Source organism: Campylobacter lanienae NCTC 13004 (assembly GCF_002139935.1).
In the GTDB taxonomy this organism is placed as follows: domain Bacteria; phylum Campylobacterota; class Campylobacteria; order Campylobacterales; family Campylobacteraceae; genus Campylobacter; species Campylobacter lanienae.
Genome location: NZ_CP015578.1, coordinates 1 through 57,671, shown reverse-complemented (window position 1 = coordinate 57,671; position 57,671 = coordinate 1). Strand labels below are relative to the sequence as shown.

54 protein-coding genes, 1 tRNA gene, 1 other RNA gene and 1 pseudogene (1 of these 57 running past the window's edge) are annotated in these 57,671 nt (G+C 35.3%); 29 read left to right on the top strand and 28 right to left on the bottom strand.

Going from position 1 to position 57,671, the window contains the following annotated elements:
• The 15 genes from CLAN_RS00285 to infC all read left to right on the top strand — a co-directional run.
• On the top strand, positions 1-1,113 hold the 3' portion of the coding sequence (locus CLAN_RS00285; protein ID WP_100590286.1) for an NADH-quinone oxidoreductase subunit G. 267 nt of this gene lie to the left of the window's left edge; the window shows 1,113 of its 1,380 coding nt (coding positions 268-1,380); the start codon falls outside the window, past its left edge; the stop codon is at positions 1,111-1,113.
• The gene (locus CLAN_RS00280) at positions 1,110-2,384 is read left to right on the top strand and encodes a complex I subunit 1/NuoH family protein (protein WP_100590285.1); all 1,275 of its coding nucleotides are present in this window, start codon (positions 1,110-1,112) and stop codon (positions 2,382-2,384) included. Before CLAN_RS00285 ends, CLAN_RS00280 begins: the two co-directional genes overlap by 4 nt.
• Entirely contained in the window at positions 2,374-2,871 is a 498-nt protein-coding gene (locus CLAN_RS00275) for a NuoI/complex I 23 kDa subunit family protein (RefSeq protein ID WP_086226884.1), read from the top strand. The genes CLAN_RS00280 and CLAN_RS00275 overlap by 11 nt, the downstream gene beginning before the upstream one ends.
• The gene (locus CLAN_RS00270) at positions 2,871-3,365 is read left to right on the top strand and encodes an NADH-quinone oxidoreductase subunit J family protein (RefSeq protein WP_100591029.1); all 495 of its coding nucleotides are present in this window, start codon (positions 2,871-2,873) and stop codon (positions 3,363-3,365) included. Before CLAN_RS00275 ends, CLAN_RS00270 begins: the two co-directional genes overlap by 1 nt.
• Positions 3,358-3,666, top strand: coding sequence for an NADH-quinone oxidoreductase subunit NuoK (nuoK, locus tag CLAN_RS00265; RefSeq protein ID WP_086225602.1), 309 nt, complete (start codon positions 3,358-3,360; stop codon positions 3,664-3,666). The genes CLAN_RS00270 and nuoK overlap by 8 nt, the downstream gene beginning before the upstream one ends.
• Positions 3,656-5,461, top strand: coding sequence for an NADH-quinone oxidoreductase subunit L (nuoL, locus tag CLAN_RS00260; protein ID WP_100590284.1), 1,806 nt, complete (start codon positions 3,656-3,658; stop codon positions 5,459-5,461). The genes nuoK and nuoL overlap by 11 nt, the downstream gene beginning before the upstream one ends.
• Positions 5,458-6,933 carry a complex I subunit 4 family protein gene (locus CLAN_RS00255; RefSeq protein WP_086253771.1) on the top strand — a complete coding sequence of 492 codons (1,476 nt, stop codon included), beginning with the start codon at positions 5,458-5,460 and terminating at the stop codon, positions 6,931-6,933. Before nuoL ends, CLAN_RS00255 begins: the two co-directional genes overlap by 4 nt.
• Positions 6,933-8,339, top strand: a complete 1,407-nt coding sequence (locus CLAN_RS00250) for an NADH-quinone oxidoreductase subunit N (RefSeq protein WP_100590283.1) — start codon at positions 6,933-6,935, stop codon at positions 8,337-8,339. Before CLAN_RS00255 ends, CLAN_RS00250 begins: the two co-directional genes overlap by 1 nt.
• Positions 8,340-8,410: 71 nt before the next feature.
• On the top strand, positions 8,411-10,495 hold the full coding sequence (gene topA, locus CLAN_RS00245; protein WP_100590282.1) for a type I DNA topoisomerase: 2,085 nt from the start codon (positions 8,411-8,413) through the stop codon (positions 10,493-10,495).
• The gene (locus CLAN_RS00240; RefSeq protein ID WP_232045841.1) at positions 10,488-11,330 is read left to right on the top strand and encodes a biotin synthase; all 843 of its coding nucleotides are present in this window, start codon (positions 10,488-10,490) and stop codon (positions 11,328-11,330) included. The genes topA and CLAN_RS00240 overlap by 8 nt, the downstream gene beginning before the upstream one ends.
• The gene (locus tag CLAN_RS00235) at positions 11,311-12,477 is read left to right on the top strand and encodes a cation:proton antiporter (RefSeq protein WP_100590281.1); all 1,167 of its coding nucleotides are present in this window, start codon (positions 11,311-11,313) and stop codon (positions 12,475-12,477) included. Before CLAN_RS00240 ends, CLAN_RS00235 begins: the two co-directional genes overlap by 20 nt.
• 77 nt (positions 12,478-12,554) lie before the next feature.
• Positions 12,555-13,826: a citrate synthase gene (locus tag CLAN_RS00230; protein WP_096020035.1), complete on the top strand. Its 1,272-nt coding sequence runs from the start codon at positions 12,555-12,557 to the stop codon at positions 13,824-13,826.
• A complete protein-coding gene (locus CLAN_RS00225) occupies positions 13,798-14,589 on the top strand; it encodes a 3'(2'),5'-bisphosphate nucleotidase CysQ family protein (RefSeq protein ID WP_100590280.1) in 792 nt (263 codons plus the stop codon). Before CLAN_RS00230 ends, CLAN_RS00225 begins: the two co-directional genes overlap by 29 nt.
• A gap of 119 nt (positions 14,590-14,708) precedes the next feature.
• Positions 14,709-16,523 (top strand): threonine--tRNA ligase, encoded by a 1,815-nt coding sequence (gene thrS, locus CLAN_RS00220; protein WP_100590279.1) that lies wholly within the window; start codon positions 14,709-14,711, stop codon positions 16,521-16,523.
• Positions 16,520-17,035, top strand: coding sequence for a translation initiation factor IF-3 (gene infC / locus CLAN_RS00215; RefSeq protein WP_096013794.1), 516 nt, complete (start codon positions 16,520-16,522; stop codon positions 17,033-17,035). Before thrS ends, infC begins: the two co-directional genes overlap by 4 nt.
• 221 nt (positions 17,036-17,256) lie before the next feature.
• Here infC and CLAN_RS00210 read toward each other — a convergent pair whose 3' ends face one another.
• From CLAN_RS00210 to CLAN_RS00170, 9 genes are all read right to left on the bottom strand, one after another.
• On the bottom strand, positions 17,257-17,820 hold the full coding sequence (locus CLAN_RS00210; RefSeq protein ID WP_096013793.1) for a bacteriohemerythrin: 564 nt from the start codon (positions 17,818-17,820) through the stop codon (positions 17,257-17,259).
• Between the two features lie 100 nt (positions 17,821-17,920).
• A complete protein-coding gene (locus tag CLAN_RS00205) occupies positions 17,921-18,304 on the bottom strand; it encodes a hypothetical protein (RefSeq protein ID WP_096017406.1) in 384 nt (127 codons plus the stop codon).
• The gene (locus tag CLAN_RS00200) at positions 18,301-19,296 is read right to left on the bottom strand and encodes an iron-sulfur cluster assembly scaffold protein (RefSeq protein WP_100590278.1); all 996 of its coding nucleotides are present in this window, start codon (positions 19,294-19,296) and stop codon (positions 18,301-18,303) included. The genes CLAN_RS00205 and CLAN_RS00200 overlap by 4 nt, the downstream gene beginning before the upstream one ends.
• 9 nt (positions 19,297-19,305) lie before the next feature.
• Complete coding sequence (locus tag CLAN_RS00195) at positions 19,306-20,496, bottom strand: NifS family cysteine desulfurase (protein WP_096017404.1); 1,191 nt, start codon at positions 20,494-20,496, stop codon at positions 19,306-19,308.
• Positions 20,497-21,346: 850 nt separating this feature from the next.
• Positions 21,347-22,945, bottom strand: a complete 1,599-nt coding sequence (locus tag CLAN_RS00190) for a flagellin B (RefSeq protein ID WP_100590277.1) — start codon at positions 22,943-22,945, stop codon at positions 21,347-21,349.
• Between the two features lie 244 nt (positions 22,946-23,189).
• Positions 23,190-24,251 (bottom strand): glycosyltransferase family 4 protein, encoded by a 1,062-nt coding sequence (locus CLAN_RS00185; protein ID WP_100591028.1) that lies wholly within the window; start codon positions 24,249-24,251, stop codon positions 23,190-23,192.
• Positions 24,248-25,780: a glycosyltransferase family 2 protein gene (locus tag CLAN_RS00180; RefSeq protein WP_100590276.1), complete on the bottom strand. Its 1,533-nt coding sequence runs from the start codon at positions 25,778-25,780 to the stop codon at positions 24,248-24,250. The genes CLAN_RS00185 and CLAN_RS00180 overlap by 4 nt, the downstream gene beginning before the upstream one ends.
• A gap of 8 nt (positions 25,781-25,788) precedes the next feature.
• A complete protein-coding gene (gene coaE, locus CLAN_RS00175) occupies positions 25,789-26,403 on the bottom strand; it encodes a dephospho-CoA kinase (protein WP_100590275.1) in 615 nt (204 codons plus the stop codon).
• Positions 26,396-26,758, bottom strand: a complete 363-nt coding sequence (locus CLAN_RS00170) for a RidA family protein (protein ID WP_096025661.1) — start codon at positions 26,756-26,758, stop codon at positions 26,396-26,398. Before CLAN_RS00170 ends, coaE begins: the two co-directional genes overlap by 8 nt.
• 92 nt (positions 26,759-26,850) lie before the next feature.
• Here CLAN_RS00170 and CLAN_RS00165 point away from each other — a divergent pair, with 92 nt between their 5' ends.
• Together CLAN_RS00165 and purM are read left to right on the top strand one after the other, a co-directional pair.
• Positions 26,851-29,661: an FAD-binding and (Fe-S)-binding domain-containing protein gene (locus tag CLAN_RS00165; protein WP_100590274.1), complete on the top strand. Its 2,811-nt coding sequence runs from the start codon at positions 26,851-26,853 to the stop codon at positions 29,659-29,661.
• 42 nt (positions 29,662-29,703) lie between these two features.
• Positions 29,704-30,687 (top strand): phosphoribosylformylglycinamidine cyclo-ligase, encoded by a 984-nt coding sequence (gene purM / locus CLAN_RS00160; protein ID WP_096023432.1) that lies wholly within the window; start codon positions 29,704-29,706, stop codon positions 30,685-30,687.
• Between the two features lie 33 nt (positions 30,688-30,720).
• On the opposite strand, the gene ung is transcribed toward purM, so the two are convergent.
• The 4 genes from ung to CLAN_RS00140 all read right to left on the bottom strand — a co-directional run bounded on the left by ung (position 30,721) and on the right by CLAN_RS00140 (position 33,082).
• Positions 30,721-31,395 carry a uracil-DNA glycosylase gene (ung, locus tag CLAN_RS00155; protein ID WP_100590273.1) on the bottom strand — a complete coding sequence of 225 codons (675 nt, stop codon included), beginning with the start codon at positions 31,393-31,395 and terminating at the stop codon, positions 30,721-30,723.
• A gap of 29 nt (positions 31,396-31,424) precedes the next feature.
• Positions 31,425-31,778 carry a 50S ribosomal protein L20 gene (rplT, locus tag CLAN_RS00150; RefSeq protein ID WP_086225204.1) on the bottom strand — a complete coding sequence of 118 codons (354 nt, stop codon included), beginning with the start codon at positions 31,776-31,778 and terminating at the stop codon, positions 31,425-31,427.
• 81 nt (positions 31,779-31,859) lie between these two features.
• The gene (gene rpmI / locus CLAN_RS00145; RefSeq protein WP_086225205.1) at positions 31,860-32,051 is read right to left on the bottom strand and encodes a 50S ribosomal protein L35; all 192 of its coding nucleotides are present in this window, start codon (positions 32,049-32,051) and stop codon (positions 31,860-31,862) included.
• Between the two features lie 65 nt (positions 32,052-32,116).
• Positions 32,117-33,082: a putative transporter gene (locus CLAN_RS00140; protein WP_100590272.1), complete on the bottom strand. Its 966-nt coding sequence runs from the start codon at positions 33,080-33,082 to the stop codon at positions 32,117-32,119.
• Positions 33,083-33,217: 135 nt separating this feature from the next.
• Between CLAN_RS00140 and CLAN_RS00135 the strand changes: the two genes are divergently transcribed.
• Entirely contained in the window at positions 33,218-34,612 is a 1,395-nt protein-coding gene (locus tag CLAN_RS00135; RefSeq protein ID WP_086244888.1) for an anaerobic C4-dicarboxylate transporter, read from the top strand.
• A 16-nt stretch (positions 34,613-34,628) separates the two neighbouring features.
• Here the strand turns inward: CLAN_RS00135 and CLAN_RS00130 are convergent, their stop codons facing one another.
• From CLAN_RS00130 to ribA, 6 genes are read right to left on the bottom strand one after another with little or no spacing between them, the layout of a single operon-like run.
• On the bottom strand, positions 34,629-35,225 hold the full coding sequence (locus CLAN_RS00130; protein ID WP_100590271.1) for a hypothetical protein: 597 nt from the start codon (positions 35,223-35,225) through the stop codon (positions 34,629-34,631).
• The gene (gene htpX, locus CLAN_RS00125; protein ID WP_096018241.1) at positions 35,225-36,088 is read right to left on the bottom strand and encodes a zinc metalloprotease HtpX; all 864 of its coding nucleotides are present in this window, start codon (positions 36,086-36,088) and stop codon (positions 35,225-35,227) included. The genes CLAN_RS00130 and htpX overlap by 1 nt, the downstream gene beginning before the upstream one ends.
• 1 nt (position 36,089) lies before the next feature.
• A complete protein-coding gene (locus CLAN_RS00120) occupies positions 36,090-36,401 on the bottom strand; it encodes a hypothetical protein (protein ID WP_096017393.1) in 312 nt (103 codons plus the stop codon).
• Complete coding sequence (locus CLAN_RS00115) at positions 36,398-36,592, bottom strand: hypothetical protein (RefSeq protein WP_086289567.1); 195 nt, start codon at positions 36,590-36,592, stop codon at positions 36,398-36,400. The genes CLAN_RS00120 and CLAN_RS00115 overlap by 4 nt, the downstream gene beginning before the upstream one ends.
• Positions 36,589-37,128, bottom strand: coding sequence for a 16S rRNA (guanine(527)-N(7))-methyltransferase RsmG (gene rsmG / locus CLAN_RS00110; protein ID WP_096018950.1), 540 nt, complete (start codon positions 37,126-37,128; stop codon positions 36,589-36,591). The genes CLAN_RS00115 and rsmG overlap by 4 nt, the downstream gene beginning before the upstream one ends.
• Entirely contained in the window at positions 37,125-37,685 is a 561-nt protein-coding gene (gene ribA / locus CLAN_RS00105; RefSeq protein WP_096021534.1) for a GTP cyclohydrolase II, read from the bottom strand. Before ribA ends, rsmG begins: the two co-directional genes overlap by 4 nt.
• A 116-nt stretch (positions 37,686-37,801) precedes the next feature.
• Between ribA and hemB the strand changes: the two genes are divergently transcribed.
• From hemB to CLAN_RS00070, 7 genes are read left to right on the top strand one after another with little or no spacing between them, the layout of a single operon-like run.
• Entirely contained in the window at positions 37,802-38,782 is a 981-nt protein-coding gene (hemB, locus tag CLAN_RS00100) for a porphobilinogen synthase (protein WP_086225214.1), read from the top strand.
• 2 nt (positions 38,783-38,784) lie between these two features.
• Positions 38,785-39,714 carry an ornithine carbamoyltransferase gene (gene argF / locus CLAN_RS00095; protein WP_100590270.1) on the top strand — a complete coding sequence of 310 codons (930 nt, stop codon included), beginning with the start codon at positions 38,785-38,787 and terminating at the stop codon, positions 39,712-39,714.
• A complete protein-coding gene (locus tag CLAN_RS00090; protein ID WP_086225216.1) occupies positions 39,707-40,132 on the top strand; it encodes a DUF2603 domain-containing protein in 426 nt (141 codons plus the stop codon). The genes argF and CLAN_RS00090 overlap by 8 nt, the downstream gene beginning before the upstream one ends.
• A 2-nt stretch (positions 40,133-40,134) precedes the next feature.
• Positions 40,135-41,490 (top strand): oxygen-independent coproporphyrinogen III oxidase, encoded by a 1,356-nt coding sequence (gene hemN / locus CLAN_RS00085; protein ID WP_100590269.1) that lies wholly within the window; start codon positions 40,135-40,137, stop codon positions 41,488-41,490.
• Positions 41,491-41,500: 10 nt separating this feature from the next.
• Entirely contained in the window at positions 41,501-42,319 is an 819-nt protein-coding gene (locus CLAN_RS00080; RefSeq protein WP_086225218.1) for a DUF5718 family protein, read from the top strand.
• Positions 42,316-43,056, top strand: a complete 741-nt coding sequence (locus tag CLAN_RS00075) for a pyrroline-5-carboxylate reductase dimerization domain-containing protein (protein WP_100590268.1) — start codon at positions 42,316-42,318, stop codon at positions 43,054-43,056. The genes CLAN_RS00080 and CLAN_RS00075 overlap by 4 nt, the downstream gene beginning before the upstream one ends.
• Positions 43,057-44,325 (top strand): (Fe-S)-binding protein, encoded by a 1,269-nt coding sequence (locus CLAN_RS00070; RefSeq protein ID WP_100590267.1) that lies wholly within the window; start codon positions 43,057-43,059, stop codon positions 44,323-44,325.
• A gap of 6 nt (positions 44,326-44,331) precedes the next feature.
• Here the strand turns inward: CLAN_RS00070 and CLAN_RS00065 are convergent, their stop codons facing one another.
• From CLAN_RS00065 to CLAN_RS00055, 3 genes are all read right to left on the bottom strand, one after another.
• Complete coding sequence (locus tag CLAN_RS00065; protein WP_100590266.1) at positions 44,332-45,891, bottom strand: class I SAM-dependent methyltransferase; 1,560 nt, start codon at positions 45,889-45,891, stop codon at positions 44,332-44,334.
• Positions 45,888-47,954: a motility associated factor glycosyltransferase family protein gene (locus tag CLAN_RS00060; protein ID WP_100590265.1), complete on the bottom strand. Its 2,067-nt coding sequence runs from the start codon at positions 47,952-47,954 to the stop codon at positions 45,888-45,890. The genes CLAN_RS00065 and CLAN_RS00060 overlap by 4 nt, the downstream gene beginning before the upstream one ends.
• A 161-nt stretch (positions 47,955-48,115) precedes the next feature.
• Positions 48,116-48,190: transfer RNA gene (locus tag CLAN_RS00055), tRNA-Glu, on the bottom strand.
• Positions 48,191-48,301: 111 nt separating this feature from the next.
• On the opposite strand from CLAN_RS00055, the gene CLAN_RS00050 reads away from it, so the two are divergent.
• Genes CLAN_RS00050 through CLAN_RS00040 form a run of 3 tightly spaced genes read left to right on the top strand, consistent with a single transcriptional unit; the run spans position 48,302 to position 50,557 of the window.
• Entirely contained in the window at positions 48,302-48,778 is a 477-nt protein-coding gene (locus CLAN_RS00050) for a hypothetical protein (RefSeq protein WP_100590264.1), read from the top strand.
• Entirely contained in the window at positions 48,775-49,617 is an 843-nt protein-coding gene (gene nfo / locus CLAN_RS00045) for a deoxyribonuclease IV (protein ID WP_100590263.1), read from the top strand. The genes CLAN_RS00050 and nfo overlap by 4 nt, the downstream gene beginning before the upstream one ends.
• Positions 49,618-49,633: 16 nt before the next feature.
• Entirely contained in the window at positions 49,634-50,557 is a 924-nt protein-coding gene (locus CLAN_RS00040) for a methionyl-tRNA formyltransferase (RefSeq protein ID WP_100590262.1), read from the top strand.
• A gap of 24 nt (positions 50,558-50,581) precedes the next feature.
• On the opposite strand, the gene CLAN_RS00035 is transcribed toward CLAN_RS00040, so the two are convergent.
• Positions 50,582-51,010 carry a hypothetical protein gene (locus CLAN_RS00035; protein ID WP_100590261.1) on the bottom strand — a complete coding sequence of 143 codons (429 nt, stop codon included), beginning with the start codon at positions 51,008-51,010 and terminating at the stop codon, positions 50,582-50,584.
• Between the two features lie 46 nt (positions 51,011-51,056).
• Between CLAN_RS00035 and ffs the strand changes: the two genes are divergently transcribed.
• An RNA gene (gene ffs, locus CLAN_RS00030) (signal recognition particle sRNA small type) lies at positions 51,057-51,154 on the top strand.
• An 18-nt stretch (positions 51,155-51,172) separates the two neighbouring features.
• Here ffs and CLAN_RS00025 read toward each other — a convergent pair.
• The 5 genes and pseudogenes from CLAN_RS00025 to dnaA all read right to left on the bottom strand — a co-directional run.
• A pseudogene (locus tag CLAN_RS00025) lies at positions 51,173-52,372 on the bottom strand (HD domain-containing protein); the annotation flags it as partial.
• A complete protein-coding gene (queF, locus tag CLAN_RS00020; protein ID WP_086225241.1) occupies positions 52,372-52,815 on the bottom strand; it encodes a preQ(1) synthase in 444 nt (147 codons plus the stop codon). The gene queF and the pseudogene CLAN_RS00025, both read right to left, overlap by 1 nt.
• Before the next feature lie 8 nt (positions 52,816-52,823).
• Positions 52,824-55,148, bottom strand: coding sequence for a DNA topoisomerase (ATP-hydrolyzing) subunit B (gene gyrB, locus CLAN_RS00015; RefSeq protein WP_086253594.1), 2,325 nt, complete (start codon positions 55,146-55,148; stop codon positions 52,824-52,826).
• Positions 55,149-55,156: 8 nt separating this feature from the next.
• Positions 55,157-56,227 carry a DNA polymerase III subunit beta gene (gene dnaN / locus CLAN_RS00010; protein ID WP_096017380.1) on the bottom strand — a complete coding sequence of 357 codons (1,071 nt, stop codon included), beginning with the start codon at positions 56,225-56,227 and terminating at the stop codon, positions 55,157-55,159.
• 133 nt (positions 56,228-56,360) lie between these two features.
• Positions 56,361-57,671, bottom strand: a complete 1,311-nt coding sequence (dnaA, locus tag CLAN_RS00005; protein WP_100590260.1) for a chromosomal replication initiator protein DnaA — start codon at positions 57,669-57,671, stop codon at positions 56,361-56,363.

Below are 57,671 nucleotides of genomic sequence, written 5' to 3'. Positions count from 1 at the left end.
GAGTTTATTAATCATCCGCTTGATTGTCCTGTGTGCGATCAAGCTGGTGAGTGTGATTTACAAGATTATTATATGAAATTTGATCTACAAGACTCCAAAGTAAGTCTAGCCGATAAGGTAAAAAAAGGCAAAAGAGAGGATCTTGGCTCTTTGGTAGTCCATGATGAAGAGAGATGTGTGCTTTGTAGAAGGTGTGTGAGATTTACTCAAATATGTACCCAAACTAATGAATTAGCCGTGGGTGGCCGTGGTGAGCATAGCCATATAATGCTAATGAATGGCAAGAAAATAGACAATCCATACGCAGGAAATATAGTAGATATCTGTCCAGTAGGAGCTATGACTTCGGCTGATTTTAGATTTAAAAAGCGAGTTTGGCACCTACAAAAGACCCCCGCAATCTGCCAAGGGTGCGAAAGGGGATGTGCTATATGGATCGATAGCAATAAAGCAAAATATCAAGATAGCAAAATTTATAGATTTAGACCTAGAGAGAGTAGCGTAAATGGCTATTTCATCTGTGATTATGGCCGTTATAGCTATAAAGATGAGCAAGTAATTAAGCGTGATGATAGTGCGAAAATCTCCGCTTTGGCTCTAGATATTAGGACAAATGGCGATCAATATGATATCTTAGCTTCAAGCTCATTAAGTATTGAAGAGATGAGTGCTTTAAAGATTTTGGCTAATGAGTTTAATATGGGCTTATATGGATTTAGCGATTTTAGAGATGAGAGCTTTAAAGATGAGATTGGATTAAAGCTTAGAGTACCGAATAAAACTGCTAATCGTGTGGGATTAAATAAGCTTGGCATAGATAAAAATTTAGATAAAAAATCTAAAAATTTAATAGTTTTTCATCTTGGTAGGGATTTTGAGTTTATCAATAAATTTGAATTTGATAATCTCATCAAAATCGGCTCAAATAGCGATGCTGATATAGTCTGCGCTAGTAGCTATCACAGAGATGGCCACACCCTAAATATAGATGAAAAATTGCGATTTAGCAAGGGGGCTTTTGAGCCACTTAGCCCTAAAATTTGCGATATTATCGCTGAATTTATAGGTCGTAGGGTAGAATTTGATATGAGTATATTAAAGGCGTTTGCATGAGTGAAATTTGGCTAATTATATTTAGGATTGTGTTTATTTTGATCTTTATTTTGGCTTTGATACCTGTTTTGGTGCTATTAGAGCGTAAAATTTCAGCTTTTATCCAAGATCGCCCAGGCCCAAATAGAGCTAATATCGCCGGTATAAGGCTCGGCGGATTGATCCAAGCGATGGCTGATGCTTTAAAACTAGCTATAAAAGAGGATTTTACTCCAGCAGCTATTAGATCCAAAGCGTTATTTACTATCGCTCCGATGGTGCTATTTTTGATGAGTACGCTTACTATAGCTGTGATTCCATTTAGTGAGTATTTTAGCATTGATGGGGTCAAATACCTTATGCAAGCAATCCCATTTGATGGCGGTATGCTATGGTATTTGGGATTTGCTAGTCTTAGTATCTATGGTATTATGCTAGCTGGTTGGAGCTCAAACAATAAATACTCTCTCTTAGGCTCTTTGCGTGCAGCTAGTGGGGCTATAAGCTATGAAATTCCACTAGGTCTAGCTGTTGTGAGTATGATTATCACATATAACTCTATTAGTTTAAATGACTTTGTAATAGCTCAACAAGGCTCATTTTTAGGCCTTCCTGCGTGGGGGATATTTCTTCAACCATTAGCGGCGATTATCTTTATCATCTGTGCTTTTGCTGAGACAAATAGAGCGCCATTTGACCTAGCTGAAGGTGAAAGCGAGATAGTAGCTGGATATCACCTTGAGTATAGTGCGATGAGCTTTGCTATGTTTTTTATGGCTGAATATATCGCAATGACTGCTATGAGTGCGCTTATAGTTACGATATTTTTTGGCGGATACTCATTGCCTTATCTATCACAGGCTGATTTGGCTGCTAATTATGAGATTGTGCTACTTAGCATAGCTGGCGTGGCCACTATCTTTGGTCTATTATTTATCTGGTGGGTTAGCAAAAATAATGTTACTAGATATAAAACAGATCAAGATCATAGAAAAAAAGAGAATATCATATATTACGCCTTAACAGCTCTGATAGTGGTTATAATCGATATTATATGCTTATATTTTTATGGAAATTTAGGTGAATTTGGTGCTGAGATTGTAGCTACTGCGGTGAATTTAGTGGTATTTGCACTTAAAACCTTTATAGTGCTACTTGTATTTATCTGGGTTAGATGGACTCTACCTAGATTTAGATATGACCAAATTCAACGCTTAGGCTGGGAAAAGCTCATGCCCTTAGCAATTTTAAATATTATTATTACAGCATTGGTGGTGGTTTATGTCAGTTAAAGTCAAAAAAATCGAACGAAAAAAAATGCCACTTTTAGAGCGAATTTATATATTTTATATCATCGCTGGGATGGCTAGAACTTTTAAGCATTTTATCAGAAATTTACTCAATACCAAAAATATTGAATTCCTAGAATATCCCGAGCAAAAACCCGATGATATAAGCCCTAGATATCGTGGTCTTCATAGATTAACCAAATATGATAATGGCGAATTAAAGTGCGTTGCGTGCGATATGTGTGCTACAGCTTGTCCGGCTAAATGTATATTTATAGAAGCCTATGAAGTCCCTAGTAGCAAAGAAAAAGCCCCAAAAGTCTTTAATATAGATCTTTTGGAGTGTGTATTTTGCGGGCTTTGCGTGGAGGCGTGTCCTAAGGATGCTATAAGAATGGATAGCGGGATATTTACAAAGGTTGAAGGTAGTAGAGATAGCTTTATTAGCGATATAAATGAGCTTAGTAGTAGAAAAAGGGGAGAGTTTTGATGGAGAATTTTTTGTTTATTAACTTCTCATTTTTAGCTATTTTGGGAGCTTTGGGTTTGATTAGCTTTAAAGCACCTATCCATGGGGCTTTATCTATGATTGTCACTTTGGTGGCTATAGCTGGGTTGTATCTTTTATTATACGCTAAGACTCTATTTTTAATCCAAATAGTAGTATATGCTGGGGCGATTATGGTTTTATCGGTTTTTGTGATGATGTTTTTTAATATCAAATCAGATAGCTTATGGGCTAAATTTAGCTTTATACAGATGATTCAAGCCGCTTTGCCTTTAGTCGTTTTTGGCTTTTTGGCTTACTGGCTTGCCTTGATGCCTGGTAACTTCGAGGTAGCACCTGAGGGATTTGGAGAGATCGCACCACTTGGAAAGTATCTCTTTTTTAACTGGGGATTTAGCTTTGAGATGATTTCTCTACTTTTAACCGCTGCTTTGGTAGGGGTTGTGGCGATTTTAAAAGGCAAAAATAATGGTTGAAAATTATATATTTGTAGCGATTTTGCTCTTTGTGATTGGAATTTTTGGTGTTATTTTGCGTAAAAATATCTTTACTATTTTTATGTCTGTTGAACTTATGCTAAATGCGGTTGCTTTGCTTTTTGCGATATTTGCTAGGGTTAATTTAAATTTAGATGGTCAAGTGATTGTAATGCTAGTTATCGCTATAGCTGCAGCTGAGGCGAGCTTTGGTCTTGCGCTCATCACCTTGCTTCACAAATCAAAACAGAGCCTAAATATAGATAGCTTTAAAGAGTTAAAGGATAGCGATGCTAGTTAATATCGTAATTTTAGCACCAATTATTGGTAGTTTGTTGCTTGGGGTTTTATATCTTGCTAGAAAGAGTCTTGGATTATCTCAAGGATTCTTTGCTTTTTTGGGGATGGTTGGGCCTGTAGTTAGCTTTGTAGCTATGGCTGTGCTGTTTATTAATAGCTATGGTAGCAGCTTGAATTTGGATATATTTAGCTGGCTTGATATCGCTGGATTTAGCATAAATGTGGGATTTTATCTTGATGATCTTAGTCTGGTGATGGCGATATTTGTGGCGTTTTTAGGTATGCTTATACATCTGTATTCTATAGGCTATATGGATGGCGATGAAGGCTTTGGTAAGTTTTTTTGTTATATGAATTTATTCTTAGCCTCTATGCTGATTTTAGTTTTAGCAAATAATCCGATTTTGATGTTTGTCGGCTGGGAGGGCGTGGGCGTATGCTCATATCTATTAATCGCCTTTTATTTTAGCGATAAAGATAATGTCAAAGCCGGCAATAAAGCCTTTATATTAAATAGAATTGGCGATTTTGGCTTTTTGATTGGGCTGATTGCGTTGTATCTTGCTAGTAGTGGGGTTAAATTTGATTATATTGGCTTAAATGAAGTGAGCTTTAGCCCTGGTGTAGCGATATTTATAGCATTTTGTTTCATTACTGGAGCTTTGGCTAAATCAGCTCAAATTCCACTATACACTTGGCTACCTGATGCGATGGCTGGGCCAACTCCGATTTCAGCCTTGATCCACGCTGCGACGATGGTTACAGCTGGGGTTTATATGGTTGTTAGATTTGAGTTTTTGTTTGCTGGGCTTAGCTTGCCAATAGAAGTTTTAGCTGGGATTGGTGCGGCTGGGGCGCTCTTTGCTGGGATTATCGCTACAAAGGCTACTGATATTAAAAAGATTTTAGCCTACTCCACTATGAGTCAATTAGGATATATGTTCGCTGCGCTTAGCTACAGCTCTGGGGCTGCTATGTATCATCTATTTACTCATGGATTTTTTAAAGCGCTTCTGTTTTTGAGTGCTGGGGCCATCATTATAGCGCTTCATCATGAGCAAAATATCTTTAAAATGGGGAATTTAAAAGATAATAAATCGCTATATTATCCAATGCTTTTTGGTATGCTCGCAATTAGTGGGATATTCCCTTTTGCTGGATTTTTCTCCAAAGATGCCATTATTCTTGGGGCGCTTCTTTCTGGGCATTATACTATATTTGCTATTTTATTATTTACTGCTGGGCTTACTGCGTATTATTGTTTTAGGCTATTTTTCTTGGTATTTTACTCACAAAATCCCGCACCAAAGCAACATAAGGTGCCATTTAGTATGCTTGGGGTGAATTATATCCTTTGTCTATTTGCCTTAGGCGGTGGATTTATGGCGATATTTTTAGATATTGATCATCCAACTTTAATGGTAGAGATAGTGGCTGGAGTTGTGAGCATGGCGGTATCTGCTATTGGGATTTTCATCGCTTATAAGAAATTTTACAACTACAAAAACTGCGAAGAAAAAATGGGTAAATTTGAGAGCATTGTAGCAAATAAATTCTATATAGATGAGATATATGATCTTGTTTTTGTGGCGAATTTAAAACGAATTAGCCACTTTTTGCGTGAGATTATAGATGATAAAATTTTGTATCCGTTTGTTGAGTTTAGCGCTTTGATATTTAAGGCATTTAGCCAAATTTATGCTAGATATACTCAAAGCGGTTTAGCTAGTTCATACGCATTTTATATGCTATTTTTCATCTGTGTTATTATCATATTTTCAAAGGCTATTTTATGAGTAGTATCTTGAGTTTAATTATATTTATACCATTTTTATTGGGGCTTTTTATAGCTCTATTTTGTAATAATTTTTGGGGCAAGATTATAGCCTTTGGCGGATCTATTTTGGTTGCTATTTTGGCTATTATTATGGCCCTTGGCTTTGATGGGGCTGGTGGAATGCAGTTTGTAGATATCGTCCCATTAGTTAAAAACTATGGCATTACATATATGGTTGGTGTAGATGGGATTAATATCTATCTTATTTTGATTATTACGATATTTTTACCTTTTTTGTTTTTTGTGCTTAGGTATCAAGAAAAGGGCTTTTGGGCAAATTTGCTATTTATAGAGAGTGGGTTTTTGGCTGTTTGTAGCTCGCTTGATTTGATCTTTTTCTATGCTGGATGGGAGATGATGCTTTTGCCAATATTTATAATGACTGGCTTGTATGGTAAGAGCGTTAAAAGAGCTAAAGCTATGCTAGATATGATGTATTATGCGATATTTGGGTCGATGATTATGCTTGGGGCGATTATCTATCTTGGCGTGGCACACTATTTGGAATTTGGATTTTATAGCTTCGCTTTGGCGGATTTGGTGAATTTAAATTTAAGCCTAAGCGTAGAGCGAATACTATTTTTTAGCTTTATGATAGCTTTTGTGATTAAACTTCCTTTGTTTCCATTTCATATGTGGCTTAGCGGGGCATACACGCACTCGCCTAGCGTGGCTACCTTTATGCTTTCAGCCATTGCGTCTAAGGTGGCGGTGTTTGCGATTTTGAGATTCGTGTTGCCGATATTTTCGCTTAGCTTTGTTGAGTTTTCTAGCTATTTTGTGGCACTTGGGATATTTTCTATGATATATTTTGGGATAATTGCCCTTAGGTGCGATGACTTTAAGACTCTTTTGGCCTTTGCTTCAGCGTCGCATTTGGGCCTAATCTTAGCTGGGGTTTTCAGCCTTGATAGCGTAGCAATGAGCGGGGCGTTATATCAGATTATAGCTCACGCATTAACTAGTGGAGCGATGTTTTTGATGGTGGGTATCATCTCTAATCAGCTAGGCACTCGCAAGGTTAGTCAGCTTGGTGGTATAGCTACTAAGGCTCCGATTTTTGCTACGCTATTTGGCATTATGATGCTATCAAGCGTGGGGCTTCCTACTACCATCGGTTTTGTGGCTGAGCTTTTGATTTTAGTGGGATTATTTAAATCAAATTTAATCTATGGGATTATCGCTACAACTTCTATTATCATCGGTGCGGTTTATATGTTTGTGGTTTATCGCAAGGCGATTTTACAAAGTGTAAATGAAGTTACAGATAAATTCAAAGAGCTTAGCAAATCTCAAGTTATAGCCTTTGGTTTGGTGGCGATTGTGATATTTGTAATGGGTCTATATCCTAAGCCGATCTTAGACCTATCGCAAAGCACGATCCAAAGCCACTATGAAAAATACATAAAATCAAATTTAAAGGGGCAATAATGATAGCTTTAACACCTTTTTTACTATCAATCGCCGCTATTGTAGCTAATATATTTTTAAGCGTTACAAAAATCAATAAAATATCGCTTTTAGGTATAAATTTAGCCTTTTGGGCTCTTATTTTAATCTCGTTTTTTGTTTTTAGGGTTGAGCTTCTTAGTGGGGATTTGCCATTTTTTTGTGCTGAATTTATATCTCTTGGGCAATTTGAGTTTATATTTTGTGTGATTATAGCCTTTCTTACGATCATATTTTTGGCTACGGTATATTTTAGCGATGATGAGAGCTATTTTAAATCTGAGCTAATAGCATTAGCAAATTTAGCCGCCTTTGGTATGATGGGGATGGTAATCTCAAGCGAAATTATAACTACTTTGATTTTCATCGAGATTGCCTCCATATCCATATATGCGATGATAGCATTAAATTCAAACTCAAAAAGCATTGAAGCAGCCTTTAAATACTTCTTACTCTCATCATTTATGAGTGCGTTTTACTTGCTTGGGGCAGCTTTGATATTTGGGACTACTCAAAGTACAAAATATGAGATTCTTAGCAAACTCTTATCACCATCTTTGATTACCACAATTGGCGTGTTAATGGTGATTGCGATGATATTTTTTAAGATTGCGATTTTTGGTTTTTATCGCTGGAGTATTGATGTATATTATGGAGCTAGCACTAGTATAACTGGATATTTAGCTGGGGCGTTTAAACTAGCTAGTTTTGGGCTACTGATCAAATTTGCCCTGCTTTATAGCGGTGACTGGGATGAAATTTTAGCGATTATATTTAGCGTAATTGCGATATTTAGTATGTTTATCGGTAACTTTTTGAGCCTTAAAGAGATAGATGTTAAAAAGATCTTGATAGCTGCTGGGATAGTTCATGCTGGATATATCTTTATAAATTTAGCTAGTTTAAATGTAGAAAATCCGCTATCTGCTGGGGTGTATTATATCGCTATTTATGCTATTACAACGGGATTTGCCTTTTTACTCTTAAATGCGTTTTTTAAAGATCAAAGGGTTGAGATCGACTCTCTTGCTGGAATTTATAAGAGCTCACCGCTTGGGGCGTTGGCATTTACTCTTATCTGCCTTTCATTTATCGGATTTCCATATACGGTGGGATTTTTGGGTAAGGTTTATGTATTCTCAAGTGCCTTTGAAAGCGGTAATGCGTATTTGGCGATTTTTGGTATTATAAACACCATTATATCAGTATATTATTATCTAAGAATTATTATTAGTATATATTTTAAATCACCAACTCAAGCTATCATAATCCCAAAATGTAGAGCTGTCTGGATAGGAATTTTAAGCATTTTAGCCACTTTATTTATCGTGCTTGAAGGAGTTGGAGCTGGATCAATTTTAGGATATTTTAATCTTATAATGGGGTAAATTTGAAGTTGTTTTATATCAATTTTATAGTTTTTTGGTAAAATTACGCCTAACTGAATTTGGGGCGAAATATGAGTAAATTAATAATAGTTGAATCTCCAGCTAAAGCTAAAACTATAAAAAATTTCTTAGGTTCTGAGTATAAGGTTATAGCTAGTAAGGGGCATATTAGAGATCTGCCTAAATCTAGCTTTGGGATTAAGATAGATGGGGATAACTTTACTCCTGAGTATAGGATTAGCAGCGATCACTCTGCTATCGTAAAAGAGATTAAAGAGCTTGCTAAAAGTGCCGATACCATCTATCTAGCGACCGATGAGGATAGAGAGGGTGAGGCTATAGCTTATCATATCGCCACAGCAATTGGCAAAAAGCCCGAAACCCTACCTAGAATAGTATTTCACGAAATCACAAAGGGCGCTATCGAGGCGGCTTTGGCAAATCCTAGAAAATTAGATATGAATAGCGTAAATGCCCAACAAGCAAGAAGGCTATTAGATAGGATTGTTGGCTATAAGCTTAGTCCGCTTTTAAATATCAAAATTCAAAGAGGTTTAAGTGCTGGGCGTGTCCAAAGCTCAGCGCTTAAAATTCTAGTCGATCGAGAGCGTGAGATTAGAGAATTTAAGCCTATTGAGTATTTTAGCATTGATGCTAAATTTAAAGATGATTTAGAAGTTGAGTTAATCGAATTTCAAGGCTCAAAGATAGAAAAGCTCACCATCACAAACGCCCAAAGAGCCAAATATATCTTAGATAATATAAAAGATGATAAATTCAAAGTCAAAAGCATAGAATCCAAAGAGCGTAAAACTAACCCCCAACCACCTTTTATGACCTCAACTCTACAACAAAGTGCGTCAAATAGACTTGGCTTTAGCCCTAAAAAAACCATGATGTTAGCCCAAAGTTTATATGAAGGCGTCCAGACAAATAGCGGTTTTATGGGTGCTATAACCTATATGAGAACAGATAGCCTAAATATAGCCAAAGAAGCCCTAAACGCTGCTAGGGAGCTTATAAAGAGCGAATTTGGATCAAAATATCTACCAAAAACTGCCAATATCTACACCACACAATCCAAAGGCGCCCAAGAGGCTCACGAGGCGATCAGACCTACGAATTTGAGCTTTACACCACAAATTGCCTCACAATATTTAGATAAAGATATGCTAAGGCTATACACCTTGATTTATAACAGATTTTTGGCTTCACAGATGAGCCCTAGCGTGTGCGAAATTCAAAATATCATTATAAAGGGCGAAAATTGCGAGTTTAAACTCTTAGGCAAGAAGGTTTCTTTCGATGGATTTTATAGAGTTTATGGCGATATGGATAAAGATAAAATTCTCCCACCTTTAAAAATCGATGATAATATGAGTATCCAAAGTATCAAAAGCACCAAACACGAAACCGAACCACCTAGTCGCTACTCTGAAGCTGGCCTTGTCAAAAAGCTAGAGAGCCTTGGAATTGGCAGACCTAGCACCTATGCGCCTACTATTTCACTTCTAACTAGCCGTGATTATGTCAAAGTAGAAAAAAAGCAATTAATCCCAAATGATATAGCATTTACTATAACTTCAGTATTAGAAGATAATTTTAAAGATATTGTAGATAGCGAATTTACTTCTAAAATGGAAGAAAAACTTGATGATATAGCCGAAAATAAAGCCGATTGGCAAGAGGTTTTATCTAATTTTTATCACCCTTTTATCAAACAGATTGATGAAGGAAAAACAAATATAAAAAGCCAAAAAGTAGCCGAGCCAATAGGTGAGAAATGCCCTGATTGCGGTGGGGAGTTAGTTAAAAGAAAGGGTAGATTTGGCGAGTTTATAGCCTGTTTAAATTTCCCAAAATGTAAATATACCAAAAACCTAGCTAACTCTAATAAATTTGAGAAGAAAGAGCCATCTAAAATCGGCATTCAATGCCCTGATTGCGGTGGAGAATTGGTCGAGAGAATTAGCAAAAAAGGTAAATTCTATGGCTGTGCCAACTATCCAAAATGTAATTTTCTAAGTAAATATAAACCAATTATAGACAAATGCCCAAAATGTAATACACAAATGGTCTTAAAAGAGCTTAAAAAAGGGGATTTCAAAGAATGCCCACAATGTAAATTTAAAGAAGAGGTAAGTAATAATGAATAAAGTAGTAATGCTATGTGCGATATGTAATGTTAGTAGTGGCAACTGCCCTGAAGATTGTGCGTATTGTACTCAAAGTGCTCATGTAAAAGCTGATATAAATAGATATAAACAAAAAAGTATAGAACAAATTTTAAAAGAGGCCAAAATGGCTAAGGCAAATAAAGCTCTTGGCTTTTGCTTAGTTACTAGCGGTAGGGGGCTTGATGATAAAAAGCTTGAGTTTATCTGCCAAACTGCCAAAACATTACAAAAAGAGGTGCCTGAGCTGCTGCTGATAGCATGTAATGGAAGTGCAAGTTATGAGAGCTTAAAAGAGCTTAAAAATGCTGGAATTTTCAGCTATAATCACAATCTTGAAACAAGCCGTGAATACTTTCCTAAAATCTGCTCTACTCATAGCTGGGATGAGAGATTTCAGACGAATTTAAACGCCAAAAGAGCTGGGCTTGAGCTTTGCTGTGGCGGAATTTATGGTCTTGGAGAGAGCAATCAAGATAGAATAAGCTTTAGAAACTCACTAAAAGAGCTAAATCCATTTACTAGTCCAATAAATTTCTTTATCCCAAATCCCGCTTTAAAAATCAAAGAGCCAAAGCTTAGTGCCGATGAAGCCTTAGAGATATTAAGAGATAGCGCTAAGGCTCTGCCTAATACTAGAATAATGGTAGCTGGCGGTAGAGAGGTAATCCTTGGCGATAGGCAATATGAGATATTAGAAAATGGAGCTAGTGCTATTGTCGTGGGGGATTATCTTACTACTAGTGGCGAGGCTGCTAGCAAGGATATAGAAGAGCTTAAAAAACGAGGCTTTGAGTTTGCAACACAGTGCCATTAATGAGCTTTCTATTTTACTTGTTTTGGCGTTTATAATCTTTATATCGCCATATTTTTCTAAAATTTCTAAAATCCCAATCGCCCCTATAGAGATTATGATGGGGATAGTCTTTGGGTTTTTTGGGTTTATACCACATAGTGAGCCATTTAAGATAGTAGCTGAAGTTGGGTTTTTTTATCTAATGTTTTTGGCTGGGACTGAGATAGATCTGAAATCTTTTTTTAAAATAGAAAAAAGCATTATAAAGCTAGTTCTTTCTTATCTAACTATTTTATATATTGTAGCTGGGATCTTTAGTGCGTTTATATCGCCGGCGTTTTTGGTTATTGTGGTGGTGCCACTTATGTCGGTTGGAATTTTATCTACTCTATTTAAAGAGTATGGTAAAAACGAGCCTTGGCTAAATACCGCTATGATCGCTGGTGGCATAGGTGAGGTGCTTAGTATCGCTCTTTTAACCCTTATGTCAGCTTATATTGAATTTGGTAATTCTATTGAGTTATTTAGTAGTATATACTATCTTATACTATTTATTGTGCTTTGTGTGCTTGGATTTAAGGGGCTTGAAGTGCTATTTTGGTGGTATCCAAATCTCAAAATTCTACTAATGCCTCACGATGATAAGAGTGAAAAGGATATCCGCCTATCTATGGCGCTATTTTTTAGCACTGTAGCGGTGATGATATATCTAAATTTGGAGATTGTCCTTGGGGCTTTTATCGCTGGGAGCTTTATCGCTACATTTTTTAATCACAAAAAAGATCTTCCACATAAGCTAGGTAGCTTTGGGTTTGGATTTTTGGTGCCAATATTTTTTGTCTATATTGGTACAACCGTGGAGCTTGAATATCTTTTGGTTCCTGGAGTGCTTGATAATGCTATGAAATTGATGATATTTATGATTATTGTGCGAGTGATATCTTCAATGATATTTGTAAAGCGTTTTGGATTATATGATAGTATTCTTTTTGGCTTATCACTCTCAATGCCACTTACGCTTTTAGTAGCGGTGGCTACGGTAGCTTATAATGCTGGAAATATAGCAAAAGAGCTATATTTTGCTTTTATTATCGCTAGTATTTTTGAGGTGATTTTGTCTATGATATTAATAAAATTTACAAATTATCTTAAATTTCGCCTTAAATAATTAAGTTAGATATTTAAGGGCAATTTAATTTAAATAAAATTTAGATAAGATATAAAAATTTTAATCAAAGGATAAAAATGAGTAACACAGTAACATTAACCGACAATAGAAATGGAAAAAGCTATGAATTTCCTATTCTTGATGGTACTTTAGGGCCTAGCGTTATAGATATATCTAATCTATACAAAGATACTGGTATGTTTACATTTGATAGGGGCTATACTAGCACCGCAATGTGTCGTTCAGCTATCACATATATTGATGGTGAGGCTGGGACTTTGATGCATAGAGGCTATGATATAGCGTGGCTTGCTGAAAATAAAAGATATTTAGATTTGGTATATCTATTATTTAATAGCAAACTCCCAAGCCAAGAGGAGCTAGACGCATTTCGCCAAGAGCTAAAAGAGAGAAGCTATCTAAATGAAAAGATGATAAAACTATTTGATTGTTTCCCTGATAAGGCTCATCCGATGGCGGTTTTACAAGCAAGTGTAGCTACTATGAGTGCTTACTATAAAAGAGATATGAACTTTGATAATATGCAAGATTATATGGAATTAGCTAAAAGAATGGTAGCTAAAATCCCTACTATGATAGCATTTTATTATCGTCATGTTCGTGGCTTTCCAGTGATTTATCCAGATTTAGATCGTGGATTTACAGAGAATTTCTTATATATGTTAAGAGCATTCCCACACAATAGAGTAGATCTAAAACCAATCGAAGTTAAAGCCTTTGATACAATCTTAATGCTTCACGCTGACCACGAGCAAAATGCCTCTACTACGACTGTTAGGACAGTTGGCTCTACTCACGCTCATCCATACTCATGTATAAGCGCTGGTATCGGTGCGCTTTGGGGGCATGCTCATGGTGGTGCTAATGAGGGCGTTATAAGACAGCTTGAGATGATCGGTACTCCAGATAGAGTTGATGAGTTTATCAAAAAAGCAAAAGACAAAAACGATCCATTCCGCCTAATGGGCTTTGGGCATAGAGTCTATAAAAACTTTGACCCAAGAGCCAAAGTCTTAAAAGGATTAAGAGATAAACTAATCGATGAAATCGGTATAGATAGCAATCTAATTAAAGTCGCTACTAGAATCGAAGAGATAGCTCTAAATGATGAATATTTTGTATCTAGAAATCTATATCCAAATGTGGATTTCCATAGTGGCGTAATCTTAAAAGCTTTGGGAATTCCGAATGAGATGTTTGCGGCTATATTTGTAATGGGTAGAGTTCCAGGATGGCTAAGCCAATGGATGGAGCTAAAATCTCAAGACAATATCAAAATTGTTCGCCCAAGACAGCTATATGTCGGACCTGTCTCTCAACCTAAATAACCTACATCAAGTCGCCCTAAAAGCCGCTAAGGCCGCTGGGGTGGCTATCTTAAATTCATATAACAAATTCGAAATCCAATATAAATTTGATAACTCCTTATTAACCACGGCTGATTTAGCAGCTAATGATGCGATATATGAAATTTTATCCAAAACTCAAATTCCAATATGCTCTGAAGAGAGTATTTTGGAATTTGATAAAAGAGATGAGAATTCAATATTTTGGCTAATCGATCCACTTGATGGGACTAGGGAGTTTGTATCTAGGAGTGGGGAATTTTGCGTTTGTATAGCTTTGATTTATCGCTCTAGACCGATTTTAGGAGTGATATACTCGCCTATTAATGATGAGATATTTAGTAGTTTTCAAGGCTCTAGCATATACAAAAATGGTAAAATCATAGATATAAATAACCGCAATTCACTCATCACAGGTAAATCACAAAATATCGATAATTTAGACAAATTCGCTAAAAATTTCAACCTAAATATCGTCAAAATCAGCTCCGCAATCAAATTCACATATCTAGCCCAAGGACTTGCTGGAGTCTTTGTCAGGTTATATGGCTCTAGCTTATGGGATACGGCTGCTGGGGATTTTCTGCTTTATCAAAGTGGTGGGATTATGCTATCGCTAAATGATTTAAAACCGCTTAACTACGCCAAAAAAGATACCCTAAATGATAATTTCATAGCCCTAAGCCGCTCTCAAAAATCAAATTTAAATTCCTATCTAAACTACATAAATCAAATTCAAAAATAACCAAATTGGTAAATAAATTTGATTTATGATATTAGCTTAAATTTTATTAAAATTCAGTTTAAGTTAAAATACAATTGGATAGAATTTAGCATTTTGTTATTTTTATAAAAAGAGAGTAGATGAGCGAAGTAATCGGATATAATGTAAATGGTAAAATAGTAGATACTCAAAGCTACACCGGCGGTGGTAGCGAGATTAAATTTGACAACTCCAAAGAGGCGCTTGAGATCATCCGCCACTCCTGTGCGCACCTTATGGCTGCGGCTATTAAAGAGCTTTATCCTAATGTTAAATTTTTTGTTGGGCCTGCGATTGAAGATGGCTTTTACTATGATATGCGTGTAAGCAAAAGCGATGGAAGCAAGCTTGGCGAAGATGATCTCATCACTATAGAAAAGAAGATGAAAGAGCTAGCCCTTGCTAAAACTCCAATTATCAAAATAGCCTCCACCAAAAGTGAAGTAGCCACCAAATACGCAGATGACGATCTCAAGCAAGAGGTCTTAAAGCGCATTCCAGATGGCGCAGTGAGTCTATACTCTCAAGGCGAATTTGAAGATATTTGCCGTGGGCCACATATCCCAAATACGATTTTTGCTAGGTTTTTTAAACTAACTAGAATTGCTGGGGCTTATCTAGGTGGCGATGAAAATCGTGAGATGCTAACTAGAATTTACGGCACCGCATACGCTGACAAAGATAGCCTAAATGAGCATATAAGAATCATAGAAGAGGCTAAAAAGCGAGATCACAGGAAGCTTGGAAGTGAGATGAAGTTTTTTACCTTTGATGATAGCATTGGTGTTGGGCTCCCTATTTGGCTACCAAATGGTTCTAGGCTTAGAAGTCGCTTAGAGCATAAATTATATCGCACTCACAGACTTCGTGGATATGAGCCAGTTCGTGGCCCAGAAATCCTTAAAAGCGACGCTTGGAAGATCAGTGGCCACTATACAAACTACAAAGAAAATATGTATTTTACCACAATTGATGAGCAAGAATATGGCATAAAACCGATGAATTGCGTAGGCCATATCAAGGTTTATCAAAGCGAAATTCGAAGTTACAGAGATCTACCACTTAAATTTTTTGAATACGGCGTGGTTCATAGACACGAAAAAAGCGGAGTCTTACACGGATTATTTAGAGTTCGTGAATTTACTCAAGATGATGCTCATCTATTTTGTATGCCGAGCCAAATTAAAGAAAATGTATATGAAATCCTTGATTTTGTAGATAAAATTATGAATGCCTTTGGCTTTAGCTATGAGATGGAGATATCGACTAAACCAACCAAAGCTGTGGGCGATGATGAAGTATGGGAGATAGCTACAAAAGCCTTAAAAGACGCCCTTGATGAAAAGGGATTAAAATATGGCATTGATGAAGGCGGCGGGGCATTTTATGGACCTAAAATAGATATCAAAATCACTGACGCTTTAAAGCGAAAGTGGCAATGCGGTACAATTCAAGTAGATTTTAACTTACCAGCTAGATTTGGATTAGAGTACATAGATGAAAATAACGAGAGAAAACAGCCTGTAATGTTACATCGTGCGATTTTAGGTAGTTTTGAGCGTTTTATAGGTATCTTGCTTGAGCATACGGCTGGGGAGTTGCCATTTTGGATTGCGCCTACTCAAGTTGTGATTATACCGATTAATGATACTCATCTTGATTACGCTAAAGAGATTTATGCCAAACTACTTGATATGAATATCGATAGTGAAATTTTTAGCAAAAATGATACATTAAATAAAAAAATCAGAAACGCAGAAAAACAAAGAGTACCTATGATAATAGTGCTTGGCGATAATGAAGTAGCAAACAAAGGTGTAGCTTTACGAGATCGTAGGGCTAGAGAACAAAAGGATATGAGCTTGGATGAATTCTATAGCTTAGTCCAAACCAAAATAAACGAGGTGAATATTTGAGCAAGGATAAAGAGGTTTATCTAAATGACGAAATCCGCGCAAGCGAGGTTAGATGTGTAGGAGATGATGGCACAGCTTATGGGGTCATCAGCAGAGATGAAGCGCTAAATATAGCAAACAAAATGGGCTTAGATCTAGTATTAATAGCAGCTGATGCTAAGCCGCCTGTGTGTAAAATAATGGATTATGGCAAATTCCGTTATCAACAAGAAAAAAAGCAAAAAGAAGCCAAGAAAAAGCAAAAAGTAATCGAGATAAAAGAGATTAAGCTTTCAGCCAAAATAGCGCAAAATGATATAAATTATAAGATCAAACACGCTCAAGAATTTTTATCTGAAGGAAAATATGTCAAATTTAGAGTCTTTTTAAAGGGTCGTGAGATGACTACTCCTGAAATTGGCGTGAGTTTGCTTGAAAAAATTTGGGATATGGTACAAGAATATGCCGATAGAGATAAGGCGCCTATCTTAGAAGGTCGTTATGTAAATATGCTAGTAACGCCTAAAAAATAGATAAAATTATGCTTTAGCCTTTCCAAAGCCTAAAAAGCGTTCAATAATCTATAAACAAATCCCCGTATTTGGGGCTTTGTTTTTTATCAAAGCCAAAATAATAAAATCACCACTATCAATATAATAAATTTAAATCAAAAATATTCGCTAAAATAGAAATTTAAAATCTTTATCAAATTTAATTAAATTTAATAATACAAAACCAATCTAAGATTCATAAATTAAGATAATTTAATCTTAATCACAACCTTACAAGTCATACAAGAGAATTTCTTGCCTTCTAGAATTTTTTCATGTATATGGCTAGGGACAAGATGAATTTTATGCGGACAACCACAAGTATATCTGTATTGTTGTGGTTTTTCTTCTACTAGCTCGGATTCCGAATGCTGTAGCTGCGCTTGACGCCACTTTTCTATCTTGGCATCCTCTTTTAATATATGCTCAACTAGCCATTTTTCGGCGATTAATAGCAAATTTTCTTTTAGGTCATTTACATTTTTCGCTGTTTTGATGAGGCCCGCCATACTAGCTATAATATCTTTATGGATCATCGTGTGTTCGTGTAAATTTGGATAGCCGATTAGCTCCATATACTCTTGTTCATCTTTGAAATGTTCTTTCATATACTCAAAAAATTCAGCCACGATACCACGGATCTCTTCACGAGATACATTTTTATTAGCGTAAATAAATGATTTTTTGGCAAGATCAAATAGCTTTTGATGTTGTAAATCTATATCCGAATTACCAATGCTATATTTGTCATCCCAGCTAGGCACCATATTCAAACTCTTTATGAAAAATTCTAATGCTTTTATTATACTAAATTTTTGCTATATTTAGCTGAAAATTTTTTGAATAAATCAAATGTGTAAATAAATTTTATAAATTTAGGATTATATTGCCAAATTTAATATCATCATCACTTATAATAACCTCAAAATCATCTTTAAATTCAACAATTCTAGCTAGGCGATAACTACTAAATTTATTAGCGATAAACCCATGTCTAAGGGTCAAAATCCTGCTACTTAAAAGCTCTTCATCTATGATATCCGCACTTATAATCCCGAAATTTGAGCTATCGATACTATAGGTAAATCCATCGCTATCTTTTATCTCATCACGATCAAGATCTAAGCTCAAATACTCAAACTCGCCAAGCGCCCCAAAACCATATTTTAGGGCACTTAAATTCAAATAGTCTAAAATCTTAGCTAGATCTCCTATATAGTAGTGTCCGGCTTTGAATTTAGCGTTTTTCATACAGGTATTACTCTGATATTTGGGCTTAAATTCTCTTGTAAGATATTTTCAATCGCATATAGCGTTCCAGTAGCGCCACTAGCGCAACCGCTACACGCACCTAAATATCGGATATAAATATCGGTTCTACCGCCTTCTGATTTGATATCTAGTATCTCCATATTTCCCCCATCCATCTCTAGCATAGGTCTGACATGTTCATCGATAATAGCCTCAACAGCCTTTAACTGCTTAACCACACTTAGCTCTTCAAAGCTTAGATCGCTATCAATTCCGCTACCACTGATCTTCGCATCAGCAATAGCTTTTAGCCTTTCAGACTCCATTTCAGATCTAACCTCAGCTAAGATATCCACTAGATAATACTCTCTTTTTTCGTGTCCGCCAGGCTTTATACAGCTTTTACAAAATGCCCCAGCTTTGGTATATTGAGTGATCTCTTCAACCGTGGTTAGATCATTTAATCTTATAACCTCTTTTATCGTCCCAAGGCTCACTCTAGCGCACTCACACACGATAATCTCATCTTCAAAATGTTCAGGATCTACGCCTTTATAGCTAGCGGCTGCTGCCTTGATAACATCATACGCCATAACAGAGCAGTGCATTTTTTGCGGTGGGACAGCTGGGGTATCTGGATTATCTCGCATAGCCCTTTCAACATCTAAATTTGTGATTTTGACTGCTTGATCTACTGTTTTGCCCTTACAAAGCTCAGCCATATAATCGCTACTAGCTATAGCCGTGCCACAGCCAAAGCTTTTAAATTTAGCATCTTTAATAACATCACTAGCCTCATCAACCGCCCAATAGAGCCTAACAGCGTCACCACAGCTCTCGGCGCCGTGGTCAGCGATGATTAGCTTACAGCCTATAGCCTTCGCATCTTCTTCTGTGATTTCACCCATATTTTTAGGATGATTCATCGCATCTTGAACTTTTTGAGAATACTCTTCCCAGATATTTCCGCTTATTAAATTTCCTTTTGCCATATTGTCTCCTTATAGTCCTGATTTATGCCATTTTGGTGCATATGCGTAACTGCTCGATATACTACGCAATCTATCCACAGCACGCTTAATCTTCTCAATAGCATAATCAATCTCTTCTTCAGTATTAAAGCGTGATAAAGATAATCTAAGAGCGGTATGAGCTAGCTCGCTATCAGCACCTATCGCTTCCATTATAGGGTTGCTTTCTAGATCTTCGCTCGCACAGGCTGAACCGGTGCTAGCTGCTATGCCTGCTTGATTTAGATCCCACAGCATTGCTTCGCCCTCAACTCCTTTGATACTAGCTAGAATCGTATTTGGGACGCGGTTTTGTCTATCGCCTATTACTCTTACATCTGGCAAAGATAAAAGCGCATCTTCTAGCTTATCTCTTAATCTACCTACATGGCTTTGCTCGTAAATTAAAAATTTATTGGCATTTTCCATCGCTTGACCCATTGCTACGATACCGGCGACATTTAAGGTTCCACTTCTTCTACCGCCCATGTGTTCACCACCATGAAGTAGGCTAGTTAGTGGTATTGAATTTTTGATATATAGTGCGCCAACACCCTTTGGAGCGTGAAATTTATGCCCTGAAAAGCTTAAAAAATCCACATTGGCATCTTGGACATCTACTGGGATCTTGCCTACTGCTTGGACTGCGTCTGTGTGAAATAACGCTCCAAATTCATGCGCTATACTAGCTAACTCTTTGATAGGGAAGATCATGCCAGTTTCGTTATTTGCCCACATTACACTCACAAGTGCAACATCATCGCTCATCACATTGCGTAGATCATCAGCCGTGATAACACCTTGGCTATTTACATCAATTCTAGTAATCTCAACTCCCAAAGACTCCAAAAAAGCACAGGTAGCACCGATTGCTGGATGCTCTACGGTGGTTGTAACTATACGCTTTTTATCCCCTTTTAATATCTTATCAAAATATATACCCTTTAATACCCAGTTATTGCTCTCAGTAGCGCATCCTGTGATAACGATATCATCCTTATCAGAGGCGTTTATGCCTGTATATAATTGATCTAGAGCTCTTCTTAGTGCTGGGTGAGTTTCGCTACCATAGCTGTGAAGCGAATTTGGATTACCAAAATGCTCTTTAAGAAATGGAAGCATCAACTCTAAAGCCTCAGGATCAATCATCGTAGTTGCATTATTATCTAAATAAACTTTCAAAAACTATCCTTTCCTTATCTCCTAAATAATTAGGATAAACTTTATCTTTTTAATTTTGGAATGATATAATATTTTATATAAATTTTGTATAAAAATTAAGTAAATATAGCATAAATTTTAATTATATTAAAAAATTAATTGCTATTTTAAGCCAAATTTAGAGTGATAAATGGAGATACCCCGCTTGCGGGGCTTTACTCCGTCTTGCGAAGTAAAGAAATAAAAATAATTTAAATCTGTGCTTCGCACAGCACCTTAGAAGGCTTTTACAGGGGGTTAGGGGTTGTTAAGGGGGAAGCCAAGGTGTTGCTATCCTTCGTAGCGTCGCAAACGATGATTTACATCGTTTTTGCTGTTACGCTATTCATCTGCCAAAAAAGCGCTTTTTATTTTTATCTACTTTTAACGTGGCAACAAGTCGCCACTAAAGTAGCAAACACTAAAGCCCCCATAAATGGGGTACCCCTTCCCACTTAAAAAAGAAATATCTTTAATATTTTAAATTTTATAAATTTTATAGTAAAGACAGATTTTAGCTCTAACGAAATCAAAACGGGGTACCCCACGAAGTGGGGCTTTAGTTTGATTAAACTTTTCTAAAGTTTATCGCAAAGACTAGCTTTGCTAGTCTGCGAAGTAAAGAAATAAAAATAATTTAAATCTGTGCTTCGCACAGCGCCTTAGAAGGCTTTTACAGGGGGTTAGGGGTTGTTAAGGGGGAAGGGGTAGCGTCTGCCAAAAAAGCGCTCCCCTTCCCCCTTAAAAAAGAAATATTTTTAATATTTTAAATTTGGTCGCAAAGTGGAGCTTTTCTCCGTCTTGCGAAGTAAAGAAATAAAAATAATTTAAATTATTGTAACAATCTTAATATATTTTGTTGGACGGCGTTGGCTTGGCTCATGGCGTAGCTACCACTTTGAGCTAGGATATTGAATTTAGAGAAATTTGCACTCTCGCTAGCAAAATCCACATCTCTTATCTGACTTTCAGCTGATTTAACATTGACTTGGGTAACTGTGATGTTATTGATAGTTGCTACTAATTGGTTTTGGACTGAACCTAAATCTGCTCTTAGTTTATCTAGCTTTTTAAGCGCATTTAATGATACATCTATCAAAGCTTGAGCCCCTACATAGCTATTAACCCCAGCAGGCAACTCCAAAATCGGATTTAATAGCTCTACTTGCCCCATCGCCCTTAATACATGCTCATCTAGCTTGTTTCTAACCAAATCACTTAGGCTAAGCGATACTTGCTCCCTTAGTTGAGAGCCTATTATATCATTTGTATCAGCGGCCTTAGCACTCAAACCGCCGATTTCAGCACCTTTTATATTGCCTGTAGTCTCTTTAAGATCCAAAGATGGTGGCGAGCCGTTGTTTGATTGTAGATAGAGCTCACCTAAAATTAATGCACTTGTGCTATCGGCGCCGTTGCCATCTTTCATAGATAAGCCCATTGCTTTAGAGTCATCTACGCTGCCAACTTCTATGAGTATTGGCTTACCATTGCTAGAACTCATTGATAAACGCTCTCCAACATTAGAAGCACTAACGCCAGTTATATCACTTTTGGCATTGATAGTATCTATCAAAATATTTGAAGGGTCACCTACATTAAAATGTATATTTGTCCCTATCTCTACTCCATTTATGCTTAATTTCGAAATAGTCCCAGGGAAAAAAGTTGTCCCAAATATCCTAGCATCACTAATAAACTCATTCTTCACGCTAGCTTTAACCCCCGTCTCGCTGCTATAAGAATTTATCTTATCAGCTATGACCCCTAGCCCATTATCTAATATCTCTTGACCAGAGATAGCATCGAATTTAATACCACTTACATGGCTTGGGACGGCGTTTAATTGCATAGTGAAATTCGCAGTATCGAATTTGTTGTTATCAAAAATCATAGGCGTAGTAGAGAGATAGTGAGTGTGGCCTATGGCGTTTGAGTTGGTGTTTTCTACGCTGATTTTGGCCGTTTGGTTGCTATAGGCACCGATTTGGAAATTTTTGTTAGTGAAATTGCCATTTAATAGCTTTTGGCCATTGAAACTTGTGGTATTAGCGATATTATCTAGTTCATCAAGAAGTCTTGAGATATCATTTTGGATTGCTTTTCTAGAGTCGCTGTTTTGGCTGTCATTGGCTGCTTGGATAGCTTTGGTTTTGATGGTGTCAAGGATTTTGATCTGCTCATCCATAGCTTTATCAGCTGTTTGGACTATACCGATTGCGTCATTGCCATTAGATATGGCTTGACCTAATGAGTTGGCTTGAGATTTTAAGCTATCAGCAATTACAAGTCCAGAAGCATCATCAGCTGCGGTCTGTATCCTAAGACCTGAGCTAAGGCGACCAAGTGAGCTAGTAAGCGCTCTATCATTGATCAAAGAGTTGGCATGGGCGTTCATTGCTGCTATATTAGTGTTGATTCTAAAACTCATTTTGTATTCTTTAAAAGCTTAATCCTTAACTTTATAGATAATTATATCGCACGAAATATTAAAATATTAATATTTTTGATGATCGTAATGGGTGGTTTTTGTAAAATTTATTGATTTTTTTAGTTAATTAGTAAAAATTTTTAATATATTTTAGTAATTTAAGCATAAAAATTTATCCACAAAAGAACCATAAAAATTATTCTAAAATATAAAAATTAAATTTGTAATGATAATATAATTAAATTTATCTAATCTTGCTAAACAGCTCCATCCACTGCTTCATTACCACCTCTTTGCTAAATTTATTTTTGACTATCTCTTTGCTTTTTTCACCCATTTTGACCCTTAGATTCTCATCTTGCATTAATATTTTTAGTTTATTGGCATATTCATCTAGATTATTATCAGTGATTAAAAATCCGCTTTTTTCATCTTCTATTATATCGCTTGGGCCTGTGGCGATATCAAAGGCTATGGTTGGCAAGGCATAAGACCCCGCCTCTATAAGCACCATAGGAAGACCTTCAAAGTGGCTTGTCATAGCATATATACTAGCGCTTAGATACTCACTCTCTACATCTTTAGTAAATGGTTTTAAGATTATAGAGTTAGATAAATTTAGATTTTCTATCTTAGTTTTTATCTGCTCTTTTAGATCGCCATCGCCTACAATGTGTAGCTTCCAATCATTAAATTCCCCACTATCTTGGATTAACTTCCATATATCTATTAGGCGCAAAAAGCCCTTTTCATCTACTTTTGTCATGCGACCCATTGATAGCACGACTTTTTGAGAGTAATTGGTGTTTGAATTTGGGATATTTGAGATGAAATTTGGGATTAAAAATATATTTTTATGATGGCTTTGCCAAAAATCAATCTCTTTAGAGGCTATAAGCACTATAGAATCAAAATAGTTATATCTAGCTAGGTAGCGTCCTTTTGAAGCTGTGTGTATGATTTTTAGATATTTTGTATTTTTATTTTTAAATAGCGGAAAATGCGGCGAGTTATTAAAAATCACAAAATCCTTATCTTTGAAATCACGCTTTAAGATATAGCTCTCAATAAATTTATAAAAGATTTTATAGAAGAAATTTTTACGCTTATCATCAAAAGATTTATCGTGTAAATATCTTAATTTCACTCTACTATCAAGCTCAAAAGCTTCATTTATCCCGCCTTTATAAAAGCTTAAAATCTCCACATCTAGCCCAGAGGCCGCGTAAACATTTGCTAGATTAGTTACAACTCTTTCAGCGCCGCCTTTTATAGTGATATCGCCTATTGTTAGCAATACTTTTATCGCCATTTGACTCTCTTTTCTTTGATGGTGTTTAGGTAAATTTGGTGGTTTGATTCTAGCATTTTTCTGCTGTTTTCAGCGTGATAGAGATGATACGCAATCCCTGAAAATTTAAGCCTTCTAAGCTCTCCGCCACTAAACAAAAATCTCGCCACAAACTCAGAATCCTCCCTACCCCAGCCGATAAAATTCTCATTAAATCCGCCGATCTCATCGCAATCAATTTTATAAAAGCTCATATTACAACCTCTAATTCCTTTGATGAAATCTCGCTTTTTAAAGAAACTTGCCCTAATGGCTGAGCTTTTATAGATGAGTTTTGAGAGTATGGAATTTCGCTTGGATTTAAGAGTTTTAAACTCGCTCGTATACCCTCCCCCATTTATCAATAAATCAGTTTGACTCTCATCCAAAACCACTCTTGAGCCTTGTAAAAACTGCTTTTGCTTGGCGAATTTGAGATGATCTAAAATAAAATTTCTATCTAAAACCATATCGCCATCAATGATTATGATATACTCACTAGTTGCTATATTTATGGCTTTATTGCGAATTTGGCTCAAGCGAAAGCCCTTATCTTCTTGCCAAATATGCTTTAACTCACAAGGAAAAATCGCCTTAAATTTCTCAATCAAATTCTTTGTAGCTACGCCACTTCCATCATCAGCGACCAAGACTTCATTTGGCAAATAATCTAAGTTTAAAATACTTTTTAAGACCTGCTCTAAATATTTTTCGCTATTATAAGTGGTGATGATTAGGCTCACGCTTGGCATTTGGTGGTTTAACTCATAGAGCTTGGCATACTTAAAAAACGCCCCAAGAGCATTACAAAGGCTAATCACAAAACCCTTATAACCATACAAAAATCCCTTTTTAAAGGCGTAATCACGGATGAATTTCCACACGCTATGTAGCACGGCTTTGCCGATATTGCTCTTTTTGGCTCTATTTTGTATCGCATAAAGGGTGGAGTATTTTTGCATCTTTTCTATAAGTGTGCTGATATCATCATAAGCGTAATGCCTTAATCCATTTTTAAGTTTTATTATATTTAAATTTTTGGCTTCCAAACTCTCATGGACGAAATTAGAATTAAATTTGGTTTGAGTTTTATTAAATAGCCTTAGGACAAAATCAGGATACCATCCACACGCCTTTATCCACTCGCCTTTATAGAGATTTTTTCTAGGTAGGGCGTAGATATTTTGGGGATTTAGATCTAAATTTGCTATCTCATTAAGAGCTTGAGATTCCAAAACCTCATCGCTATCAATGCTAAAAATCCAATCATTACTAGCATAGCTAATAGCTAAATTTTTAAGCGGCCCAAAACCGATAAATTCACTAGAATAAATTTTCAAATTATTAAATTTGGCTTTAAATTCGTTAGCGATTTTTAAGGTATCATCGCTACTTTGATTATCAAGCAAGATAATTTCATCAAAGCTTTTTAAGGATTCTAAGCACTCTTTAATGGTATTTTGGGCGTTTTTGACTAGGATACAAACGCTGATTTTGTTTTTCATCTATTCCTCTAAATTTTTAAGGTGCGGTATTTGGCTTTTAGGGTTGTGATAAAGCTATTAACTTCTAAATTCAAATGCTTTAAATCAGAACTATTATCAATTATATAAGTGGCAATTTCACGCTTTTTCTCAATCGAAATCTGCGATTCTAATCGCAATCTAGCCTCATTAAAATCAAGGTTATTACGCTCTATTATGCGTTTTAAGCATATTTGCTCTGGCGCATAAACCACGCAAACACTTTGAAATTCATCATAAACTGGCGACTTCTCAAAATACAAAGGTAGATCTATAAAATATGGATAGTTACTACTCTCAAGCTTACTCGCCGCAGCAAATATCTGCTCTTTTATGAGTGGATGAAGGATATTTTCAAGCTTTTTTTTAGCCTTAGAATCACTAAAAACTAAGCTTCCAAGGCTCTTTCTATCTACTTTATTATCCTTGATAAACTCGTTTCCAAATTCGCTTTTAATCTCATCAATAGACTCATCAAGCACTCTATGAGCGATCTCATCAGCGTCAATTATGCTAAATCCATAAACTCTTAATAGATTTACAACTGTGCTTTTGCCACTTCCTATAACGCCCGTTATCACTATAGCATTTTTAAACTCACTCAATTGAAGCTATAACCTCGATTTCTACTTTTACACCCTTTGGCAATTCTTTTACTGCTACAGCACTTCTAGCTGGATATGGCTCACTGAAAAACTCAGCATAAATTTCATTCATTTGAGCAAATTCAGATATATCAGTTAAAAATACAACTGTTTTAATAATATTTTTATAGCTTAAATTTAGCTCTTCTAAGATCCCGCCTACATTTTTCAAAGCTTGGGTTGTTTGGGCTTTGATATCACTTCCTACTACCTCGCCGCTAGCTGGATCTAGAGGGATTTGACCGCTACAATATACTAAATTTCCTACCACTCTATAAGCACTATACGGACCAATTGCTTTTGGGTAATTTGACATTTTATTTCCTTAAATGAAGTTTGGCTATATTAGCATAAAATAAGTTCAAATTTGCTAAAATCAGCCAAATTTTAGCTACAAAAGGATCTATTATGCAAGATTATGAAGGGTTTTATAAGGCCGCTTTTAAGCTCTTTGATGGTAGAGTTTATAAAGATTATTTACGCCGATTTTGCTATGGTGTGGAGGCCTCTTGCTACTCATATATACCAAAGCTAGTTTTAATGCTAAAAAGCGAAAAAGAGATTATAAAGGCTTTTGAGTTATCTCGTAAATTTAACACTCCACTATGTTTTAGAGGTGCTGGGACTAGTCTAAGCGGTCAAAGCTCGTGTGATACGGTGCTAGTTTGTTTGGATTTTAGCTGGGATCATATGAAGGTCAGTAGAGATGCTAACTCTATAAATTTAGGTTGTGGGGTTATCGGTGAAAATGCCAATAAAGCCCTAAAACCACTAGGCAAAAAGATCGGCCCCGATCCTGCTACTATCGCTGCGGCGCAAATTGGCGGAATTGTCAATAACAATTCAAGCGGAATGTGCTGCGGAGTCAAGCAAAACTCATATAACACACTAAAATCCATTAGAGTAATTTTAGGCGATGGCACCACTCTTGATAGCTCTGACGGCTTAAGTGTGGCTAGTTTTAGAAATAGCCATAAAGAGTTAATAGAGCAAATTCTAAATTTACGCTCTCAAATCCTAGCTGATACTGAGCTTTGTGAGCTTATAAGGCGAAAATATAAGATCAAAAATACAACCGGCTATAGCATTAATGCCCTTTTGGATTATAGCGATCCAATTGATATTATTACTCATCTATTTATCGGTAGTGAGGGGACTTTAGGTTTTGTAAGTAGCGTAGAATTAGAGTGCGTGAATGATGAGAAATTCAAAGCCTGTGCGCTTTTGTTTTATGATGATATCTTAAAAGCGGCTAAGGTTGTGGAGATTTTGGCTAAATTTGAAAATGAGATTTCTAGTGCGGAGATTATGGATTATGGCTCACTTAAGGCTGCTTCTAAATTCAAAGGCGTGAGCGAAATTTTGCCTGATATTAAAGATGGAGAAGTCTGTATCTTGATCCAGAGCCAAAACAACTCTCAAGATAGATTAAATGAGCAAATTCAAAAGATAAAAGATGCGATCAAAGATTATCCAACTAGTCAAGAGATGAAATTTAGCTTTGATGAGAGCGAATTTGCTAATTGGTGGAAGATTAGAAAAGGGATATTTCCTATCGCTGCTACAGCTAAAAGGCCTGGAAGTAGCGTAATCACAGAAGATATATGCTTTGAGATAAAAGATCTTGGAGAGGGGATTAAAAGCCTTCAAGAGCTATTTAAAAAGCATGGATTTGAAGATAGTGCTATAATTTTTGGCCACGCATTAGCGGGTAATTTACACTTTATAATCACGCCTGATTTAAACCAAAATAGCGAATTTGAGAGTTTTGCGAATTTGGTTGAAGATATGTCTATGATGGTTTCAAATTTTGGCGGAAGTATCAAGGCTGAGCATGGCACCGGTAGGATGGTAGCGCCATTTGTAGAGCTAGAGTGGGGAGCAAAAGCTTATGCCATAAATAGAAAAATCAAAGAGATTTTTGACCCACACACTCTAATAAATCCCGATGTAATCATCACAGATGACAAAGAGATATACAAAAAAAATATCAAGCAATCAGCCATTATAGGAAATGAATTTGATGATTGTGTGGAGTGTGGATTTTGTGAGAAAAACTGCCCATCTAATAAGCTAACTCTAAGCCCACGCCAAAGAATAGCCCTAAAAAGAGAGATACAAAGACTAGGGGCTTTAAGTGATAAAGCTAGCAAAAAGCTACTAAAAGAGCTAAAAGATGGAGCCAAATACTTCTTAAATGAGAGTTGCGCAGCCTGTTCTATGTGCGAAGAGCTATGCCCTGTTGGGCTAAATACGGCCAATTTAGCCCTAAATGAGAGAATAGCATACGCAAGCGATACAAGCAAAAAGATCGCTCAACTAGCAAATTCCAATTTCACCACCACGCTAAATGGCGCCAAATTCGCTCTTACAGCATCAAATTTATTAAACACGAATATGATAAGAAAGCTATCATTTAAAGCAAATGAGATTATCAAAACTCCTGTTTTAAGAGAGTATCTCCCACGCAAAAATAGCTATAAATTGATGGATAAAAACTATGGATTTAATGAAAGTGTGGTATATTTTTCAAGTTGTCTAAATAGATCTTTTGCCCCAAACCAAAATTTAAATGACAAACGCCCTATCCAAGAGGTTTTTGAATCACTATGTAAAAAAGCCAAGATAAATGTGATCTATCCAAATGAGATTAATGATATGTGCTGTGGGAAAGTCTTTACCAATTATCCAGATACAAAAGAGCTAAATAGAGCCAAAAATATCGATATCTTAAAAGTCGCTACAAATGATGGCAAATATCCTGTGGTGATAGATCACGGCGCTTGCTCTTATGAGCTGATAAAATCGCTTAAAGATAGATTTGAAATTTATGATTTGAGCGAGTATCTGCTAAAATTCATCGCCCCAAAACTCACTATTTCTAAAGCCAACCACGCTATAGGTCTATACACAATGTGTGCTAGTAAAAAGCTAGGATTAGATAGCACTATGAGTAGCCTAGCTAGGATCTGTACTAATGGGCAAATTTTGATTGATGAGAAGACAGCATGTTGCGGTTTTGCTGGGTATAAAGGGTTTTTTACCCCGAAATTAAATTTACACGCTACAATGAAATTCAAAAGATTTTACCAAAATAGCGCAGTCAATATCGGTTTTAGCAACTCTAGCACCTGTGAAATTGGGTTAAGCGAGGCAAGTGGATTTAGCTGGCAGCATATTGCCTATTTACTAGATAGCGTTAGCATTAGTCAAAAATAAGTTCAAATTTGCTAAAATGATGAAATTTAAAAGAGGTGAAAAATGATAAGTTATAAAGACGCTGGTGTGGATATTGATGCTGGAAATAGCTTTGTTGAGGGGATTAAGCCCTTTGTCAAATCAACTCTAACTCCAAATGTAATAGGTGGCATCGGCTCATTTTCTGGGGCTTTCAGGCTTCCAACTGGATATAATAAACCAACTCTTCTAGCCGCAACTGATGGCGTAGGAACAAAGCTTCGCCTAGCTATAGATAGTGGCAAACTTGATAGCGTTGGCATTGATTTAGTCGCGATGTGTGTGAATGATCTTATATGTAATTTTGCTACGCCTATGTTTTTTTTGGATTACTACGCAACTGGTAAATTAGATATAAACTCGGCCAAAGAAGTAGTAAGCGGTATCGCCAAAGGATGCGTAATAGCCAAATGCGCTCTAATAGGTGGCGAAACGGCTGAAATGCCTAGTATGTATAGTTCTGGGGATTTTGATCTAGCGGGATTTGCTGTGGGCGTGGCTGAAGAAGATGAGATCGATAGGAGTAAATTTGTAAATGAAAGCGATATTTTAATCGCACTTCCAAGCTCAGGACTTCACTCAAATGGCTTTTCACTAGCAAGGGCGGTGATCAAAAAAGAGAAGTTAAATTTGGGTAGTGAATTTGAGGGTAAGACGCTTTTAGAGACGCTTTTAGAACCTACTAGAATTTATGTAGATGAGTTTTTACGCCTTAAAGATAGCATAAACGCAATGGCTCATATCACTGGTGGCGGTATAGTCGAAAATCTCCCTAGAGTCTTGCCAAATGGACTTGGCGCAAAGATCCAAAGAGGTGCTATCAAAACGCCAAAAATCTTTGAATTAATCGCCAAAAGCGTAGAGCAAAGCGAGATGGATAGGACATTTAACTGCGGTGTCGGTATGGTGTTAGTGGTTTCTAAAGATAAGGCGGATCATATCTTAGCTAATAGCGATGGCTACATTATCGGCGAGATTGTCAAAGGCAATGGGGTCAAAATGATTTAAATGGTGGTATTTAAATTTGATTAAGTGGTGAAATTATAGCCACTTAATTGGCGTTTTAGAGTGAGCTAGTAAATACTCATTACACTTGCTAAAATGCCGTGAGCCAAAAAACGCTCCCCTTGCTAATGGACTTGGGTGAGCAGCTTGTAAAATTAGATGCGAATTTGGGTCTATCAGTGGCGATAGTGCCTTTGCGTGATTACCCCAAAGCATAAAAACGCAATGATTGAATCTCAAATTTATAATTTTGATAACTCCACTTATAAAGCCTTGCCAACCTATTTTGGCGTGTGATGCGGGGCGGTTTTTCTCTACTGTTAAAGCACTATTTAAAAGCAAAACTCCCTGCCTTGCCCAATCACTCAAATCACTACTTCTATTAACCAATATATCGCTATTTATATCGTCTATAAGCTCTTTAAATATATTTTTTAAACTCGGCGGAATTCTCACACCTTGTGGCACACTAAAAGCTAAACCCATTGCTTCTTGAGGATTGTGATATGGATCTTGACCAATAATTATAACCTTTAAATCACTTGGTTTGCATAAATTAAATGCATTAAAAATAAGCTCTTTTGGTGGATAAATCGTAGCGGTTTGTGAGTTTAAAAATTTAATTATATTAGCGAAATTTTGGCTATTTAGCTCATCTTTTAAAAGCTCTTGCCAACTAGGGTCTAAATAAGAGATTAAATCTAAATACATTAAAAAGCCTAGCAAAAGCTAGGCAAATATTATAAAGCTTTTTTAACCTCTGCTACAATGCTAGCAAATGCCGCTGCATCATTCATAGCTAGGTTTGCCAAAACTTTTCTATCTAATTCGATGTTTGCTTTTTTAAGACCATTTATAAATCTTGAGTAGCTAATATCGTTTAATCTACACGCTGCATTAATGCGGATGATCCATAATCTACGGAAATCACGCTTTTTAGCGCGTCTATCACGATACGCATATACTAAACTTCTTTCTAACTGCTCTTTAGCTTTTCTAAAATGTTTATGTCTAGCACTATAAAAACCACGAGCTAGTTTTAGAACTTTTTTGTGTCTGCGGCGTCTTACAACACCAGTTTTAACTCTTGCCATATTTATCCTTTACAAATTGGCGTCCAAATTTGGAACTTGCCCCATAAAAGGGAGGTTAGAATGACTTAAATTGTCAAAAACTCATATACAAAGCATTTTTTTCACAGCTGAGACATTTGTACTATCTACATATTGAGATTGTCTTAGGTCTCTTTTGCGCTTAGGTGACATTTTGGTTAAGATATGGCTTCTAAATGCGGAGCCTCTTTTTATCTTATTTTTGCCAACTTTAAAGCGTTTAGCTGCACCACGAACAGATTTCATCTTTGGCATACGCTTTTCCTTTACTTTAAGATAAGCTCGGATTATATCAAATTTGAATTTAAAACTATATAAAACTAGCCAAATTTAATATTTTTCTCAAATTCATCAAGCCTTTTATGTATGCTTCTAAGCTCTGTAATTGTCGTCCAATTATCTATAAATACGCTAAAACTACTGCGAACTTGACTAAATGCGTTGCTAACTTGGATCAACACTCCAAGCGTTATAACTCCGCTAAATAGCCCATTTCCCATAATTATAAATGGCACAATAACCATAAATTGCGAAAATGAAATAAGCCAAACATTGAAATATCCATAGTGTAAAAATAGCCTATAATAGTTAAATCTAAGCCCAGTAAATAGCCCCAATACACTCTCAAAACTCGCATAATTTACCTTATCATCTTCAGCATAAACTAGCTCTTTTCTAAAAGCCGCTTCACTCTTTTGGATATTGTATTCTAGCTTTGGTAGCTTTATACCTACAAACCAAGATATTATAAGCCCACCTACACTAACAGCTAAGGCTATCCAAACTAATGAGCCGGGAATTTCTTTTAAATATGGTAGATCCACTCCACTGCTAAGTCCCCATAAAACTGGGATAAATGCTATTAATATCATTATAGCTTTTAATATCTGTAAGCCCAAAGTTTCAGTGATTTTAGCAAATCTATAAACATCTTCTTGTATCCTTTGACTAGAGCCTTCTATATCGTGCTTACACGCTCTCCATCTATTTAGATAGCCAAAAGTCATAGCCTCTCGCCACCTAAAAACCCAATGGCTAGCAAAAAATGTAGTGATAGTAGCGATAATCACATAAGGCATCGCAATTAATAAAAATCTATAAATTTGCTCCCAAAACTCATCTACACTATGATCTTTGACATTTTGCATAATATCGTAAAAATCTTTATACCAATCATTAATCGCTACATTTAATCTAGTTTGAAAAATCAAAGATACAATAATCACAAAAAGCCCACCATAAGCCCAAAAAGCCCATTTTTTACTCTCAAAAAAGCTTGAAAACATATATTTGCCTTAGATAAAATAGCTCGATTATACAAAATAATTTTTAATTTTAAATTTACGCATAAAATTTAAGTTAGATATAATTTTTTAAAAGATAAAATTGCTCTTAAATTTATTACAAAGAAAGGAGAATAGATGGAGTTTTTAACACAATTAAGCGATGGCAAACAATTTGCTATTCAGCTTTTGGTTGTTTTGATTTGTCTATTTTATGGTGCTAGAAAGGGCGGTATAGCTCTTGGCTTGCTTGGCGGTGTTGGTATGTTCGTGCTTACATTTGGTTTTGATGTGGCTCCTGGCAAACCAGCTATTGATGTTATTTTTACTATTTTATGCGTGGTTGTAGCTAGTGCAACCTTACTTGCTAGTGGCGGTCTTGATGTAATGCTTCAAATTGCTGAAAGAATCCTAAGGAGAAATCCTAAATTCTTAACAATCCTAGCCCCATTTGTAACTGCGTTTTTAACAATTCTATGCGGGACTGGACATGTGGTTTATACAATGATGCCAATTATCTATGATATCGCTATCAAAAATGGAATTCGCCCAGAGCGACCTATGGCCGCAGCATCAGTTAGCTCGCAAATGGGTATCATCGCAAGTCCTGTGAGCGTGGCGGTGGTATCTTTGACAGCTATGCTATTAGCTCCTGGTGTTAAGCATTTAGAGGGCTTTGATGGATATTTGAATTTACTTGCGATCACTGTGCCATCAACCTTGATAGGTGTTTTAGCCGTTGGGATTTATAGCTGGTTTAGAGGTAAAGATCTAGATAAAGATGAAGAGTTCCAAACTAAAATTCACAATGACCCTGAATTTAAAAAATATGTCTATGGCGACTCTAAAACACTTTTAGATGTCAAACTCCCTACGATAGAGTGGGTTGCTATGTGGATATTCTTAGGTGCGATCGCTATTGTGGCTATCCTTGGTGCCTTCCCTGAGCTTCGCCCTGCATTTGATAATGGCAAAGGCGTAATGAAGCCGATGAGTATGGTATCTGTAATTCAAATATTTATGCTAATTACTGGCGCAATTCTTATAATAGCAACTAAGGTAAAAGCCGGCGAAATCGCTCAAAACGCAATCTTTAGATCTGGTATGATAGCTATTGTAGCGGTATTTGGTATATCTTGGATGGCTAATACAATGTTTAGCGTTCATACTCCGATGCTTAAAGAATCATTAGGTGGTATAGTTCAGCTATATCCATGGACCTATGCTATTATGCTACTTTTGATATCTAAATTTGTAAATTCACAAGCTGCGGCTTTGGCGGCGTTTGTACCATTGGCTTTGGGTATCGGGGTTGATCCTGCTATTATCGTGGCGTTTGCTCCGGCTTGTTATGGATATTATATCCTTCCTACATATCCAAGCGACCTTGCTACGATACAATTTGACCGCTCAGGCACAACAAAAATAGGCAAATATGTAATCAACCATAGCTTCATTATTCCAGGCTTGCTTGGGGTATTTGTATCTTGTGTATTTGGTTATATCTTTACTACTTTTGCAGGATATCTATAATTCAAATCAGCTAGGATCAACCTAGCTGATCTATGATCTTTATAATATTTTTTATATTCTCTTTAGCGCTTTTGTAACTGATATTTAAAGGTGTTTTTAAATTCGCAATTATAGTATCAGAGTCTGTGTAGATATATAAACTCAAATAACCATCTTGAATAAAATATGAGCTTTTAAATCCTAGCAAATTCTCTTTAATCTCTATATTTTTACTGATTTTACCACTGATTAAAAGACCATAAAATATAATTTCATCGCTATTTTTCACACAGATATCACGCACATCAAAACCATTTAAGCTAAATAGTCCAAACTCGCTAACATCGCCATTAAAATGGTTATTAATACGAGATAAATTTGGCTGATTTAAGCCTAATTCTTTGATTAGCTCATCTCTTAGTCTCTCTTTTAAACCTAGCTCAAATTTAGCAAAAAATTTAAATTTAAACCAAAAATATATCCAAAGACCGGCTAAAAATCCACCGATTAAAGCCAAAAAAGGATCAAAAAACCAAAGCACCAAAGTAATTACAAAATCCACAAAAGCCGCTAAAATCAAGATCCAAATGAGCTTATATCTTATAGATTTTCGCTCTTTTTCTAAATTCTCCATCAGCTATTAAAATACCTTTTAGCTGGGTTTTGATAGCTTAACTCTCTTAGTCTCTCCACTCTTTGCTTGGTTGTAGGATGAGTGCGAAAGAGATTAGATATCCCACTTGCGATACCGCCGCTAAATGGACTTATAATAAACATATGAGCGGTTTGTTCATTAGCATTTTTCACTACGCCACGCTGATTGCTACTCTCTAATTTCAATAGAGCGTTTGCTAGGTCATTAGCGCTAGTTATCGAAGCTGAAAATCTATCTGCTTCAAACTCCCTTGAGCGTGAGATACTCATCTGGATTATGGTAGCAGCTAGCGGCATTATGATAGCTAGAGCGATCATTAAAATGGGATTTTGGCGGTTTTGATTGCTTCCTAGCATAGCACCAAATTGAGCGAAATTCGCCAAAATAGCAATCGCCCCAGCAAAGATAGCGGCGATAGAGCCTGTTAGGATATCATAGTGCCTTATGTGGCCTAGCTCGTGAGCGATAACTGCTGCTATCTCATCCATATTTAATGTATCGAGCAATCCCGTGGTGAGTGCTACGGCTGAGTTGTTTGGGTTGCGTCCGGTGGCAAATGCGTTTGGGATTGGATCGTTGATTATATAGAGTTTTGGCATTGATAAATTTGCTTTATAACATAAATTTCTAGTGATACTATAAAGCTCATTAGATGGCTCGATTTCATGGGCGTTATAGTGTCTTAAAATCAGCTTATCACTATAAAAATAGCTGAAAAAATTCATAGCTACAGCGATACAAAATGCTACCATCATCCCACCAACTCCGCCGATCATCCCACCGATAAAGACAAAAAGCAACATAAGCGCCACCATAAAAAACGCCGTCTTAAATAGCTCCATCTTATCCCCTTATCGCACTTTTATAAATAACTGCGTCGATTCTCTTTTTGGCTGCTTTTTGTAGCTCTTCATCGCTATTTATGATTAAAGCAATTTTGCTATCAAATAGATAATCATCAGCTAATTTTTGTAGTTTTTTGGCGAATTTAAAGCTATCGCAGACTATGAATTTAACCCCATTTGCATTAGCTATCAAGGCTTGTTTGATATCTGAAACTAAGATAAAATTTGATTTTAAACTCAAGCTTTTTGGCTCAAATTTAGCTAAAAATACAGGCTCATAACTTATCAACTCACTACCGATTATAATCATTTTAAACACTCCTTACAGATATATTTTCCATCTTTTAATACACTATCTTTAAGCTCTATAAATGTATTACACTTACTACACTCGACAAAGCTTTCGCCGCTATCACTAGGCTTTTTACTCCTAAATTTAGGAATTATAAAATAGTAAATTACCCCTATAATCAAAACAAATATTATGATTTTAGCTATCATTTTAACCCCTTTAATACTACATAATTTCGCTCATTTTGGCAATAAATTTGCTTATCACATTTTAACTCTTCAATCTCAAATTTCGCATTTGAGCCTTTATATAGTAAAAATGTCGTATTCTCATCATAAAATCCTTGGCAAATTTCGATCAAATCAGCCGTTTTCATCAACGCCCTAGATGTGATTAAATCAGCTTTAATCTTTTTGGAATTTTCTAATTTTTGGCTATGTATAGTGATATTTTGAAGTTTCAAATTCGCACTCGCATAGGATAAAAAGCTTGATTTTTTCGCAATTGGCTCATATAGATGAAACTCGCACTCTCTTAAAATCATAGCCAAAAATATCGCCGGAAATCCAGCCCCACTGCCTACATCCACACAAACCTTAGGCTCAAAGCCTAGAAATTTAATCGGTTCTATGCTATCAAGGGCTACTGGCTTGATATCTTTATAATTTGTTAGATTATGAATTTTATTAAATTTCTTTAAAATTTCATCAAATTTGGCTACGATTTGCCAAAATTCATCACTCATAGCATATGTCCCATCTGCTCTTTTTTGATATTTAGATAATCTTTATTATACTCATTTGGCGCTATTTGGATTGGAATTCGGCTTATGATTTTGGTTTTTATGCTTGTGAGCTTTAATGGATTATTTGTTAGCAAATTTACCCCCTTAATCCCAAAATCATTTAAGATAAAATCAACCATCTCATATGTCCTCTCATCAGCCTTAAATCCTAGCTGATGATTTGCCTCTATAGTATCAAGGCCAGTATCTTGTAAGGCGTAGGCATTGACTTTGTTTAATAATCCGATATTTCGCCCTTCTTGACGCAAGTAAATAACCATCCCGCCATTATCTGCGATATATTTCAAAGCCGCTTCTAACTGCTCGCCACAATCGCACTTTTTACTCCCTAAAGTATCACCCGTTAGGCACTCGGAGTGAATTCTAAGGTTTATTATCTCGCCTAAATTTGGGCTAAATATTGCTAAGTGTTCTTTGTGATTTTCTTTATATGCTTTGATTTTGAAATTGCCAAATTTAGTTGGTAAATTTGCTATTTTAGATATCTCTATATTCACTTTTTTCCTTCTGTTTTTGCTTTATTGTATCATTTACAATTAAATTTAAACAAAATCAATTATCTTTAATTAACTTAAATTCTGCTATAATCACTAAATTTTCGGGAGAATTAACAATGTTTAAAAGATATAGAAGATTAAGATTAAATGAGCCTTTGCGTGATATGCTAACAGAAAATAGACTATCTATTAGTGATTTTATATATCCGCTTTTTGTAGTTGAGGGCAAGGGGATTAAAAATGAGATAAGCTCGATGCCTGGCGTATTTCAGATGAGTTTAGATGAGATTTTAAAAGAGTGCGATGAGATCATAAATTTAGGGATAAAATCTATAATTTTATTTGGGATTCCAAGCTTAAAAGATAGCATAGGTAGTGATGCTTTGGATGAAAATGGGATAATTGCTAGATCTGTTAGGGCTATTAAAGAGAAATTTAAAGATCTTATAGTTATTACTGATTTATGCTTTTGCGAATACACAGATCATGGGCATTGCGGAATTTTAGATCATAAATGCGGCAGCGTAGATAATGACGCTACCCTTGAAATATCAGCCAAACAAGCCCTCATCCACGCCAAAGCTGGCGCTGATATGATAGCGCCTAGTGGAATGATGGATGGGATAATTTATACTTTGCGTAAGGCATTGGATGAAAATGGATATATGAATTTACCTATTATGTCCTACTCTACCAAATTCGCTTCAGCATATTATGGGCCATTTCGTGATGTAGCGCAAAGCACCCCAAGCTTTGGCGATAGAAAAAGCTATCAAATGAATCCTGCTAATAGACTTGAAGCGATTAATGAGAGCTTAGAAGATGAGGCTCAAGGCGCTGATATTTTGATGGTTAAACCGGCTTTAGCATATTTAGATATCATAAGAGATATAAAAGAGCGAACGAATTTACCACTTTGTGTATATAATGTGAGTGGAGAATACGCACTTTTAAAAGCTGGCGCTAAGGCGGGTGTTATAGATTATGATCGTGTGATGATGGAGACTATGATAGCATTCAAAAGAGCTGGAGCTAATCTAATCATCAGCTATCACGCCAAAGAAGTTGCTAAGATATTAAATTCAAACAAGGGATAGATATGAGACACTTTTTGACTCTAAATGATATAAGCAAGGATGAGATTTTAGATATCTTAAACATTGCCAAAGATATCAAAAAAGAGGCCTTAAATAAAGAGTATAAACCATATTTAAAAGATCAATTTTTAGCTATGATTTTTGAAAAAAGCTCGACAAGGACTAGGGTGAGCTTTGAAGTTGGGATACAACAACTCGGCGGAAAAGCGCTGTTTTTAAGTAGTCGTGATATACAACTTGGCCGTGGCGAGCCTATCAAAGATACCGCTAGAGTGCTTGGGGGAATGGTGGATATGATTATGGCTAGGGTTTATAAACAAAGCGATTTGGTTGAGCTTGCTAAATTTAGCGGTGTGCCTGTGATAAATGGGCTTAGCGATGATTTTCACCCTGTTCAATTAATGGCTGATTTGCTAACCTTAGATGAGCTTGGCTTAAATATCCAAAATATGAAAGTCGCATATATAGGCGATGGCAATAACATGACAAATTCATGGCTTATGGCTGCTTCTAAGCTTGGTTTTGAGCTTAGAATCGCTACACCAAAAGGCTATGAAGTCCCACAATGGGTAAAAAGCATAGCCTTAGAAAATACCAAATCAAGTGGCGCTATAATCCAAATAAGCAATGACCCAAAAGAGGCTATAAGTGGCGTAGATGTCGTTACTACTGATACTTGGGTCTCTATGGGTCAAGAGGATGAAAAAGCGAAAAAAATCGCCGATTTCGCTGGATTTTGTGTAGATAAAAGTATGATGAACCTAGCCAAAGATGGGGCTGTGTTTTTACACTGCTTGCCTGCTTATAGAGGATATGAGGTCAGTGAAGAAGTATTTGAGGCTCACGCTGATGAGATATTTAGAGAAGCTCACAATAGACTTCACGCACAAAAAGGCGTAATGGTCTGGTGCGATAGGATGAGATATGAATAATCATTTAGAAAATATTAGCCAAACTCTAGGCATTAGCAAAAGACGTCGCACAACCTTTGAGCTAGAAGATATGGATAATAATCAAATGAAGCTTAGCTACAAAGGCAAAGCGAATTTGAATACTCCGTGGTTTGGTATGTATGGCGATAAGCCTTGCGCCCTAGTGCCTGCTGAGCTATTTGAAGCGGTGATAAACGCACTAAAAAACGCACAAAAAGAGAATTTCGAGCTAAAGCTTGAGAGATCTATTTTACAAAATTTACCAATTGATTTTGGCGATGTCTGGACTGTGGCGATAGAAGAGATCAAAAAGGCAAACTATAAAAAAGAGCCGAATTTAGATAGAGTTATAGCTAAAATCAAAAAAGAGCATCCAAATTTATTTTTGGATATGCGCTCACTTGTTAATAAGGAGTGATTATGGTAGATTTTGAAGCATTTGTGAAGTATTCTAAGCCAGGGCCAAGATATACTAGCTATCCTACGGCTTTGGAATTTAGCGATGAGTTTAGCTATGATGAGTATATCAAGAGATTAAAAGAGTGCGATAAGCCACTTTCATTATATTTTCATCTACCATTTTGTCGCTCGGCCTGCTATTTTTGTGGCTGTAATGTGATATATACTAGCAAAAGTGATAAGATGAGTCGCTACTTGGATTATTTGGAGCGTGAGCTTGAAATTTTAGCTAGTATAGTAGATGCCAATAGAGCAGTGATACAGATGCACTTTGGTGGTGGGACGCCTACATTTTATAGCGCTAGTGAGCTTGATAGGATTATAAAAGCTATTAAAAAACATTTTAAAAATTTCACAAATGATGCTGAAATAAGCTGTGAAATAGACCCAAGATTTATCAATGAAGATCAGCTAGAAGTCCTTAGAAAGCATGGGTTTAATAGAGTTAGCTTTGGGGTGCAAGATTTTGATGAAAAGGTTCAAAAAGAGATCCATAGAATTCAGCCATTTAGCATAACTCAAAATGCTGTAAATTTGGCTAGAAAATATGGAATGTTAAGTGTAAATACCGATCTTATATATGGTTTGCCTTATCAGAGCTTAGAGAGTTTTAAACGCACTTTAGAGCTAGGAGTTAGTCTAAATCCTGATAGATTTGCTATCTTTAATTACGCTCATGTCCCATGGATCAAAAAAAGTATGAGAAAATTCGACGAAGCCACGCTACCAAGCCCAAAAACTAAGCTTGAAATTTTAAAATACACTATGGAATTTCTCACATCCAATGGATACAAAATGATAGGTATGGATCACTACGCTAAGCCTAGTGATGAGCTATTTGGTGCTTTAAAAAATGGCACACTTCATAGGAATTTTCAAGGATACACTACAAAAGGTGGGGCGCAACTCATTGGTATAGGGCTAACTAGTATCGGCGAGGGCGATGACTATTACGCTCAAAACTACAAAGATATGAGTGGCTATGAAGCTGCTATTGATGCTGGTAAATTGCCAAATTTCAAAGGCATAATGCTAAATGAAGAAGATAAGCTTAGAAAATTTGTGATTATGGAGTTGATGGCGAATTTCGCTCTTGATATTAGGTCTGTGGAGAGTAAATTTGGGATTGATTTCTTTAGCCATTTTAAAGATGAATTAGATGAGCTAGGCGAATTAAAGCAATTTATGAGTATCGATAGCCAAAAAATTGAGATAAACCAAACCGGAATGCTATTAATCCGTAATATCGCTATGTGCTTTGATGAGTATATGGCGAAATTTAAAGGCGTTAATAATAGCTTTTCAAAGACAGTTTAAAGGAGATTTTGTGAGTGAGATTTTAGGATTTGGGATAGCTGGAAATTTCGCCTTACACTTAGAGCAAGCTGGCGAGGCTGATGATTTCGCCTTGGTTAAAACCGATGATGAATACGCCCCAAAAGGGATATTTCCATTTTATATCAAAGGTAGCGATAGTTTTTTGGGTAGGAATTGTATAGATAATGGCTATTTATATCTACCTAATGATAAAAATTTAAATATCCAAATGGAGCCAGAGATCGCATTAAGATGCGAATTAGAATATGAAAATAATAAGGTTAAAAGCATTAAGCCACTTAAATTTGCTGCTTTTAATGACGCTTCAGTTAGAAATGATAAAACCGCTACAAAAATATCACAAAAGAAAAACTTCAGCAACGGCTCAAAAGGAATCGGAAATGAAATTGATATAGACAAATTTAGCCTTGGTGGGATCTGTGATAATTATAGCTTAGTATCATTTTTACAAAGCCAAAATGAGCTAATTAGATATGGCGAGTGCGCTAAATTAAGCGGATACTCATATTTTTATGAAAAGTTATTAGAGTGGATCAAAGATAGATTAAACACACAAGAAAATTATGCTGTATTAGAGAATTTATCAGATATCTTAAAAAATGCAAACTACCCAAACGAGATGATAATCACAATCGGCGCTACAAGATATGAAGAGGCGGGCAAAAATAGATATCTAAAACCTGGCGATATCTGCTATGTGGTCGCCTTTGATCATACTAAATTTGATCTATCAAGCATAACAAACGCTATCAAAAATGGCTCTAAATTACCAAGTAGCGTATCTATTTTAAGACAGGAAGTAAGATGAAAATTACTATAATTGGCGCTGGAAATATGGGATTAGCTATGGCTAATGGGCTGAAATTATCTGGTTTTGAAGTGAGCTTTGCGGGGAGATTGAGTGATAGATTAGAGGCTTTAAAAGGTGAATTTGAAGTAGAGATAATAGATCAAAACTACGATATAAGTGATAAAAACATTATATTAGCTATCAAGCCAAATGCCCTTGAGTGGTTTGTAAATCTCGCAAAAGGTAGAGCAAATTTGATAATTAGCGTGCTAGCTCGCACAAGCTTAGAGCAAATTCAAGCTATAAACGCCATAAATCACGCTATTTGTTTGCCAAATATCGCCGCAAAATACCAAAAAAGCATAAATCCATATATAGCAATTGGTGATACCAATCTAGTAGAAAAGATCCTAAATGGCTTTGGAAAAGCGGTTAAATTTGATTCTAAATCAACTTTTGATGCTGCTAGCATAATCAGCGGATGCGCTCCAGCATATCTAGCATTAGTAGCTGAAGCTATCAATACTGCTGCTGTAAGATCGGGGCTTAGATTGGACGAGGCTCAAGCTATGACAAGTGGGCTATTTGATAGCTTTGCTGGGTTGATTAAAGATACTTATCCCGCATTAATAAAAGATAGCATTTGCTCTCCTGCTGGAACGACTATCGAGGGTGTATGCGAGCTAGAGAAAGCCGGTGTTAGAACTGCCTTTATAGAGGCTATTAGAGCAAGTTTGATGAAACAAAGAGGATAAATGAGTAACTATAATTTTAGTGAGATTAGCGATGCGTGTGTGAAGTGTGGAAAATGTAAGCCAAATTGCACAATATATAAAATCAGCCACGATGAGGTCAAGAGCCCAAGGGGATTTTTGGATCTTTTGGGGGCTTATAATAGAGGTGAAATCGAGCTTGATAAGAATTTAAAAGATATTTTTGAGAGCTGTTTTTTATGTACAAATTGCGTCCAAGACTGCCCAGTATCCTTGCCAACTGATACTATGATAGAAAATGCTAGAGCCGATATAGCGGCCAAATTTGGAATTTCGTGGTATAAAAGGCTATTTTTTTATCTACTTAGAAATAGAAAGATTATGGATATTGCTGCGAAATTTGGATATGTCTTTCAAAGCTGTGGATTTAAGATCAAAGATGGCAATATGAGCCCAAGATTTAGTCTGCCAATGTTAAAAAAAGAGCGTCTTTTACCGACAGCATCTAAAAAGAGCTTTTTGAACTCTCACACTGAATTTATAGATAATGGCTCTGATAAAACCATTGGGATATTTATCGGCTGTATGGGAAATTATGCTTATACCGCTATTGGCGAGGGGTTACTTAAGATATTAAAAGAGCTTAAAATCAACGCTCATTTGATGAAATCTCAAGGCTGCTGCTCGGCTCCAGCGTATTTCACTGGGGATTTTAACACCGTAGATTATCTAGCTAAAAAGAATATTGAGTATTTTGAATCCTTATTAAATAGCGGTAAAATCGAAGCTATTATAATACCAGAAGCGACTTGTTCGGCGATGATAAAGGTAGATTATGAGCACTATTTTCACAATGATTTGCAGTGGAAGCAAAGAGCTATAAATATCAGCAAAAAAATATATTTAGCTACTGAATATTTGGCTAAATTTACAAATTTAGCTCAAATTTTAAAAGAGCGAAATAGAGATAAAAAACTATCTAAAATCACATATCACGATCCTTGCCACGCTAGAAAGATGCAAGGAGTTTGGAAAGAGCCAAGAGAGCTTTTAAAACACGCTTATATCTTAAATGATATGAGCGATAATCATAGTTGTTGTGGATTTGGTGGGGTAACAATGCAAAGTGAAAAATACCACCTAAGCCGCCAGGCCGGTCAAAGCAGAGCCGCACAGATAGACGCCATGGACGCTAAATGCGTAGGAAGTGAGTGTAGCGCTTGTAAAATGCAGCTAAACAACGCCTTACATATCTATGGTAGCGATACTAAATGCTCTAATCCAATTGAGCTGATCGCTAATGCTTTGTAGAAGAGTTTAATACTCTTCTAACATTAGGGTATTGATAAGTGAGAGCTTGATAGTTTCAACTGCGTTTTTGAAATATTCGTTTTGCTCTTTTGGGCTTTTTAGCGGGATATTTTCGCCATCTTTTTGGATTGCTGGGGTTAATTTATCTTTTTCGAATTTGGCTTTTATATGGTTTTGGATATCTTTTATACTGTGATTACCATCAAACATTAATGCAAGTTCAAGTGTATGCTTATCAGCATTTAGCCTATCATTTGATGGAGTTGCTACACCAATTGGCGAACCTTCATTTTCTAAGAAATATCTTAGATATGGTATATATTCTCTTTTTAGTCTAGTCTTACCTGGGATATATAATAGCTTTTGAAGCGGTTTACAAGTAATGGTAATAGCATTGTTTGTAAGCGTTCTAATATCATAGTATCTAAATACTATATCATCTTTTGGATAAACTGCACGAACTTCATCAAAGCTTAAAGTTGATGGAAATGCATCATTTAATGCCTTTGCAAGTGGTTCTATATATGTATCTTTGGCTGAGCTTAGAAGCTGCGGTGTCGGCTTTATTAGCTTAAAGTGTAGATTATGTAAGAATTTAGCCTTATCTTCATCTTTTGTAGCTAGCTTGTTTTGATTTTGTGATTTGGTTAAAATAGAGCTTCTAAATCTAATAGAGTATAAAAAATCATAAGCTTGATTAGCTGAGATATAATCATCAAATGATAGCTTAAAATACTCACTTATCGCACCATCAGGCAAAAATGATGGATCAAAATGATATGTGGCATCAGCAACATAACAAAGCCCATTATCACCAGCATCAGCTACAAAATCTAAAAAATAAAATGGCTGATTACAAATCTCCATATATTCATGTGCCACATAACTTTTTGGGTAGTTTTGAATATGTTTAATATACTCAGAATTTAAATTTTTAATATGTGTAGCACTTGATTCATTTGGGCTGTATTTGGCGTAAAAAGCCTTTTGAAATTTAATAGCATTTAATCCAGACTCCAAATCAGCGACATTGCCACTACTCTTAACCGCACTAAATCGCATAAAATCACGCAAAGGCTCTACATATTTCCACCCAGGATAGCAGTTATAGCTGATAAATGCCACGCCATTTTGGCTTAATAGCTTTTGACAACTTTGTAAAATCGCACTTCTTACAAAATCAGGCACCCAGCTATAAATACCATGGCAAATAATATAATCAAACTCTATTTTACCACCAAATTCACTTATGAGATTGCAAATATCCATCTCAATAAGCTTTATATTTTTACACCCGATTCCCTCGATTGCTCTCTTGCCTATAGATATCTGCTCACTACTTAGATCAATTCCTATGAAAGTTGAATTTGGGTGGTTTATAGCTTGGCCTATGATATTGCCACCCATCGCACATCCTATCTCTAAGACCTTAGAATTATGCGGATTGGTGGCGGCCAAACCATGAAATCTAGCCACCGCACAAAGATAATCTATACTAGTTTGAGCGTATGAGTATGAGTTATAAGTATGCTCATCATAGGTGGATTTAATATCGTTATTTATCATTGTTCTAAGAGCTTATGGCTATCCATAAATCCACTAGCCGCATCAGCTAATTTACCTAAAGTCGCATCTATACTACCAGCTAAGCTAAATATCCAATAACTTTGGCATGAAACCCACTCAAATAACTTATCATTTTTTTCTTCATCACTATCAGCTCTACGAGCGGAAATAACAGCAAGTTCGAGCTCTTGGCTATTTAGCATCGCTCCGCAAATCCCATAAAATGAAGACATAAATACCCTATCTTTAAAGACATACTCTTTTAACTTATCAATCTCAAATGATAACTTTTGAAGCTTATCATAATTGATTTTATCTTGTTTATTTTGCTCTTTTAATTTTTTAGCTCTCTCTATCTCTTTGGCGATTTTAAGATATAGCTTTTCGCATTTTTTTTGGATTCTATTACCAGTTTTGAAAATTCCAGTTATATTTTTGATCGCTTTTTTTAGGTGTTGTTCTTGCTTTTCTTTGCTAATTGGTGAAATTGGCTTGAAGCTCTTTTTTTTGCCCTTAGCGATAATCTTATCGGCCATCTCTTTAAATGGAATTTCAGTTGTTCCTTCTATTCTTGCTCCACCTTCGGTGCAGTTATAGAGCTTATAGTTTGGATCACTTCTTTGAAGCATTGCGATATTATGCTCGAAATATTGTCTAAATAAATTCCATATAAATGTAGTTTGAATTTCGCCTTTACCGCCGTATTTTTGCGTCATTATAGGTATCTCTTCTACGGGAATTTCAGTCTCTTTAAATATATGCCCTTTAGAGTGGCTAGTGCCATCTTCGCCATAAGCTAAGTCTTGGCCTATTAGCATTACATCTTTACAATTTAACGCTTGAGCGACATTCCACGCCATATGAGCAGCGCTCTGTCCGCCACCGATATAGCCAAATTTAAAATCTTTAAAGCTCATCTCATAATTTAGCGGTCTTAAAGCATAACAAACATCTTTATCATGTAAATTCTCAACTGATTCATGATGCGTAAGAGAAGCCACAACAAATATAATTCCATCATCAAATTTAGTTCTAGCAGGTTTGAAAAAGTCCGGAGTCGGTGGAATTCTCTCTATAGATGTTACATAATCAGGCTTAATCCCATGCTCTTTTAAAATAGGATAACTCGCATCAACAGCTACAACTACTGTGTATGGAGCGAGTTTTTTGAGTATTGGCAACTGCTTATTGAGCGATGGGCCAGTTGATACTATTACGGCTGAATCTATCTTGCCTTTTCGTTTATTGATAATATCTCTAAGTGGTATAGCGCCAAATACATCTGGAAGGTGCTGAGTGGTTTGGATCATACCCAAAAGACAATCTCTAGAGTCATTGCCTCGTTCATATAGGGTTTGGACGATTGCTTTTTGCATTGTTTTGTTTAATTCTAAGATATTTTCTTGATACTTTTCATCATTGTAATAGTCATCGATAATATGCATATTATATAGTCTAAAACTATGAAATACATCTGGCATTTTACAAATAATATAAAATTGTAAAAATGTAACCTTATGAGAATCTAAGATAACAAGCCTATCATTAAAAATATCCCTAGAAAAGTCAATCAAACTAAGCGCAGCATATAAAATTTCAATCTCAGGCTCAAAGACAAATATCTTTTTATGCGTTGGGTTTGCTAAGATTGATTTTAAAAACACCCCATTGCCAATTCCATAGATAAAAAGCGCCCTATGTCTGGCGTGCTCTTCTTCGAATTCTATAATCTTTTTCTCAACATCTTTAGCTGGGCTTTCGTATAAATACTCTTTGGTTTCAAGATTTATGATATTTAGATCTAGCGGGTCTTTGCCCATATAAACGCCAAATTTTTTATTCTCCTCTAAACCAAATAGCGTAAGCGAAGTATCGATAGCATAAGGCATCATAGCAGTTATGTTCTTATCAAGAGTGGTTATCTCTTCATCATTTTTGATCTTATCAGCGATTTTAGAATCTAACTCTTTAAATTTTCTCTCATCTTCTGTTAGATCTCGCTCATCTTTTTTTGAAATATCGTTTTTTATCTCATGAATATCTTTTTTGTTACCATTTTGCATATTTTTCCTTTTAAATTTAGCTTTATATCGGCATTTTTGGATTTTATTATAGTAAAATTTGGCTTAATTTAAAGAATTAAAATAACATAAATTTATGACAAAAATTAATAGAGATAAATAAATTAAAGAATAATAAACAAAGTGGATAAAATGATAGAAGGTGGTGACCCCTACGAGACTCGAACTCGTGTTACCGCCGTGAAAGGGCGATGTCCTAACCGCTAGACGAAGGGGCCACTGCGGTTGCGTGAGTGGAATTATATAAAAACATTACTTAAATACCACTTAAATATATCAAAAATTTACAAAATCTATATATAATTTCTCAAATTTAAAAAGGTTTGCATTTGAATAAAACTAAATTTAACTTTATAATTTTAGCCATGTTTATCACTATTTTTACTGGATGTACTCATCAACCAAAATACTCAAATAGCGTTTTATTTAGCTTTATTACTCCTAATTTGCGTATTAGCGATGCTGGATTTATACATAAATATACCAATCAAACTCAAATTCAAATCTACAATAGCGGGGTGTTAGTTTTAAATTTAAAACTAGCTGAAAATATCTGTATTAATGGGGTTTGTAGTGATTATCAAAGCTTTAATATAAAATATCTAAGATCAGCTCACTATGATGAGATCTTAGATAATATCATATCTAAAATTCCAATCTATGATGGGGCAAATTTTCAAAAAACTAATTGCGGATTTGAGCAAAATATAGCTAATAAAATGATAAAATATGAAGTTTGTGATGATTTAGTTAAATTTATCGATAATCAAAATAGAGTTAAAATCATAATAAGAGAGTTAAAATGAAAAGAATCGGAGCCCATGTAAGTGCTAGTGGAGGTGTGGCAAATGCCCCACTAAATGCCCAAAATATCGCAGCGGACGCCTTCGCTTTATTTGTTAAAAATCAAAGACAATGGAGCGCAAAACCCCTAAGCCAAAAAGATATTGATGAGTTTAAATTAAATTTAAATAAAGCCAACATAAAGCCAGAGCATATCCTAGCTCATAATAGCTATTTGGTAAATTTAGGTCATCCAGATCCACAAGCTAGGGCTAAGAGTTTTGACTCATTTTTAGATGAGATTAAAAGGTGCGAAGCCTTAGGGATTGAGCTTATTAACTTTCATCCAGGCTCACATCTAAAGCAAATAAGCGAAGATGAGTGCTTGGAGCTAATAGCACAACAGATGAATGCTCTACTTCAAAACTCATCAAATATCAAGCTAGTTATCGAAAATACCGCCGGTCAAGGTAGCAATCTAGGATATAAATTTGAGCATCTAGCAGCATTGATCGCTATGAGCAAAGATAGCAGTCGTGTAGGCGTGTGTATCGATACTTGCCATCTATTTGCTAGTGGTTATGATATTAGAGATGATGAGAGCTATGCTAAAACTATGAGCGAATTTGATAAGATAGTTGGGTATAAATACCTTAGCGGAATGCATATCAATGATAGCAAAGGTGCCCTTGGCTCACGCAAAGATCGCCACGATAGCTTGGGAGTGGGGATGATTGGCAAGCAGGCTTTTAAATCTATCATGAATGATCCTAAAATCGATGAAATTCCATTGATTTTAGAAACTATTGATGAAAGTATTTGGGCTGATGAGATTAAAATGCTTAGAGATTTTATAGATTAATTTTTGGAGGTATATAATGAATTTAGGGGGGGGTACAAGCCTTAATACAAGCTTAAAAATTGGCTATTTTGCTGATGGAATTTGGTCACATAATGCGTTTAAAATAATCACTAAAGATCCAAATATGAAAATCGCTTTCATCTGTGTTAGAAATAACTCAAATGATGAAATTCTAGCCAAATTCGCAAAAGATTATGGGATTGAGATTTTCTCTCATAGTGATATAAATTCGGCTGAATTTATCGCTAAGATTGTTAAATTTAAATGCGATATCTTAGTTTCTATGTCATTTGATCAAATTTTTAAACGCCAAATCATTGATTTAGCTCCGCTTGGTGCGATCAACTGTCACGCTGGTGCCTTGCCATTTTATCGTGGGCGAAATATCCTTAACTGGGCTTTGATAAATGATGAAAAGAGCTTTGGGATTACAGCTCATTATATTGATGAGGGGATTGATACTGGCGATATAATCTTACAAAAGCACTATGAAATTAGCGATAGTGATGATTACTCTACGCTATTACAAAAGGCTTATAGTGAGTGTGGGTATGTTTTGTATGATGCTTTAAAGATGATTTTAGAGCGAAATTTTGAGCCTATTAAACAATCAAATATTGATAAATACGGCTTTTATTGTACTCAAAGAAAAATTGGAGATGAGATGATTGATTGGAACCAAAATAGTCGTGATATATTTAATTTCATCCGTGCCATCACTCATCCAGGGCCATTAGCTAGAGCTATATTAAATGGTAAAGAGATGAAAATAATCAAAGCAATTTATCACCTAAATGCACCGAGTTATAAGTGTATAAATGGCGCTGTAGTGGGAGTTAATAAAGATGGATTTTGGGTTAAATGTGCTGATAAAGCGCTAGAAATTCGGGAATTTGAGTATGATGGCAAGATTAGAATTGGAGATAGATTTAAGTTATAAATTTAAAAATTAAATTTTAGATTATTAGCTATGAGAGTAAATTCTAACTTCGTTTAAAAAAAACTCATAAACTTGCTGTTGGAAGATAGCATCCATCTCATCGCTATTAATCATCAATCTTCTAAGATGCTCAAAATCAATCTTTTTGACATATCTTTTTATCATTTTTAATTCATAATCTATATCTTTTAGTAATAAATCTAAATTCAATTTAGAAGCTTGAGTAGCCTTTTCTACATACTCTTTAACCGTTTGGACTAGGATGTGAATTCGCTTTTTATCATCTTTGTATATATCTTTTGCTATCTCTTCAACCTCTTGATAATCACTATCTAAAATACTATTTTTAGCAATTAACATAGCGGTAAAAATCTTGGCTCTAAACTCTAGTGATCGATAATGCGGAACAAAAAGCTCACGAAAAATAGATAAAAAATGTAATTTATAACTCATCATAATCCTATTTTAAGTAAAATATAGATATAATTTCATCCGCCTTTCCTTAGACCTGTGCAATGCTTTTAAAAAGCACCGCTTCAGGATGGGAACATAGCAGAGCACTTTTTATAGGTGTGTGCCGCAGTCATCTGGGGAGAGGTTTTCTATATCTAAATCTTTCATAAAATCTCTACAAATTTTATCAAAATCCACACCTTCAATTTTTGGGCTTTTTTTGAATTTAGCTCTTATATTTTGAAATCCTCTTACTAAATCCTTGCTTTTAACACCATAGCTTATAGAGAGTCCAGCCTCGACAAAAGCAGCTAATCTATCGCAATATTTCAAAGCCTTGCCATCAATGCTATTATACTCATCATCATTAACATTACTCATACTTCCGTGATATGGTTGTGGAGTTGTGCGACAAATTCTATTTTCAAATTCATCTTTTTTAAAGACCCCATCATCACTTCTAACGCCTAAAATATAGCTAAATTCATCTCTAAAACTTTGTGGGATATATGGCAAAATTTTATCTTCGATTAATCTCATCTCATAATCGCTAATTATCTCATTTAGCCCATCAATACCATATTTAACAGGGCTTATAATATCACGAGTTAGGCTCTCAGGTAGATCATGAAACAAAGCGCAATAAAAGTTATTTTCTAATCGTTTTGAATTTGCTCCAACTTTGATTGAATAAAAATAGCCAAATATAGCTACAACTAGCATATGACCTAAAACTGCTGTTTCTGGAATGCGGTTCGTCTGAGCCCAACGCTTTTGAAATCTTAATCTTCCGCTTAAATCAACTATGCGAGCTAATTTTTGATTCATAGCGATCTTTCTAACGCCGATTAATTCATAATAATCTTCTAGCTCTTCATCTACTTTTTGCTTTAATTCATCGATATCATTTAAAAATTTACTAGTTTGATATACAATGCTAAATTCCCACTTAGTAGCTAGATAACTAGCGGCTTTTAAAATTAATCTCTCTTTTTTGTGGCCTTTGTCTTCTAAATAACTCTTAAATCTATCTAAAAATTTACCATCTTCGATATCTTCTATTAATGGTTCTAAATTTGTCAAAACCCAGTTATTTATCTCATTAGCTTTGGTCTTTTGGATATGGTGAAAGACATCTGGGCGAATATCAGTTACCACAACTCTACTTAAAAACTCAAAAACCCCACCTTCTATTATATAACGCATATCTACATCATTTTCAAGCTTTGCGATGAAATATGCTATTATAAATTTATGAGCTTGTTTGTCTAGCTCTGATAGCTCAACCATCTTAGGATAGTCATTCCACCTTGATATATTGGCCGCTTTGAAAATATGTTCAATAAGTTTTGGATTTATCATTAGTTAAATTTCCTAGTATTTTCAAATACTATAGAGCTTGTATCGTATTTTTGCTCTTTTATCATATTGCTATCAACTTCTATAATCGTATGGACATTGCCCCTTGGATTAAAATCACCAACAACTCTTAGATATTTTGGTTTTAGCTTATTATCTAGAGTATCGTAAATTTCATTTATACTAGATTCATGACTTATATGGCGATTTAAAAAGCTATTTATATATAATTTTAGAGCCTTTAACTCTACTACAAATTTATCAGGGACATATGTTAGATAAATTGTAGCAAAATCGGGATAGCCACTCCTTGGACAAAAGCAAGCAAACTCTGGTAGAGTGATTTTGATCGCATAATCTTTATTAGCACTATTTGGCCATATTTCAAAATCTTTATCTATATCAAATTCAGCTATAATCTTTTCACCATATTTTAAATTTTCCATATCTATCCTTAAACATCTAAGTGCTTAACATCTTTAGCGTGAGCTTGGATATACTCTCTTCTTGGCTCAACCTCATCACCCATAAATAGCTCAAATACATCACTAGCGCTTTGCATATCTTTGACATCTATCTTTAACAAACGGCGATTTTCTGGATTCATGGTAGTTTCCCATAATTGATCTGGATTCATCTCACCTAGACCTTTATAACGCTGGATATAAGCACCTTTTTTAGCATTTTTTTCTATATTTTCTAATACTTCCAATGGATCGCCATTAAGGTCAATATCACGCTCTCTCATCTTAGAATATATATGGACAGCCTCAATATATAAAGGATTAACAAATAAAGTATCATTGATAATCAACTCTTCAAGGCCATTTGGAGTTTGGACATAAATTCTAATCTCATCTTCATTGACATATGAATTTAAGATATTATAATTTTGAGTTTCAAGCTCTGTTTTTATAATCTCAAATAACTCTTTAAAATCTTTGCCGATGATATCTGGATTTTCTATCATATATCTAATTGCACTTAATAGATTAAAACGCTTTTTAAGCTCATTTAAAACACTTCTATAAGCGCTAATTAACTTTAAATAATCGATCAAATCATTATTGCCGATACCTTCAAAATCTTCATTTTCAATTCCTGTTTCTATTAAGAATTCATTTAAGGCTTTTTCATCTTTTAGATAAATTTCTTTTTTGCCTTTTTTGTATCTATAAAGTGGTGGCTGGGCTAAATAGACATTTCCATTTTCTATAATTGGCGTAAGAAATCTAAAGAAAAATGTAAGAAGTAGAGTCTGAATATGGCTCCCATCGACATCAGCATCTGTCATAATAATGATTTTATGATATCTTAATTTACTAGCATCAAACTCATCCCCAATACCACAACCAAATGCGGTTATCATATTTTTTATCTCTTCAGATTTTAAAATTTTATCAAGTCTGCTCTTTTCTACATTTAAAATTTTACCACGAAGTGGCAAAATAGCTTGAAATACCCTATCTCTGCCTTGCTTTGCTGAACCACCAGCAGAATCACCCTCAACAAGATAAATTTCACTCTCACTTGGGTCTTTGCTTTGACAATCGGCTAATTTACCAGGCAGTGTCCCAACGCTATTTAAATTATCTTTTTTGCGTGTTAAATCTCTAGCTTTTTTGGCCGCTTCTCTACCACGAGCTGCTAAAAGAGCTTTATTCATGATAGCTTTTGCTTCGTTTGGATTTTCTTCAAAATATTTACAAAGCACTTCAAAAGTTATCTTTTGGACTATTGGTTTGACATAGCTTGAGCCGAGTTTGCCTTTGGTTTGGCCCTCAAATTGTGGTTCTGGGACTTTGACACTTACAACAGCTATAAGGCCCTCTCTTATATCATCTCCAGTGATTTTGGTATCTTTTTCACGAGCATTAGCGTTTGCTGTTATATAATTTGTAATAGCTCTAGTAAGCCCCGCTCTAAATCCAGCTTCGTGAGTCCCACCATCAGGGGTTTTGATATTATTTACAAAGCTTAGTAAATTCTCACTATATGTCTCATTATAAAGTAGAGCAAAATCGACTATAACATCTTCTTCGCCACCGCTAAAACTCACAGCTTTGCTTACTGGGTTGCTTTTATTCATATCAGTTACAAAGCTCTCAAGCCCACCTTCAAAGTGATAACTCTCTTTAAATCCATCTCTTTGATCTTTGAAATTTATAGTTATTTTAGGATTTAAATAGGCTAACTCTTTAAATCTTTTAGTTAAAATTTCTCTATCAAATTTAGTTATTTCAAAGATAGTATCATCAGGCCAAAACTCTATGCTAGTTCCAGTTTTGTTAGTAGTTTTGATAACTTCTAAATCACTTTGTGGTATGCCTTCGGCAAATTCTTGGCGATGAAGTTTTCCATCTCTTTTTATATTTAAAACCAATTTTTTAGATAATGCATTAACAACAGAAACCCCAACCCCATGAAGTCCGCCTGATACTTTATATGTATCTTTATCAAATTTACCACCCGCATGAAGCACGGTTAAAACCACAGTAGCAGCTGAAATATTCTCAGTTGGATGGATATCTACTGGAATTCCCCTACCATTATCTGTGATTATAGCTGAACCTTCATTTGTAAGCTCAATATCGATAGTATCACAATATCCTGCCATTGACTCATCTATGGAGTTATCTACTACTTCATAGATCATATGGTGAAGGCCATTTATATTTGTATCACCTATATACATTCCAGGGCGTGTTCTTACAGCTTCAAGACCTTTTAAAACCTTGATACTTCCAGCGGCGTATTTTTTTTGTTCTAAATTTTCCATTTTAATCCTTAAATATTTATAGGCATTATAACTGTTTTTAACTCTTCACAACTAAGCACAAATGGAAGTCCTACATCATTATATGATAAGGTAAATTCACTATCTTCAATGCTTGATAAGAAATCAAGAATAAATCTATTTTTCACACCTAATATAATGTTGTCTTCTATATCAAAATTTTGCTCAATTACTGTTTTTGCTTCGCTATTATCGTTATTTATACTCTCAAATGTTATGTTTTCTTTATTTATTGTGATTTTTATAATTTCAGATAGCATTGAGATTGTTTTGATACCTTCTATCATCTTTTCACGATTTAAATTTATATTGATTTTACTCTCTTTTGGGATTACTCTTTCATAGTCTGGATAGCGACCATTTATCAGTTTTGTGAAAAATTCAAAATTTTGACTAATTGCTATAAATATATTTTCATCATAGTAAATTTCTATATTTTCATAGAATATTTTTTGGATTTCTACTATAGCTTTTTTAGGGATTATTATGCTAAATGGTTCGCTCTGTGAGTCTATTTCAAGTGTATAAACGCTAAGTCTTTTAGTGTCAGTACCAACTAAATTTATACTATTATTTTTTATATCGATTAAAGCACCTGTTAATTCTATTTTTGAATTTGTATTTTCTATTGAATTTGTGATTTTTTTAAGGCTTTTGCTTAGGTTAGCTGCGTTTATATTAAATCTTTTTTTATTTTCTATTGTTGGGAAATCTGGGAAATCATCGGCTTTTTGCATAGGTAGGCGATATTTTGAGTTATTTTGTTTTATATATAGGTGATTTTGGATTGTTTCTAAGATAACTTCACCATCTTTAAGGCTTTTTATGATATCAAGAAGTTTTTTACCATTTGCTGTAGCTATACCTTCATCTACTATATTTACATTTTGTGATTTATAGCTTAAGCCAATTTCATTATCTGTGGCTTTGATTGTTAGAGTTGAATCCTTGGCATTTATAAATATATGTGATGTTATGGAGCTTAGATCTTTTTTATCAAGATATGAGCTTGTGTTGATTATTATTGTTTCTAAGATATTTTTTTTGATTAGAACTTTCATTTTTTGCCTTTATTTTTAAATTTAATTTTTTATTTTTAGTTAGTTTGTTGATTTTGTGAATAACTACACAAAACGCCGTAAATTCGCCTAAATTTTGTTGAATAACTCAGAAGATAATTTTCACACATATTCACTATTCCTTTGATAATATTTTGTTTTTTAACTCTTCTAATCTAGCTTTAAAGTAGCTATCACTTTCTATTAAATTATTGATTTTTTTGATATTATGGCTTACTGCGCTATGGTCTTTTAACCCAAAATGCGATGCTAGTTGTGGCATTGAATTTGGGGTTAAAGTTTTTGCTAGATAGATACAAATTCTCCTAGCTTCTACAATATTTTTTGTGCGGTTTTTGCTTTTTATATCACTTGGTTTTATATTCATCTCATGAGATACATATTTGATTATATCTTCTAAATTTATGGCTTCTTTTTTCTCTTTTATCTGATCTTTTATTACATTTTTGGCAAATTCAAGTGTGATATTTTGACGCATTATGTTGGCAAAGGCGTTTATATTGATTATCGCACTCTCTATCTCTCTAATGTTATCACCCATATTTGAAGCGATATACTCTATTATATCATCGCTTAATTCTATTTTGTCAAATTCGCATTTTGTTTTGATAATTCTAATTTTGGTATCAAGCTCTGGTGGTGTGATATCAGCCATAAGCCCCCACTCAAAACGGCTTTTTAATCTCTCTTCAAAGCCTTTTAGCATTTTTGGCGGTTTGTCAGAGGTCATTACGATTTGACCTTTTTTGGCGTGAATTTCATTGAAAGTATGGAAAAACTCCTCTTGAGTTTTTTCTGATTTATGAAAAAACTGAACATCATCGATTAATAAAACATCGCAACTTCGATATTTTTCTTTAAATTTATTCATTGTGCGATTTTCTAAATTTCTAATAAAATCGCTAGTGAATTGCTCGCTTGTGATACAAATAACCGTTTTGCCATGTTCTAAGCACTCATTACCAATTGATTGTAAAAGATGGGTTTTGCCAAGACCGGTTGGACCATAGATAAATAGCGGATTGTAGGCTTTACCAGGATTGGCAGCTACTTGCTTGGAGCTGATGAAAGCAAATTGATTAGAATCCCCAACAACAAAGTTATCAAATGTATAACTAGGATTGAGTAGTGAGCTTTGGCTCTTTATCTCTTTGACATTTACCTCTTTTAATTTGAGATTTAGATCTGCTTTTTGTGTGGTGATTAAAATTTGAGGCTTTAAGCCGGTATGTACTTCATAGATATTTGCTAATTTAGTTGCGTATTTTGTCTGTATAAATTTGGCTATAAGTTCATTAGGAGCGATGAAAACTACCCTTTGAGAATTTGAGCCTTTTTCGCTAAATTTAATCTGTGAAATGTAGTTATCCATCTCACTTTTTGATATCTCTTGGCTCAAAATTTCAAGCGCCTTTATACCTAGCAA

Bases quoted from the DNA above. Each gene is read 5' to 3' on its own strand.
- CLAN_RS00280 (WP_100590285.1), top strand. From the start codon at position 1,110: ATGAGTGAAATTTGGCTAATTATATTTAGGATTGTGTTTATTTTGATC.
- CLAN_RS00275 (WP_086226884.1), top strand. From the start codon at position 2,374: ATGTCAGTTAAAGTCAAAAAAATCGAACGAAAAAAAATGCCACTTTTA.
- CLAN_RS00270 (WP_100591029.1), top strand. From the start codon at position 2,871: ATGGAGAATTTTTTGTTTATTAACTTCTCATTTTTAGCTATTTTGGGA.
- nuoK (WP_086225602.1), top strand. From the start codon at position 3,358: ATGGTTGAAAATTATATATTTGTAGCGATTTTGCTCTTTGTGATTGGA.
- nuoL (WP_100590284.1), top strand. From the start codon at position 3,656: ATGCTAGTTAATATCGTAATTTTAGCACCAATTATTGGTAGTTTGTTG.
- CLAN_RS00255 (WP_086253771.1), top strand. From the start codon at position 5,458: ATGAGTAGTATCTTGAGTTTAATTATATTTATACCATTTTTATTGGGG.
- CLAN_RS00250 (WP_100590283.1), top strand. From the start codon at position 6,933: ATGATAGCTTTAACACCTTTTTTACTATCAATCGCCGCTATTGTAGCT.
- topA (WP_100590282.1), top strand. From the start codon at position 8,411: ATGAGTAAATTAATAATAGTTGAATCTCCAGCTAAAGCTAAAACTATA.
- CLAN_RS00240 (WP_232045841.1), top strand. From the start codon at position 10,488: ATGAATAAAGTAGTAATGCTATGTGCGATATGTAATGTTAGTAGTGGC.
- CLAN_RS00230 (WP_096020035.1), top strand. From the start codon at position 12,555: ATGAGTAACACAGTAACATTAACCGACAATAGAAATGGAAAAAGCTAT.
- CLAN_RS00225 (WP_100590280.1), top strand. From the start codon at position 13,798: ATGTCGGACCTGTCTCTCAACCTAAATAACCTACATCAAGTCGCCCTA.
- thrS (WP_100590279.1), top strand. From the start codon at position 14,709: ATGAGCGAAGTAATCGGATATAATGTAAATGGTAAAATAGTAGATACT.
- CLAN_RS00210 (WP_096013793.1), bottom strand. From the start codon at position 17,820: ATGGTGCCTAGCTGGGATGACAAATATAGCATTGGTAATTCGGATATA.
- CLAN_RS00205 (WP_096017406.1), bottom strand. From the start codon at position 18,304: ATGAAAAACGCTAAATTCAAAGCCGGACACTACTATATAGGAGATCTA.
- CLAN_RS00200 (WP_100590278.1), bottom strand. From the start codon at position 19,296: ATGGCAAAAGGAAATTTAATAAGCGGAAATATCTGGGAAGAGTATTCT.
- CLAN_RS00190 (WP_100590277.1), bottom strand. From the start codon at position 22,945: ATGAGTTTTAGAATCAACACTAATATAGCAGCAATGAACGCCCATGCC.
- CLAN_RS00180 (WP_100590276.1), bottom strand. From the start codon at position 25,780: ATGAAAAACAAAATCAGCGTTTGTATCCTAGTCAAAAACGCCCAAAAT.
- CLAN_RS00170 (WP_096025661.1), bottom strand. From the start codon at position 26,758: ATGTCAAATTACCCAAAAGCAATTGGTCCGTATAGTGCTTATAGAGTG.
- CLAN_RS00165 (WP_100590274.1), top strand. From the start codon at position 26,851: ATGCAAGATTATGAAGGGTTTTATAAGGCCGCTTTTAAGCTCTTTGAT.
- purM (WP_096023432.1), top strand. From the start codon at position 29,704: ATGATAAGTTATAAAGACGCTGGTGTGGATATTGATGCTGGAAATAGC.
- ung (WP_100590273.1), bottom strand. From the start codon at position 31,395: ATGTATTTAGATTTAATCTCTTATTTAGACCCTAGTTGGCAAGAGCTT.
- rplT (WP_086225204.1), bottom strand. From the start codon at position 31,778: ATGGCAAGAGTTAAAACTGGTGTTGTAAGACGCCGCAGACACAAAAAA.
- rpmI (WP_086225205.1), bottom strand. From the start codon at position 32,051: ATGCCAAAGATGAAATCTGTTCGTGGTGCAGCTAAACGCTTTAAAGTT.
- CLAN_RS00140 (WP_100590272.1), bottom strand. From the start codon at position 33,082: ATGTTTTCAAGCTTTTTTGAGAGTAAAAAATGGGCTTTTTGGGCTTAT.
- CLAN_RS00135 (WP_086244888.1), top strand. From the start codon at position 33,218: ATGGAGTTTTTAACACAATTAAGCGATGGCAAACAATTTGCTATTCAG.
- CLAN_RS00130 (WP_100590271.1), bottom strand. From the start codon at position 35,225: ATGGAGAATTTAGAAAAAGAGCGAAAATCTATAAGATATAAGCTCATT.
- htpX (WP_096018241.1), bottom strand. From the start codon at position 36,088: ATGGAGCTATTTAAGACGGCGTTTTTTATGGTGGCGCTTATGTTGCTT.
- CLAN_RS00120 (WP_096017393.1), bottom strand. From the start codon at position 36,401: ATGATTATAATCGGTAGTGAGTTGATAAGTTATGAGCCTGTATTTTTA.
- CLAN_RS00115 (WP_086289567.1), bottom strand. From the start codon at position 36,592: ATGATAGCTAAAATCATAATATTTGTTTTGATTATAGGGGTAATTTAC.
- rsmG (WP_096018950.1), bottom strand. From the start codon at position 37,128: ATGAGTGATGAATTTTGGCAAATCGTAGCCAAATTTGATGAAATTTTA.
- hemB (WP_086225214.1), top strand. From the start codon at position 37,802: ATGTTTAAAAGATATAGAAGATTAAGATTAAATGAGCCTTTGCGTGAT.
- argF (WP_100590270.1), top strand. From the start codon at position 38,785: ATGAGACACTTTTTGACTCTAAATGATATAAGCAAGGATGAGATTTTA.
- CLAN_RS00090 (WP_086225216.1), top strand. From the start codon at position 39,707: ATGAATAATCATTTAGAAAATATTAGCCAAACTCTAGGCATTAGCAAA.
- hemN (WP_100590269.1), top strand. From the start codon at position 40,135: ATGGTAGATTTTGAAGCATTTGTGAAGTATTCTAAGCCAGGGCCAAGA.
- CLAN_RS00075 (WP_100590268.1), top strand. From the start codon at position 42,316: ATGAAAATTACTATAATTGGCGCTGGAAATATGGGATTAGCTATGGCT.
- CLAN_RS00070 (WP_100590267.1), top strand. From the start codon at position 43,057: ATGAGTAACTATAATTTTAGTGAGATTAGCGATGCGTGTGTGAAGTGT.
- CLAN_RS00065 (WP_100590266.1), bottom strand. From the start codon at position 45,891: ATGATAAATAACGATATTAAATCCACCTATGATGAGCATACTTATAAC.
- CLAN_RS00060 (WP_100590265.1), bottom strand. From the start codon at position 47,954: ATGCAAAATGGTAACAAAAAAGATATTCATGAGATAAAAAACGATATT.
- nfo (WP_100590263.1), top strand. From the start codon at position 48,775: ATGAAAAGAATCGGAGCCCATGTAAGTGCTAGTGGAGGTGTGGCAAAT.
- CLAN_RS00040 (WP_100590262.1), top strand. From the start codon at position 49,634: ATGAATTTAGGGGGGGGTACAAGCCTTAATACAAGCTTAAAAATTGGC.
- CLAN_RS00035 (WP_100590261.1), bottom strand. From the start codon at position 51,010: ATGAGTTATAAATTACATTTTTTATCTATTTTTCGTGAGCTTTTTGTT.
- queF (WP_086225241.1), bottom strand. From the start codon at position 52,815: ATGGAAAATTTAAAATATGGTGAAAAGATTATAGCTGAATTTGATATA.
- gyrB (WP_086253594.1), bottom strand. From the start codon at position 55,148: ATGGAAAATTTAGAACAAAAAAAATACGCCGCTGGAAGTATCAAGGTT.
- dnaN (WP_096017380.1), bottom strand. From the start codon at position 56,227: ATGAAAGTTCTAATCAAAAAAAATATCTTAGAAACAATAATAATCAAC.